The 57,067-nt window shown below is 65.9% G+C and carries 51 protein-coding genes and 1 tRNA gene (2 of these 52 cut by a window edge); 34 read left to right on the top strand and 18 right to left on the bottom strand.

The features are described from left to right. From cobS to QW861_RS16690, 11 genes are all read left to right on the top strand, one after another. Positions 1-677, top strand: partial view of a cobaltochelatase subunit CobS gene (gene cobS / locus QW861_RS16640; protein WP_315715231.1) — the 3' portion only. 322 nt of this gene lie to the left of the window's left edge; 677 of the gene's 999 nt are visible here — the last part of the coding sequence; its start codon lies off the left edge, out of view; it ends in the stop codon at positions 675-677. 144 nt (positions 678-821) lie between these two features. Beyond that, positions 822-2,723 (top strand): cobaltochelatase subunit CobT, encoded by a 1,902-nt coding sequence (cobT, locus tag QW861_RS16645; RefSeq protein ID WP_315715232.1) that lies wholly within the window; start codon positions 822-824, stop codon positions 2,721-2,723. Between the two features lie 66 nt (positions 2,724-2,789). Next, the gene (locus tag QW861_RS16650) at positions 2,790-3,866 is read left to right on the top strand and encodes an esterase-like activity of phytase family protein (protein ID WP_316170980.1); all 1,077 of its coding nucleotides are present in this window, start codon (positions 2,790-2,792) and stop codon (positions 3,864-3,866) included. A 103-nt stretch (positions 3,867-3,969) separates the two neighbouring features. Further along, positions 3,970-5,082 carry an NADH:flavin oxidoreductase/NADH oxidase gene (locus QW861_RS16655; RefSeq protein ID WP_316170979.1) on the top strand — a complete coding sequence of 371 codons (1,113 nt, stop codon included), beginning with the start codon at positions 3,970-3,972 and terminating at the stop codon, positions 5,080-5,082. Between the two features lie 217 nt (positions 5,083-5,299). Then, a complete protein-coding gene (locus QW861_RS16660) occupies positions 5,300-6,400 on the top strand; it encodes an LLM class flavin-dependent oxidoreductase (protein WP_315715235.1) in 1,101 nt (366 codons plus the stop codon). A gap of 185 nt (positions 6,401-6,585) precedes the next feature. Next, positions 6,586-7,008: a hypothetical protein gene (locus QW861_RS16665; protein ID WP_315715425.1), complete on the top strand. Its 423-nt coding sequence runs from the start codon at positions 6,586-6,588 to the stop codon at positions 7,006-7,008. A 322-nt stretch (positions 7,009-7,330) separates the two neighbouring features. Then, positions 7,331-8,878 (top strand): ABC transporter substrate-binding protein, encoded by a 1,548-nt coding sequence (locus QW861_RS16670; protein ID WP_315752302.1) that lies wholly within the window; start codon positions 7,331-7,333, stop codon positions 8,876-8,878. A gap of 80 nt (positions 8,879-8,958) precedes the next feature. Continuing rightward, positions 8,959-9,930, top strand: a complete 972-nt coding sequence (locus QW861_RS16675) for an ABC transporter permease (protein ID WP_315735163.1) — start codon at positions 8,959-8,961, stop codon at positions 9,928-9,930. After that, positions 9,927-10,766, top strand: coding sequence for an ABC transporter permease (locus QW861_RS16680; RefSeq protein ID WP_315752301.1), 840 nt, complete (start codon positions 9,927-9,929; stop codon positions 10,764-10,766). The genes QW861_RS16675 and QW861_RS16680 overlap by 4 nt, the downstream gene beginning before the upstream one ends. Before the next feature lie 3 nt (positions 10,767-10,769). Next, complete coding sequence (locus QW861_RS16685) at positions 10,770-12,380, top strand: ABC transporter ATP-binding protein (protein ID WP_315752300.1); 1,611 nt, start codon at positions 10,770-10,772, stop codon at positions 12,378-12,380. Between the two features lie 259 nt (positions 12,381-12,639). Further along, positions 12,640-12,828 (top strand): hypothetical protein, encoded by a 189-nt coding sequence (locus QW861_RS16690; protein WP_315715240.1) that lies wholly within the window; start codon positions 12,640-12,642, stop codon positions 12,826-12,828. Between the two features lie 47 nt (positions 12,829-12,875). On the opposite strand, the gene rpsU is transcribed toward QW861_RS16690, so the two are convergent. Further along, on the bottom strand, positions 12,876-13,199 hold the full coding sequence (gene rpsU / locus QW861_RS16695; protein ID WP_315715241.1) for a 30S ribosomal protein S21: 324 nt from the start codon (positions 13,197-13,199) through the stop codon (positions 12,876-12,878). Positions 13,200-13,657: 458 nt separating this feature from the next. On the opposite strand from rpsU, the gene QW861_RS16700 reads away from it, so the two are divergent. From QW861_RS16700 to QW861_RS16710, 3 genes are all read left to right on the top strand, one after another. Beyond that, positions 13,658-13,864, top strand: coding sequence for a cold-shock protein (locus tag QW861_RS16700; protein WP_315715242.1), 207 nt, complete (start codon positions 13,658-13,660; stop codon positions 13,862-13,864). A gap of 136 nt (positions 13,865-14,000) precedes the next feature. Further along, positions 14,001-14,237 (top strand): transcriptional regulator, encoded by a 237-nt coding sequence (locus QW861_RS16705; RefSeq protein ID WP_315752299.1) that lies wholly within the window; start codon positions 14,001-14,003, stop codon positions 14,235-14,237. 158 nt (positions 14,238-14,395) lie between these two features. Beyond that, a complete protein-coding gene (locus QW861_RS16710) occupies positions 14,396-14,644 on the top strand; it encodes a hypothetical protein (protein ID WP_315715244.1) in 249 nt (82 codons plus the stop codon). A 60-nt stretch (positions 14,645-14,704) separates the two neighbouring features. Here QW861_RS16710 and QW861_RS16715 read toward each other — a convergent pair whose 3' ends face one another. Together QW861_RS16715 and rpmB are read right to left on the bottom strand one after the other, a co-directional pair. Further along, the gene (locus tag QW861_RS16715; RefSeq protein ID WP_316193287.1) at positions 14,705-15,967 is read right to left on the bottom strand and encodes a DUF2235 domain-containing protein; all 1,263 of its coding nucleotides are present in this window, start codon (positions 15,965-15,967) and stop codon (positions 14,705-14,707) included. A 340-nt stretch (positions 15,968-16,307) separates the two neighbouring features. Further along, positions 16,308-16,616, bottom strand: coding sequence for a 50S ribosomal protein L28 (gene rpmB / locus QW861_RS16720; RefSeq protein WP_172114511.1), 309 nt, complete (start codon positions 16,614-16,616; stop codon positions 16,308-16,310). Positions 16,617-17,231: 615 nt separating this feature from the next. Between rpmB and QW861_RS16725 the strand changes: the two genes are divergently transcribed. The 6 genes from QW861_RS16725 (at position 17,232) to QW861_RS16750 (ending at position 24,848) form a co-directional block, all read left to right on the top strand. Continuing rightward, the gene (locus QW861_RS16725) at positions 17,232-18,008 is read left to right on the top strand and encodes a DUF3108 domain-containing protein (RefSeq protein ID WP_316166456.1); all 777 of its coding nucleotides are present in this window, start codon (positions 17,232-17,234) and stop codon (positions 18,006-18,008) included. Positions 18,009-18,579: 571 nt separating this feature from the next. Then, the gene (locus tag QW861_RS16730) at positions 18,580-22,149 is read left to right on the top strand and encodes a helicase-related protein (protein ID WP_315825513.1); all 3,570 of its coding nucleotides are present in this window, start codon (positions 18,580-18,582) and stop codon (positions 22,147-22,149) included. 22 nt (positions 22,150-22,171) lie between these two features. Beyond that, positions 22,172-22,477 carry an RNA-binding S4 domain-containing protein gene (locus tag QW861_RS16735; RefSeq protein WP_315752296.1) on the top strand — a complete coding sequence of 102 codons (306 nt, stop codon included), beginning with the start codon at positions 22,172-22,174 and terminating at the stop codon, positions 22,475-22,477. Positions 22,478-22,591: 114 nt separating this feature from the next. Next, a complete protein-coding gene (gene fdxA / locus QW861_RS16740; RefSeq protein ID WP_315715248.1) occupies positions 22,592-22,930 on the top strand; it encodes a ferredoxin FdxA in 339 nt (112 codons plus the stop codon). 501 nt (positions 22,931-23,431) lie between these two features. Further along, entirely contained in the window at positions 23,432-24,262 is an 831-nt protein-coding gene (locus QW861_RS16745) for a CarD family transcriptional regulator (RefSeq protein ID WP_315825512.1), read from the top strand. Positions 24,263-24,434: 172 nt separating this feature from the next. Continuing rightward, positions 24,435-24,848: a hypothetical protein gene (locus QW861_RS16750; protein ID WP_316193288.1), complete on the top strand. Its 414-nt coding sequence runs from the start codon at positions 24,435-24,437 to the stop codon at positions 24,846-24,848. Positions 24,849-24,863: 15 nt separating this feature from the next. On the opposite strand, the gene QW861_RS16755 is transcribed toward QW861_RS16750, so the two are convergent. Further along, the gene (locus QW861_RS16755) at positions 24,864-26,330 is read right to left on the bottom strand and encodes a M48 family metalloprotease (protein WP_315715427.1); all 1,467 of its coding nucleotides are present in this window, start codon (positions 26,328-26,330) and stop codon (positions 24,864-24,866) included. A gap of 48 nt (positions 26,331-26,378) precedes the next feature. Then, entirely contained in the window at positions 26,379-27,155 is a 777-nt protein-coding gene (locus tag QW861_RS16760; RefSeq protein WP_315752293.1) for a thermonuclease family protein, read from the bottom strand. A 223-nt stretch (positions 27,156-27,378) separates the two neighbouring features. Between QW861_RS16760 and QW861_RS16765 the strand changes: the two genes are divergently transcribed. The 3 genes from QW861_RS16765 (at position 27,379) to QW861_RS16775 (ending at position 30,458) form a co-directional block, all read left to right on the top strand. Then, entirely contained in the window at positions 27,379-28,563 is a 1,185-nt protein-coding gene (locus QW861_RS16765) for an ABC transporter substrate-binding protein (protein ID WP_315752326.1), read from the top strand. A 200-nt stretch (positions 28,564-28,763) separates the two neighbouring features. Continuing rightward, positions 28,764-29,558: an enoyl-CoA hydratase gene (locus QW861_RS16770; protein WP_316170974.1), complete on the top strand. Its 795-nt coding sequence runs from the start codon at positions 28,764-28,766 to the stop codon at positions 29,556-29,558. A gap of 126 nt (positions 29,559-29,684) precedes the next feature. After that, positions 29,685-30,458: a hypothetical protein gene (locus QW861_RS16775; protein ID WP_316170973.1), complete on the top strand. Its 774-nt coding sequence runs from the start codon at positions 29,685-29,687 to the stop codon at positions 30,456-30,458. Between the two features lie 110 nt (positions 30,459-30,568). On the opposite strand, the gene QW861_RS16780 is transcribed toward QW861_RS16775, so the two are convergent. The 3 genes from QW861_RS16780 to QW861_RS16790 all read right to left on the bottom strand — a co-directional run bounded on the left by QW861_RS16780 (position 30,569) and on the right by QW861_RS16790 (position 33,771). Beyond that, positions 30,569-31,375, bottom strand: coding sequence for an enoyl-CoA hydratase/isomerase family protein (locus QW861_RS16780; protein ID WP_315752290.1), 807 nt, complete (start codon positions 31,373-31,375; stop codon positions 30,569-30,571). A 154-nt stretch (positions 31,376-31,529) separates the two neighbouring features. Then, positions 31,530-32,687, bottom strand: a complete 1,158-nt coding sequence (locus tag QW861_RS16785; RefSeq protein WP_315752289.1) for an acyl-CoA dehydrogenase family protein — start codon at positions 32,685-32,687, stop codon at positions 31,530-31,532. Positions 32,688-32,706: 19 nt separating this feature from the next. Continuing rightward, positions 32,707-33,771 carry an acyl-CoA dehydrogenase family protein gene (locus QW861_RS16790; protein WP_315715255.1) on the bottom strand — a complete coding sequence of 355 codons (1,065 nt, stop codon included), beginning with the start codon at positions 33,769-33,771 and terminating at the stop codon, positions 32,707-32,709. 233 nt (positions 33,772-34,004) lie between these two features. Between QW861_RS16790 and QW861_RS16795 the strand changes: the two genes are divergently transcribed. Then, positions 34,005-34,784, top strand: coding sequence for an SDR family oxidoreductase (locus tag QW861_RS16795; RefSeq protein ID WP_316193289.1), 780 nt, complete (start codon positions 34,005-34,007; stop codon positions 34,782-34,784). A 54-nt stretch (positions 34,785-34,838) separates the two neighbouring features. Here QW861_RS16795 and QW861_RS16800 read toward each other — a convergent pair whose 3' ends face one another. From QW861_RS16800 to QW861_RS16810, 3 genes are all read right to left on the bottom strand, one after another. After that, the gene (locus QW861_RS16800) at positions 34,839-35,105 is read right to left on the bottom strand and encodes a GlsB/YeaQ/YmgE family stress response membrane protein (protein WP_315715257.1); all 267 of its coding nucleotides are present in this window, start codon (positions 35,103-35,105) and stop codon (positions 34,839-34,841) included. A gap of 34 nt (positions 35,106-35,139) precedes the next feature. Continuing rightward, entirely contained in the window at positions 35,140-35,724 is a 585-nt protein-coding gene (locus QW861_RS16805) for a YidB family protein (protein WP_315752288.1), read from the bottom strand. A 99-nt stretch (positions 35,725-35,823) separates the two neighbouring features. Continuing rightward, the gene (locus tag QW861_RS16810) at positions 35,824-36,525 is read right to left on the bottom strand and encodes a hypothetical protein (RefSeq protein ID WP_409998663.1); all 702 of its coding nucleotides are present in this window, start codon (positions 36,523-36,525) and stop codon (positions 35,824-35,826) included. A gap of 370 nt (positions 36,526-36,895) precedes the next feature. On the opposite strand from QW861_RS16810, the gene QW861_RS16815 reads away from it, so the two are divergent. Then, a complete protein-coding gene (locus QW861_RS16815) occupies positions 36,896-39,022 on the top strand; it encodes an NAD(P)/FAD-dependent oxidoreductase (RefSeq protein ID WP_316193290.1) in 2,127 nt (708 codons plus the stop codon). A 28-nt stretch (positions 39,023-39,050) separates the two neighbouring features. On the opposite strand, the gene QW861_RS16820 is transcribed toward QW861_RS16815, so the two are convergent. Genes QW861_RS16820 through QW861_RS16830 form a run of 3 tightly spaced genes read right to left on the bottom strand, consistent with a single transcriptional unit; the run spans position 39,051 to position 41,558 of the window. Then, positions 39,051-39,995: a M28 family peptidase gene (locus QW861_RS16820; protein ID WP_315825506.1), complete on the bottom strand. Its 945-nt coding sequence runs from the start codon at positions 39,993-39,995 to the stop codon at positions 39,051-39,053. 25 nt (positions 39,996-40,020) lie between these two features. Beyond that, positions 40,021-40,638 carry a fused MFS/spermidine synthase gene (locus QW861_RS16825; protein ID WP_315715262.1) on the bottom strand — a complete coding sequence of 206 codons (618 nt, stop codon included), beginning with the start codon at positions 40,636-40,638 and terminating at the stop codon, positions 40,021-40,023. Beyond that, entirely contained in the window at positions 40,635-41,558 is a 924-nt protein-coding gene (locus tag QW861_RS16830) for a fused MFS/spermidine synthase (protein ID WP_316193291.1), read from the bottom strand. The genes QW861_RS16825 and QW861_RS16830 overlap by 4 nt, the downstream gene beginning before the upstream one ends. A 394-nt stretch (positions 41,559-41,952) precedes the next feature. On the opposite strand from QW861_RS16830, the gene QW861_RS16835 reads away from it, so the two are divergent. The 3 genes from QW861_RS16835 (at position 41,953) to QW861_RS16845 (ending at position 45,099) form a co-directional block, all read left to right on the top strand. Beyond that, positions 41,953-42,029 (top strand) — tRNA-Arg (locus QW861_RS16835). A 190-nt stretch (positions 42,030-42,219) separates the two neighbouring features. Next, positions 42,220-42,912: a flavin reductase family protein gene (locus QW861_RS16840; RefSeq protein WP_315715264.1), complete on the top strand. Its 693-nt coding sequence runs from the start codon at positions 42,220-42,222 to the stop codon at positions 42,910-42,912. 81 nt (positions 42,913-42,993) lie between these two features. Next, positions 42,994-45,099 carry a tetratricopeptide repeat protein gene (locus tag QW861_RS16845; RefSeq protein WP_315752283.1) on the top strand — a complete coding sequence of 702 codons (2,106 nt, stop codon included), beginning with the start codon at positions 42,994-42,996 and terminating at the stop codon, positions 45,097-45,099. Positions 45,100-45,137: 38 nt separating this feature from the next. Here QW861_RS16845 and QW861_RS16850 read toward each other — a convergent pair whose 3' ends face one another. From QW861_RS16850 to QW861_RS16860, 3 genes are all read right to left on the bottom strand, one after another. Then, positions 45,138-45,524 carry a hypothetical protein gene (locus QW861_RS16850; RefSeq protein ID WP_315752282.1) on the bottom strand — a complete coding sequence of 129 codons (387 nt, stop codon included), beginning with the start codon at positions 45,522-45,524 and terminating at the stop codon, positions 45,138-45,140. Positions 45,525-45,762: 238 nt separating this feature from the next. Beyond that, entirely contained in the window at positions 45,763-46,800 is a 1,038-nt protein-coding gene (locus QW861_RS16855) for an LLM class flavin-dependent oxidoreductase (protein WP_315752281.1), read from the bottom strand. Positions 46,801-46,947: 147 nt separating this feature from the next. Then, positions 46,948-47,184, bottom strand: a complete 237-nt coding sequence (locus QW861_RS16860; RefSeq protein ID WP_315752280.1) for a hypothetical protein — start codon at positions 47,182-47,184, stop codon at positions 46,948-46,950. Positions 47,185-47,727: 543 nt separating this feature from the next. Here QW861_RS16860 and QW861_RS16865 point away from each other — a divergent pair. Then, positions 47,728-48,759: an alpha/beta fold hydrolase gene (locus QW861_RS16865; protein ID WP_315752279.1), complete on the top strand. Its 1,032-nt coding sequence runs from the start codon at positions 47,728-47,730 to the stop codon at positions 48,757-48,759. Between the two features lie 14 nt (positions 48,760-48,773). Then, positions 48,774-49,733: a fatty acid desaturase gene (locus tag QW861_RS16870; protein WP_315752278.1), complete on the top strand. Its 960-nt coding sequence runs from the start codon at positions 48,774-48,776 to the stop codon at positions 49,731-49,733. A 292-nt stretch (positions 49,734-50,025) separates the two neighbouring features. Here QW861_RS16870 and QW861_RS16875 read toward each other — a convergent pair whose 3' ends face one another. Beyond that, entirely contained in the window at positions 50,026-52,086 is a 2,061-nt protein-coding gene (locus QW861_RS16875; RefSeq protein ID WP_315752277.1) for an ATP-dependent helicase, read from the bottom strand. A 196-nt stretch (positions 52,087-52,282) separates the two neighbouring features. On the opposite strand from QW861_RS16875, the gene QW861_RS16880 reads away from it, so the two are divergent. The 4 genes from QW861_RS16880 to QW861_RS16895 form a co-directional block, all read left to right on the top strand. After that, on the top strand, positions 52,283-54,595 hold the full coding sequence (locus tag QW861_RS16880; RefSeq protein ID WP_315752276.1) for a Tex family protein: 2,313 nt from the start codon (positions 52,283-52,285) through the stop codon (positions 54,593-54,595). Positions 54,596-54,745: 150 nt separating this feature from the next. Next, positions 54,746-55,390, top strand: coding sequence for an NAD(P)H-binding protein (locus QW861_RS16885; protein ID WP_315752275.1), 645 nt, complete (start codon positions 54,746-54,748; stop codon positions 55,388-55,390). Positions 55,391-55,718: 328 nt separating this feature from the next. After that, positions 55,719-56,612 carry a TRAP transporter substrate-binding protein gene (locus QW861_RS16890; RefSeq protein ID WP_315715274.1) on the top strand — a complete coding sequence of 298 codons (894 nt, stop codon included), beginning with the start codon at positions 55,719-55,721 and terminating at the stop codon, positions 56,610-56,612. A gap of 35 nt (positions 56,613-56,647) precedes the next feature. Continuing rightward, positions 56,648-57,067 carry the 5' portion of a HAMP domain-containing methyl-accepting chemotaxis protein gene (locus QW861_RS16895; RefSeq protein WP_315752325.1) on the top strand. It continues 1,596 nt past the right edge of the window, so 420 of the gene's 2,016 nt are visible here — the first part of the coding sequence; the start codon lies at positions 56,648-56,650; its stop codon lies off the right edge, out of view.

The following is a 57,067-nucleotide window of genomic DNA, read 5'->3' on the forward strand; positions in this document are numbered from 1 at the left end:
TCGACCTCGTCGGCAAGGACGCGATCGTGGTGAAGGACGGCAAGCAGGTCACCGAATTTCGCGACGGCATCCTGCCCTGGGCGCTGCAGCACAACGTCGCGCTGGTGTTCGACGAATATGATGCCGGCCGCCCCGACGTGATGTTCGTGATCCAGCGCGTGCTCGAAGTGTCGGGCCGCCTGACCCTGCTCGACCAGAACAAGGTCATCAAGCCGCACCCGGCGTTCCGTCTGTTCGCGACCGCCAACACCATCGGGCTCGGCGACACTTCGGGCCTCTATCACGGCACCCAGCAGATCAACCAGGGCCAGATGGATCGCTGGTCGATCGTCACCACGCTCAACTACCTCGCCCATGACGAGGAGGTCGAGATCGTGCTGGCCAAGGCCAAGCACTATCAGAACCCGCAGGGTCGCGACACCGTCAACAAGATGGTGCGGCTCGCCGACCTCACGCGCAACGCCTTCGCCAATGGCGATCTGTCGACGGTGATGAGCCCGCGCACGGTGATCACCTGGGCCGAGAACGCCGAGATCTTCAGTGACATCGGCTTCGCCTTCCGTGTGACGTTCCTCAACAAGTGCGACGAGCTCGAGCGTCCGCTGGTCGCGGAATTCTATCAGCGCTGCTTCAATGCGGAGCTGCCGGAATCCTCCATCAACGTGGCGCTGAGCTGACACACCGGCGTCGTTCTGGCCTCGGGCCGGGACCCATACGCCGCGGCCTCTCTCGTCGGGTGATGCGGGAGAGCGAGTGCGAACAAACGAACGCCGGTGGTTATCGGGCCTGGCGTTCGCCGGGACGATAGCCGCAGGAATCAGATGACCACACCGAGCAACAAGCCCCGTCCTGGCGTCAAGGAAGCACCGACCGAACCTTTCAAGAGGTCGGTCACGGGGTGCCTGCGCGCGATCGCCAGGGCGCCTGAGCTCGAAGTCTCCTTCGCGGCCGAGCGTCCCGGCCTCGCGCCGGGCAAGGCCCGGCTGCCGGAGCCGGCGCGCAAGATGACCAAGCGCGACGCCGCCGTCGTGCGCGGCCATGCCGACTCGATCGCACTGAAGCTCGCCTGCCATGATCCGAAGATCCATCGCAAGCTGATCCCGGGCAATCCGCAGGCGCGTGGCGTGTTCGAGGCGGTCGAGCAGGCGCGTGTCGAGGCGATCGGTGCAAAACGCATGGCCGGCGTCGCCAAGAATCTCACGGCGATGCTCGACGACCATTTCCATCGCGGCAAGTATGACGAGATCACCGACCGCGCCGACGCACCGCTGTCGGATGCGCTGGCGATGCTGGTGCGCGAGCGGCTGACCGGCATGGCGCCGCCGAACGCGGCGCGCAAGGTGGTCGATCTCTGGCGTCCGTTCCTGGAGGACAGGATCGGCCAGCGCCTCGATGAACTCGGCCGTTTCACCGAGGACCAGGCCAAGTTCGGCGACCTGGTTCACGATCTGCTCTCGGCGCTGGATCTCGGCGACGAGCGCAACGCGGATTCGGAAGAGGACGAGGACAACGACGACAATCGCGATGGCGACAATGAGCAGTCCGGCGCCGAGGGCTCGCCGGATTCCGACGCTGCCCAGGAGATGAGCGCCGACCAGGCGCAGACGACGTCGGACGAGATGTCGGAGAGCGCGATGGAGGCGGCCCAGGCCTCGGCGTCTGACACGCTCGACGACGGCGAACTCGGCGACGACGAGACGCCGGGCGAGGCGACGCGTCCGAACCGCGGCGGCGCCAACGAGCCGCGCGGCCCCGAATATCACGCCTTCGCGCCGAAATTCGACGAGGTCATTGCCGCGGAAGACCTGTGCGACCATGACGAGCTGGAGCGGTTGCGCTCCTATCTCGACAAGCAGCTCGCGCATCTGCAGGGCATCGTGGCGCGGCTCGCCAACCGGCTGCAGCGCCGGCTGATGGCGCAGCAGAACCGCGCCTGGGAGTTCGATCTCGAGGAGGGCATCCTCGATCCGGCGCGGCTGTCGCGCGTCGTCATCGACCCCTATCAGCCGTTGTCATTCATGCGCGAGAAGGAAGCGACCTTCCGCGACACCGTGGTGACGCTGCTGCTCGACAATTCCGGCTCGATGCGTGGGCGGCCGATCACGGTGGCCGCGACCTGCGCCGACATTCTCGCGCGCACGCTGGAGCGCTGCGGCGTCAAGGTCGAGATCCTCGGATTCACGACGCGGGCATGGAAGGGCGGACAGTCGCGCGAGGCGTGGCTTGCCGCCGGCAAGCCGGCCAATCCCGGCCGCCTCAACGACCTCCGCCACATCATCTACAAATCGGCCGATGCGCCGTGGCGGCGGGCGCGCAAGAATCTCGGTCTGATGATGCGCGAGGGGTTGCTGAAAGAGAACATCGACGGCGAGGCGCTCGACTGGGCGCACAAGCGCCTGCTCGGGCGTGCCGAGCAGCGCAAGATCCTGATGATGATCTCGGACGGTGCGCCGGTCGATGACTCCACGCTGTCGGTCAATCCCGGTAACTATCTCGAGCGGCATCTGCGCCACATCATCGAGGAGATCGAGACCCGCTCGCCGGTCGAGCTGATCGCGATCGGCATCGGCCACGACGTCACGCGTTACTACCGTCGCGCGGTGACCATCGTCGATGCCGAGGAGCTCGGTGGCGCCATCACCGAGAAGCTCGCCGAATTGTTCACCGAGACCCACGCGGCGCCGCAGCCTGCGCCGGGGCAAAAGCGCAGGCTGCATTCGTAAGCGGCCGTCGGCCGGCTGCGTGCCTCCTCCGGCTCGGAGGAGGTGGGGGAGGGGGCTCCGCTAACGATGTCGCTGCAGGCGATTGCCGACCGCAGGCGCTTTCTCGCGCTGACCATCGGCGGAGTGTCGGCATTCGCATGGTCCAAGACGGCTTTTGCGCAGCTTGCGCCGGCGCCGGTTCGCAGACGCGTCACCATCGACGAGCACTCCGTCACATCGGCGGTCAAGATCGAGGTCAACGCGCGACCGCTGCCCTCGTTCGACCTCCGCGATCGGACGCATCTGCGCTTCGGGATGCTGCAATATCGCAGCGGCGTGGCGCTGACCTCGTCCTTTCCCGGCTTCGGCGGCCTGTCCGGCATCCGGCTCGATGCCAAGGGTGAACGCTTCCTCGCGGTCAGCGACAAGGGCGGCTGGTTCACTGGCCGCATTGCCTATTCCGGCCGCGAGATCGCGGGGCTCGCCGATGTCGAAGCGGCGCCGCTGCTTGGTCTGGACGGACGTCCCATCACCGATCGCGGTTGGTATGATTCCGAGTCGCTCGCGCGCGATGGAGACATCGTCTATGTCGGCCTCGAACGCGTCAACCAGCTCTTGCGCTACGACTTCGCCAAGGGTGGAACCGGCGCGCGCGGCGAGATCGTGCCGCTGCCGCCAGCCGCCAAGCGGCTGCCCCACAACAAGGGACTGGAGGCGTTGGTGGTCGTGCCGAAGGGCCTGCCGCTCGCCGGCACCCTGATCGCGCTCTCCGAGCGCGGTCTGGACCCGAACGGCAATCTGCTGGCCTTCCTGATCGGCGGACCGGCCGCGGGACAGTTCAGCATCGTTCGCAGCAACGACTTCGACGTCAGCGATGCCGTGCTGCTGCCGTCGGGCGATCTTCTGGTACTCGAACGCAAGTTCTCGCTGTTCAACGGGGTCGGCATTCGAATCCGCCGGCTGACGCTGGCGCAGATTGCGCCGGGCGCGCTGGTCGATGGTCCGGCGATCTTCTCCGCCGATCTCGGCCAGGAGATCGACAATCTCGAGGGCATCGATGCGCATGTGACGCCGGAGGGCGAGACCGTGCTGACGCTGGTGTCCGACGACAACTTCTCGATGATCCAGCGCACGCTCCTGCTGCAGTTCACGCTGATGGAGTGAGCTGCGACGCCGCTGCGGCGGCTCGCGTTGACCGCGGCTCGTCCATGATCGACACTCGCGGCCATCAGATCATCGCGTCAACCGTCACAACCTGGAACTCAGCATGAGCGCCCTGTTCACTCCGATCAAGCTGCGCAGTCTCGAACTCGCCAACCGCATCATGGTGTCGCCGATGTGCCAGTACTCGGCCGAGAATGGCGCGGCCAATGACTGGCACTTCACCCACATCAACACGCTGGCGCTGTCGGGCGCGGCGATGTTCTGCATCGAGGCGACGCATGTCGAGCCGATCGGGCGCATCACTCCCGGCTGTCTCGGGTTGTGGGACGACGTGACGGAAGCTGCGCTGAAGCCGATCCTGGCCTCGGTTCGCAAACATGCGAAGGCTGCGGTTGCGATGCAGCTCGCCCATGCCGGCCGCAAGGGCTCCAGCCACAAGCCGTGGGATGGCGGACAGCAGATTCCGCTCGCGGACGGCGGATGGCAGACGGTCGCGCCGTCGGCCCTGCCGCACAAGGAGGGCGAGCTCGCGCCGGAGGCGCTCGATCTCGCGGGCCTGGCCCGCATCCGCGATGCGTTCGTTTCCGCATCGCAACGGGCGGCGCGCCTCGGCATCGACGCGATCGAGCTCCACGGCGCGCATGGCTATCTGTTGCATCAGTTTCTGTCGCCGATCGCCAACCAGCGCACCGACAGCTACGGCGGGTCTCTGGAGAATCGCATGCGCTTTCCGCTCGAAGTCTACGATGCGGTGCGCGCCGTCTTCCCTGCGGACAAGCCGGTCGGCATGCGTGTCTCGGCCACCGACTGGGTCGACGGCGGCTGGGATCTCGAGCAGACCATCATATTTGCGCAAGCGCTGAAGCACCGCGGCGCCGATTGGATCGACGTCTCCTCGGGCGGCGTGTCGCCGTTGCAGAAGATCACGCTCGGACCCGGCTATCAGGTGCCGTTCGCCGCGGCCGTGAAACAGGCGACGGGGCTTCCCACCATTGCGGTCGGTCTCATCACGCAGGCGCAGCAGGCCGAGGAGATCGTGGCCTCGGGCAAGGCCGACATGGTCGCGCTGGCCCGCGGCATGCTCTATGACCCGCGCTGGGGCTGGCACGCGGCAGCAGAGCTCGGCGGACAAGTCGCCGCACCTCCGCAATATTGGCGCTCGCAGCCGTCGACGCAGAAGGAGCTGTTCGGCAAGACGACGTTCGGCGCACGCTGACGTGCAATTGATGACCGCAATGTTGCGCATCAGCGCTGCAAAATTCTGCGGTCATCATTCCGCCCGCGACACGGCTGACGATTGTCGCTGTCCGACGAAGTGCTAGACTTCGCAGACCACGTGCGGCGATGCCGACTCGTCTGGTCGTGTTTCGTCTCGCGTGACGATGAGCGCATCACGAAGATGCGCCGCAATACAAACGCGAGAGGAAAGCGCCATGGAAATCGGATATTTCACGATGCCCTCGCATCCGCCGGAGTGCGGATTGAAGGAGGGGCAGGAATGGGATCTGCAGGTCCTGCGGTGGCTCGACGAGCTCGGCTATCAGGAAGCCTGGATCGGCGAGCATCACACCGCGCCCTGGGAGCCGCATCCGGCGCCCGACCTGATTCTGGCGCAGGCCTTCCGTGAAACCAAGAACATCCGGCTCGGGCCCGGCGGCTTCCTGCTGCCCTATCATCACCCGGCCGAGCTCGCCAATCGCGTCGCGATGCTCGATCACCTCTCCGACGGCCGGCTCAATTTCGGCATTGCCGCATCCGGCCTGCCGAGCGACTGGGCGATGTTCAACGTCGACGGCATGAGCGGCCAGAACCGCGAGATGACGCGCGAGGCGCTGGAGATCATCCTGAAGATGTGGTCCGAGGACGCGCCATGGACGTACAAGGGCAAGTACTGGACGGTGACCAAGCCCGACGTGATGTTCGACTTCCTCAAGCCGCACATCAAGCCGGTGCAGGCGCCGCATCCGCCGATCGGCGTCGCCGGCCTGTCGAAGAACTCCGATACGCTGAAGCTCGCCGGTGAGCGTGGCTTCATCCCGATGAGCCTCAACCTCAACCCCGCCTATGTGTCGTCGCACTGGGACTCCGTCGAGGCCGGCGCCGCGAAGTCCGGTCGCAAGCCCAGCCGCAGCGATTGGCGGCTGGTGCGCGAGGTGTTCGTCGCCGATACGGACGAGGAAGCCTGGCGTTTGTCCTCCGGCGACATGATGGGACGGATGATGGGCGAGTACTTCCTGCCCCTGCTCGGTCATTTCGGCTTCAAGGACTATCTGAAGCACTCACCCGACGTGCCCGATTCCGACGTGACGGTGGACTATTGCGCCAGGCGCAACTGGATCGTCGGCTCGCCGGCGACGGTGACCGAGAAGATCGAGAAGATCTGGCATGAGGTCGGCGGCTTCGGCACGCTGTGCGTGTTCGGCTTCGACTACAAGCACAGGCCGGAAGCCTGGCACAACTCGCTGCGCCTGTTGAAGCAGGAGGTGATGCCGAGATTGAGCCACCTCAATGCCGGCCTCACCAAGGCCGCCTAGTCTCTCTTGGCGCCAGCATTCACCCTCCCTTTCGGGCAATGCTGGCGTCAAAAGAAATGTAGCTAAAATTTTCGCGCGAGTGCAGCTTCAGATTTGACGTTTGGGTGACGGTCTTGCCGTTAGGACGGATCCAGGCGTCGAATCCGCCGCATGCGTGTGGCGGGTCTGACATTTGGGGGCAGGTCATGCGGTTTCGCGTCAGGAAGTTTGCCCATATCCTCGAACGCTCGGGTCTGGCTCTGGCGGGCGCCGCCTGCGGCGTCTTCGTCGGGGCCCATGTCGGCTCCAGCGTTCCGTTGCTGACCACACAGGGCTTCCTGATCGTGATGATGCTGTCTGGGGCACTGGGCTTCTATCTCGGCATCGACACGCCGCAACTGCCTTTTCATCCTCATGAGGAGAACTCGCCGGAGGCGAAGATCGATACGGCCGAATTCTTGAGCGCCTTCGGGACCTTCCTCGCAACCCTCACGGCGTTCTTCGCCGTTGCCATCATCATCCTGCGCGAAGATCCGCACATCGTCTGGACGTCGCTGATCATGGTCGGCTGGATCATCGGCGTGATCATGCAGATCGTTTCCGGCGCGATCGCCCGTCTGCGGCGCTGATTTTCCCTGTTCAATTTTTGGGCTAACGCTGTCGCGAGTTTCATCTTGCGGCGGCGATTATGATCGTGTGAGCCTTTGCATCAGGGGCTCGACCTGTGATGCCGCGTCGTTCGTGGACGCATTGCGCGACTGACACAGGTCCTGGCGACGTTTCCAAAGCGTTGCCCGCAGTCGTATTGGAGCCGTTCTACAGCGCTGCGCGCGGACGATCCAACAGTCCATGCGCCCAGAGCAGGCATCACATCAGAAGCTGCATGGCGATATCGCGCACCTTGGCGCGCTTGATGCATCGCGGCCGGCAATGACATTTGGGAAGTTCATCATGTTGAAACGGGTGCTGCTGGGTGTGGTCATTGGCTGCGGACTGTCCGCGGCGCAAGCGGAGGAGCCGAAGATCGGCGGCGTGGTCAACGCGGTGATCCAGCCCGAGCCGCCCGGCCTGATGCTGGCGATGGTCCAGAACGGCCCGACGCAGATGGTGTCCGGCAACATCTTCGAAGGCCTGCTGCGCTACAGTCCCAAGCTGGAGCCGCTGCCCGGCCTCGCCGAGAGCTGGACCATCAGCCCGGATGCCAAGGTCTACACCTTCAAGCTCAAGAAGGGCGTGACCTGGCACGACGGCAAGCCGTTCACGTCGGCCGACGTGCTGTTCTCGATCGACATGCTGAAGCAAACGCATGCGCGCGCTCGCAACAACCTCGCAATTGTCGAGAAGGTCGAGGCGCCGGATGATCTCACGGTGGTGTTCACGCTGAAGGAGCCGTTCGGTCCCTTCATCGGCATCTTCGAGGTCGGCTCGATGCCGATGGTGCCGAAGCACCTGTATGAAGGCACCGACTACAAGACCAATCCGAACAACAACGCGCCTGTTGGCACCGGCCCCTTCATGTTCAAGGAATGGCAGAAGGGATCCTTCATCCGGATGGTGAAAAATCCGAACTACCACGAGAAGGGCAAGCCCTATCTCGACGAGGTCTACTGGCAGATCATTCCCGACGCCGCCGCGCGCGCGGTTGCCTTCGAGACCGGCAAGGTCGACGTGCTGCCGGGCGGCTCGATCGAGAACTTCGACGTGCCGCGCGTCTCCAAGCTGCCGGGCGTCTGCGTCACCGGGGCCGGCTGGGAGTTCTTCTCGCCGCTGTCGTGGATGTGGCTCAACAACCGCAATCCGATCCTGGCCAACAAGAGTGTGCGCCAGGCGATCATGTATGCCATCGATCGCGACTTCGCCAAGGACGTGATCTGGAACGGCCTCGGCAAGGTCGCAACCGGACCTTCGGCATCGACCATCAAGTACTATTCCGACGACGTGCCGAAATATTCGTACGACCCGGCCAAGGCCAAGGCGCTGCTCAAGGAGGCCGGCTACAAGGGCGAAAAGATTCGCATGCTGCCGCTCGCCTATGGCGAGACCTGGCAGCGCTGGGGCGAGGCGGTGAAGCAGAACCTTCAAGACGTCGGCATGAATATCGAGACGATTGCGACCGACGTGCCCGGGGGCAACCAGAAGATCATGGAGTGGGACTACGACATCGCCTTCACCTATCTGTATCAGTACGGCGATCCCGCGCTCGGCGTGTCCCGCAACTACATCACCTCGGCGATCGCCAAGGGCCAGCTCTTCAACAATGTCGAGGGCTACTCGAACCCGGAGGTCGACAAGCTGTTCGCGGAGGGCGCCACGGCGCCGACCGACGCCAAACGCAAGGAGGCCTATGACAAGGTGCAGAAGATATTGGCTGAGGACGTGCCGGTGGCCTGGCTGCTCGAGCTCCAGTTCCCGACCATCACCAAGTGCAAGGTGAAGAACCTGATCACCACCGGCATCGGCGTCAACGACGGCTTCCGAGACGCTTGGCTCGACAAATAGTGGTGCACTCCGGGGCACGGCCATGATCCCCGCGCTCCGGTGTTTCGCTGTCCTGCCGAGCTGACCTTCACGGACCTTTCATGCTCTCCTTCATCGCCCAGCGCGTCGTGAAAGGCGTCATCGTCCTTCTCGCCATCATCGTGCTGAATTTCTTCCTGATCCGGCTGGCGCCGGGCGATCCGGCCGTGGTCATGGCCGGCGAGGCCGGTGCCTCGGACCAGATCTTCGTGGCGCAGTTGCGCGAAAAATTCGGCCTCGACCGTCCGCTGCCGGAGCAGCTCCTCATCTACGTCAAGGGTATCGCCAGCCTGGATCTCGGCTTCTCGTTCCGCCAGCAGGCGCCGGTCGCCAGGCTGATCGCCGAGCGATTGCCGGCGACCCTGCTGCTGACGCTCACGGCGTTCGCGATCTCGCTCGGACTCGGCATCCTGTTCGGCGCGCTCGCCGCGCGCTTCGCCGGCACGATCCTCGATACTGCAATTACCGTGCTCGCGTTGATCTTCTACGCAACGCCGCTGTTCTGGATCGCGCTGATCGCGATCCTGCTGTTCTCGGTCTGGGTCGATTGGTTGCCGAGCTTCGGCTATGAAACGGTCGGTGCCGGCTATACGGGAGTCCGCCACGCGCTCGACGTCGCCGCACATCTCGCGATGCCGGCTGCGACGCTCGGCCTGTTCTTCATGGCGACCTACACCCGCATGACCCGCGCTTCGATGCTCGAGGTCAAGCGGCTCGACTTCGTCAAGACCGCGCGCGCCAAGGGCCTGCGTGACGGCGTCATCCTGCGCCGCCACGTGCTACGCAACGCGCTGCTGCCGGTGGTGACGCTCGCCGGCGTCCACGCCGGAACGCTGGTCGGCGGCGCGGTATTGACCGAGACCGTGTTCGCGTGGCCCGGCATCGGCCGGCTGATGTATGACGCGCTGATCCAGCGCGACTACAATCTCCTGCTCGGCGTGTTCGTGGTCTCCTCCGCGATGGTGCTGATCTTCAACCTCGTCACCGACCTCGTCTATCGCCTGGTCGATCCGCGCATCGAGTACGCGTCATGAGGCAGTTCTGGCGAACCATGCTGCGCAGCCCGAGCGGCATCATCGGGCTGATCATTCTCGCCCTGGCGATCGCCGTCGCGGTGGCCGGCCCGTTCTACTTTCCCAACTCGCCGTGGCGCATGGTGCAGCGGCCGTTCGTTCCGCCGTTCACGCTGTCGAAGGTCCCGCTTGGCACCGATGCGCTGGGACGCGACGTGCTCGCCGGCCTGATCTTCGGCGCGCGCGTCTCGCTGCTGGTCGGCCTCGTCTCGACATTGATGGCGTTGATAGTCGGCGTGCCGCTCGGCGCCATCGCCGGCTATTTCGGCGGCCGCGTCGATGACGCGCTGATGCGCTTCACCGAGTTCTTCCAGACCATCCCGAGCTTCGCGCTCGCGATCGTGCTGGTCGCGATCCTGCAGCCGTCGATCTATTCGATCGTCGCCGCGATCGGCCTCGTCAGCTGGCCGCCGGTGGCGCGCCTCGTCCGCGGCGAGGTGCTGAGCCTGCGGACCCGCGAATATGTCCAGGCCGCGGTCGTCACCGGCCAGAGCAATGCCTGGATCATCTGGCGCGAGATCCTGCCCAACGCGCTGTCGCCTGTCATCGTGCTGGCCTCGTTGATGGTCGCGACGGCGATCCTCCTGGAGTCCTCGCTGTCGTTCCTCGGCCTCGGCGATCCCAACCTGATCTCCTGGGGCTACATGGTCGGCGCCGGCCGCACCGTCATTCGTCAGGCGTGGTGGATCACGGTGTTTCCCGGCGTCGCGATCCTGCTGTCGGTGCTCGGCCTCAATTTGATCGGCGAGGGCCTGAACGATGCGCTCAACCCGCGCCTGTCGCGCGAGGGCAGGTGAGCCGTGGCTGATCCCGTCGTTGCCATCCGCAACCTCCGTATCGCTTTGCCGCCGGGCGCCGAGCGCGCCCACGCCGTCGACGGCGTCTCCTTCGATCTTACCGCGGGCAGGATCGTCTGCGTGGTCGGCGAATCCGGCTCGGGCAAGTCGATGTGCGCGCATGCGCTGCTCGGGCTGCTGCCCGATACGGTGAAAGTGGAGAGCGGCGAGATGCGCTTCGAGGGGCGCGACCTGCTTGCCGTCGATGAGGACGGCTGGCGCGATCTGCGCGGCCGCCGCATCGCGATGGTGTTCCAGGAGCCGATGACCGCGCTCAATCCCTTGATGCGGATCGGCGAGCAACTGATGGAGGTGTTCGAGGCGCATGATCTGCTGAGCCCCCGCGAGCGCCGCGCCAAGGCGCTGGCGCTGGCGCGCGAGGTCGGCCTGCCCGATCCCGAACGGATCATCCGCGCCTATCCTCATCAGCTCTCCGGCGGCCAGCGCCAGCGTGCGATGATCGCGATGGCGCTCGCGCTCGAGCCTGCGGTGCTCGTCGCGGACGAGCCGACCACCGCGCTCGACGTCACGACGCAGGCGCAGATCCTCAAGCTGATCCGCAACCTGCAGGCCAGCCACAACATGGCGGTGATGTTCATCACCCATGATTTCGGCGTCGTCGCCGACATCGCCGACCAGGTCGTTGTTCTGCGCCATGGCAAGGTGGTGGAGGAGGGCACGGCCGCCGCCGTGCTCGGCCAGCCGCAGCACGACTACACCAAGGCGCTGCTCGCGGCCGTGCCGTCGTTCGACCCGCCACCGCGTCAATCACGCGAGGCTGCTCCTCGGGCGGTGGAGGTGATCGGCCTCGACAAGACCTATGTGACGCCGACCGGCTGGTTCCGCCCGAAGCGCGAGACGCGCGCCGCGCATGCGGTCAATTTCGCGATCCACCAGGGCGAGACGCTCGGACTCGTCGGCGAGTCCGGCTCGGGGAAGTCATCCGTTGCGCGTCTGGTGATGCGGCTGATCGAGGCCGATCGCGGCACGGTGCGGATCGGCGATGTCGATCTCACGGCGCTGGAGGGGCGCGCCTTGCGCGCGCAGCGTCATCGCATCCAGATGATTTTCCAGGATCCGTTCGCCTCGCTCAACCCGCGCCGCAAGGTCGGCCGCATCATTGCCGACGGCATGGTCGCGCGCGGCACGCCGCTCGACGCGGCGCTGAAGCGCGCCCAGGAGCTGCTCGGCATGGTCGGGCTCGACGCCGGCGCCATCGGCCGCTATCCGCACGAGTTCTCCGGCGGCCAGCGTCAGCGCATCGGCATTGCGCGCGCGCTCGCGCTGGATCCGGAGATCATCGTCGCGGACGAAGCAGTGTCGGCGCTCGATGTGTCAGTCCAGGCGCAGGTGTTGCGGCTCCTGGAAGATTTGAAGGCGCGCCTTGGTCTGTCGATGCTGTTCATCACGCATGACCTGCGGGTGGCCGCGCAGATCTGCGATCGGATCGCCGTCATGCAAAAGGGCGAGATCGTCGAGCTGAAGCCGACCGCGGCGCTGTTCGCCAATCCCGAACACGCCTATACGCGCGAGCTGCTCGCTGCCGTTCCCGGCCGCAAGCACGGTACGGCGTGATTTGCGTAAGCCGGCCGCCGGTCGGAACCATGGAGCATCGTGCCGGGTCGGGTTCAAATGCTTGCAACATCTTCGGCGTATTTGGATTATAATAAGACTGGACCCCGATGGGGCCGCAGGGTGGTCGCCCGAGCTGGTACGCGCCAAGACAGCGGGCTCGTGCTCCCTCTACCCGCGGCCTTCATTGAACCGTGCCGTGCTGCGCCAGTCTCGACAGGATGTCGCAGCGGCGTTCACCATCCCAACGAGGACTCTCATCATGTCGGAGCGCAAGCCAACGGCCGCCGTGCGCGAGGCTCAAAAAGCCTTCAAGCCGGCCGAGCCGACGAGAAGCGATTATGAAAAGGCGCAGAGCGCCTTCGATCAGAACCGCGAGCGACTGAAGGCCGAGCGATTGGCGCGTGAAGCGGCTGACGGCGCCGGCAAACAGCCGAAGAAGCTGGCGTGAACCGCCAGCCTCTTCCCGTCGATTTCGGCGGGCATGCCGTCGCTTGCTCAGCTGCGCGGGGGCGTAGCGGTAAGCTGGTCCCGCGGCCGTTCACGATCGGTGTGCGTCGAGGTCGTTGAGGGGAGCGCGCCCGGCCGCGCTGCGGGTACCTTCTTGACCGGCGCCGGCAGCAACCCTTCGCGAATGGCCTGCTTGCGCGCGACTTTGCGGTGGCGCCTGATCGCATCGGATTTCTCGCGCGTCTTGCGTTCCGATGGCTTCTCATAGGACCTGCGGCGCTTCATCTCGCGGAATACGCCTTCGCGCTGCATCTTCCGCTTCAGGATGCGCAACGCCTTCTCGACGTCGTTGTCACGAACAAGAACCTGCAAAAGTGTCCTCCTTGTCTTCATCTCTATCGATGAAATTCGGTTGGCAAAGCCGATCGGCGCTGCGGCGGGGAGAGCGGCGCGCTCAGCAGAGCGGCGTCAATGAAACGTGTTGCTCACAATGTTATGAGTCACGATACGTGCGAGACACGGTGATCCCCTTCGTCGGAAGGCGGGAGCACGAGTGTCTCTCAGCCATCGATGGCCAAGCCGTTACCGATGGTGCTGTGAAGATAAGGGCAATCTGCTGATATTGCCAGCGCCAGCCGACTCAACGGTTCCGGCCCTCGGCAAACTATATTTGCCGCTCGGCCTTGTAATCCCCCAGAAAATCTCTACCTTGAGGTAGTTCGATTAGCCGCTGTGCCTTTCTGAATGTGCCTGTGGGCTATTTCCAAAAGTCATCGCTCAGTTGAATGAGATCGCGTGATGGTCGCGCGGTGAATGATTTGGAGATAGACATGCAGGGTACGGTCAAGTGGTTCAATGGCCAGAAGGGCTTTGGTTTCATTCAGCCGCAGGATGGCGGGAACGACGTGTTCGTTCACATCAGCGCTGTTGAACGCGCTGGTCTCGCCGGTCTGGCTGAAGGCCAGAAAGTCAGTTTTGAGGTCAAGACGGACAAGATGCGCGGTAAAACCAGCGCAGAAAATCTCGCGCTGGTCTGATCGCACTGATCTGACGTCTCTGACGTCTTGGGCCATTTCACGGATGTACTGAAATGGCCGGTTTGCCCGCTCGATCCTGTATTGAGCGGGCTTTCTGCGTCTCGACGGTAACCCGCGTTTCCGGAAGGATCAGTCGATGGCCACCAAGAAGATGTCAGAACGCTCCCCCGAAAGCATTGCGCGGTCGGAGCGCCAGCGCGTCGCCGCCGAGGACGGGGCGAAGGCGCGCGCCGAATGGGATCAGCGCGCGACGGCGGTCCGCAAGAACATGGAGCGGCTGCGCGTGTTGCGGCTCGCCAAGGAAGCGGAAGCTGCGCAAGCGGGTTCTGACGCGGCGCCTGCGCCGAAGCGGCGGAAGAAGGCCGCTCGCTAGCGCGGTTTCGTCTCGCCTTCCGACGTCGACTGCCCGGTGGAACTATCGGAACTTCAGATCCGTTGCCGGTGCTCGAACAGACGGGCGATCCATGCCTGATCATTACGTCTCAACCGCGTCCCGCGTACAGACCCGACCTTCGTACCGAGGAGGCTGACGTGGCCAAGTCGACAGCTACAGACGTTCGCATCGCCAAGGACGAGACGCAGCGTGGAGGCCAGACGATCGCATTCGCGCTCGCAATCGGCGCCACGCGGCAGGTCTGTCATCTCGAGACCTGCTTTTGCACCCGCAACCAGGCGTTCGCCTATCTGCAGCGAAACCGCACGGCGTTCGAGCAGATGGCGCGCGAGCAGTTCGCCCGTGGCGAGGTGACCGACGGCGTCATCCATCTGCGCATGATCTGAGGCGATCCGCCACACGCGGGCCTCTGAAGACGCTGCCCGACGCGCAACGCGCCGTTGCTGCTACTCCGCCTTCTGTTTGACCGGAAGCGGGACGCGCTCATAGGACGCGGGCAGATTGACGGGCCGGTAGTCCTGCGATTCCGCGATCCGCATCAGCACGCTCTCGTGGACGAACGCGCCCTCGGGAATGAAGCGCGGCTCGCAATTCGGAATGTACAATCCGAAATGCGCCTTGCGCTCCGGCCACTCCTTGTACGTCGCGCCCTTCGGCAGCCATTCCAGCAGCCGCCAGGCCGGCGTCATCGAATCGTGCAGCGGGCCCTGGACGCTCGGCGCCACGTAGGAGAATGGACTGTTCTTGCGCTGCACGCCCCAGGCGAGCTGATTCACCGTGCGCGGATTGACCGTCAGCCCGGCCTCGACCGCCTCGTCGATCATCCACAGCAGCGGATATTTCGAAGCCGCCGACCGCACCTCGGGATAGCCGCCGCCGACGTCGGAATGCACGCCGGCGAACCACACCTGTTTGGCGTCCTGCGGTCGCGCCTGCGCCTTGTTGAAGCGGTTCGGCGTGAAGGTCTGCGGCATCCCCCACGGCTTCAGCCGGAACATGCAGCGGCGCTCGTCGATCGCCGCAGCCTGACGGAAGATCTTCACGCTCGGGTTCTCGATCGTGAAGGCGAGCTCCTCGAGGCTCGGCAGCGCAAACAGCCGGTCGGTGCGCGGCACGATCACGCTCGCCACCGTGTCCCACACGCCGACGAAATGGATCGTCGGCCAGCGCGTCGAGGTAATCCGTGCGAACTGCGCGGCCTGGTCGGCGCGGCTCTCCGGGATCGGCCCGTCCTCCTCGGTGCTCTCGAGCTCCTTGGTGATGCCGCGCCCGGCCTTCGGATTGTCGGAGGAGTACTTCTTGTAGGCGATCACGCCCGGGCCGACGAGATTGATCTGACCCGGCGAGATCAGCCCGATCTTGTGGATCAGCCCGGCCAGCACGCGCACGGTGTAGGCGCCCCGCGAGAAGCCGAACAGGAAGATGCGATCGCCGTCCTGGTACTGCGTGGTCAGGAAAGAGTAGGCGTTGATGACGTTGTCGTCGAGGCCGTAGCCCGTCGCGAGCCCCAGCACCATGTTGAAATTGGCCTTGAAGCGATGCCAGCTGTCGGGCTGCGTCAACGTGCCGACGCCGGGATCGTAGAACACGACCTGATGCGGTGTCGTCTTGTCGGTCTTGCGCAGGCACCGATAAAGCTTGAGCACGTTCGAGATGTTCTCGCTGATCTCGTTGCCGGTGCCGTCGCAGCAGATGACAATATTCTTCATGGCAAAGGAATGTCCGCAATAATGCTACCGCAACGAGTGTAGAGCATCCGGCTGGTGTTGGGGAGGTCGGTTCCCTATGGCACTTCGTCTGGGTCGCTGTTGCGCGCGGCGCGGCGGACATCGCGAAGTGACTGCAGGGCGCCGTTGTACGAACGGATGGTCACCCGTGTCCTGCCGCCCCGCGCCTGCTGCCCGTGTCCAGAGTTGTCAGTTGGTCACGGCATCCGCAAGCAAAACGGCCGGATCTCTCGACCCGGCCGTTTCGACATCTCGTTCAGCTTGAAGCCCCGCCCGTGACGCGTCCGGCTTCTGCATCAATCCTGAATTTCGGCTTGCTCTCTCAGCTCGCCTTGGCGACCGGGGCAGCGTCCGCCGCCTTCTTCTCGATGGCGCGCTTCAGCTCCAGCGCGCGCGGCGACAGGGTCGCGGCGTTGGCCTTGAGCAGATAGGCATCGAGGCCGCCATTGTGGTCGACGCTCTTGAGCGCGTTGGTGGAGACGCGCAGGCGCACGTTGCGGCCGAGTGCATCCGAGATGAAGGTCACGTTGCACAGGTTCGGCAGGAAGCGCCGCTTGGTCTTGATGTTGGAGTGGCTGACCTTGTGGCCAACCTGGGGACCCTTGGCCGTCAGTTCACAGCGCCGCGACATGGCAATAAATCCTCTCTCATCCCCGCACCCTTCGTCCGCCTGTGTCGGCGGGCCGCGGGGGTCCAAAACTCGTCCAGCTCGTCTCTGGGAGATGCGGTCGTATAGGGGGGATGCGGCTTTTCGTCAAGGTTTTGAAGGACGCAGCAAATAGAGGGAGCCGGGCCGGCGAACCCGAACGGCGCGACCCGTGCATCCTCCTGATCGGGCCGAAATCGCCAACCAGCAGAAAAGCAGGCGTATAATCAATAGTATAGCCGATAGTTTAGACCATATAAAGGGCGCATTCGGACGTGATGGATGGATATCCCGCGAACAGTCCGAAATGCCGGAATGGCGGCATGCTGGCGCGGTCGGAGGTTCGCGGCTCGGTTCCGGCAGAGTTGCGGACGACGGTCTGAGTGCTGTTCAGCCGCAAAGCGCTGGACAAACCGCCATTGTCGGACGGTTCGCGTTGTTTGAAGGCGTTTTTGGCTTAAGTAGCAAGGACGGCGCGCCGGATCGGTCCGGCGCTCAGGCAGGCGGATCGGTAGGATCATTCGTCACGTGACCATCATCTCGGTTCCCTCATTTCTCTCCTGTCGCCTGGCCGCGGCCGGGGCAGCGCTCTGCCTGTTGTTGCTGGCGCAAAACGCCCAGGCGCAGGCTCGGTTGGACGCTCAATACGAGGCTTCCCTGGCTGGCATCCCCGTCGGCAAGGGCACCTGGGCGGTCGAGATCGGGGATGATCAGTATGGTGCCGCGGCTCAGGGCGGCACCGCCGGCCTGCTCAAGAGCTTCTCGCAAGGATCAGGCACCGGCTCGGTGCAGGGGCGCGTCGTCAACGGCGCCCTGGTCGGCCAGAGCTACCAGGCCTCGACCACGACGGGAAAGAAATCCGAGCAGATCCGCATCAATCTGCAGAACGGTACTGTGAAGGACTTCGCCATCGAGCCGGCGCCTCCGGTCGATCCCGACCGCATTCCGGTGACGGATGCCCACAAGCGTGGCGTGCTCGATCCGATGACGGCCTCTCTGGTGCGCGTGCCGGGCAACGGCGAGCTGCTGTCGCCGGACTCGTGCCGCGGCGCTGCGCCCGTGTTCGACGGCCGCATGCGCTACGAGCTCAAGCTCGACTACAAGCGCATGGAGAACGTCAAGGCAGACAAGGGTTATCGTGGCCCGGCGCTGGTCTGCGCGATCTACTTCACGCCAGTCGCGGGCTACATCCCGGACCGGCCGGTGATCAAATATCTGGCTCAGGCCCGCAACATGGAGATCTTCTTCGTGCCGATCGCCGGCACCCGTGTGCTGGTGCCGTTCAAGATGGTGATCCCGACCCCGCTGGGGACCGCGATGCTGGAAGCGACGTCGTTCATCACCCAGGCGGCGCCGCACGTCGCCAAGACCCAGTAGTGCGTCGTTTCTCTGCTCCTCCACATCGGAATCTCGTCGTTGCGGCACAGCGCCGTCAGCGGCTGGGCCGCGACAGCGGCCGTGGCGTGATGGTCTGACGGCATGCCGTCCGCTATCGCTTGAATCCGATGGAGATTCGGGGTTCGCGCTGCATGATCTCCGGACTGACGGGCTCATGAGCTCCGATTTGTCGGGACCCCCTATCGATACTGTCTGCTGCGCGTGAATCCGTTTGACTCTTCCCTGATTCTGATTCGACTCGGGACGCGCTGAACGCGCGCCAGTTCCATCGCGAAAGCGTTGCTTGTGGAGCCCGCGAAAACTTGATCTAGTGCTGGCTTGATGGCAGAGCGCGAGATGTTGCGGTGAACGAAGCCGGAAAGCCGACGGAGTCAGCGATTCCTTCGCGATTCGTTCTCAAGGCGTTCCGAAGCTTAAGCTGCGTCACTATATGCGTCACAATGTGAGACAGGGGTCAGCATCGCAGCCTCTCCAGACACACGATTATTCCGCATCCGTCGCGCGTGAACGGCGCGCTTCCAACGCCGGCTTCGAGACCCACATTTAACGAATGGCTTTTCCGTCCTCTTCGGCTGCCTCGCCTTTCGAGCGCACGTCCGACCGCGCTCCCGGAAGCGGCGTCACCGCCGTGCTCGGCCCCACCAACACCGGCAAGACGCATCTGGCGATCGAGCGCATGCTCGCGCATTCCTCCGGCATCATCGGACTGCCGCTGCGGCTGCTCGCGCGTGAGGTCTACAACAAGATCGCCGATCGCGTCGGCAGCGAGGCCGTCGCGCTGATCACCGGCGAGGAGAAGATCAAGCCGAAAAATCCGCGCTACTGGGTGTCGACCGTCGAAGCGATGCCCAGGGATCTCGACGTGTCGTTCCTGGCCGTCGACGAGATCCAGATCGCGTCCGATCTGGAGCGCGGCCACGTCTTCACCGACCGCATCCTCAATCGCCGCGGTCGCGACGAGACGCTGCTGCTGGGTGCTGCGACGATGCGCCCCATCATCGAGCGTCTGCTGCCGGGCGCGTCGATGGTGACGCGGCCACGATTGTCGCAACTCGAATTCGCCGGTGATCGCAAGATCACGCGACAGCCGCGCCGGACCGCTATCGTGGCGTTCTCGGCCGACGAGGTCTACGCCATCGCCGAGCTGATCCGCCGCCAGCATGGCGGCGCCGCTGTCGTGCTGGGATCGCTGTCGCCGCGAACCCGCAACGCGCAGGTGGCGATGTTCCAGAACGGTGACGTCGACTATCTCGTCGCCACCGATGCGGTCGGCATGGGGCTCAATCTCGACGTCGATCACGTCGCCTTCGCGTCCGACCGCAAATATGACGGCTATCAGTTCCGCCGGCTCACGCCGTCGGAATTTGCCCAGATCGCCGGCCGTGCCGGACGCGCGACGCGCAATGGCACGTTCGGCACCACCGGACGTTGTGCGCCATTCGAGCCCGAGCTGGTCAATGCGCTCCAGAACCATGCCTTCGATACCGTGAAGGTGCTGCAATGGCGCAACTCCCGGCTTGATTTCGCGTCCTTGAGCGCGCTTCAGGTCTCGCTGGCGGTCGCGCCGGCGCATGAGGCGCTGACGCGCGCGCCGATTGCGGAGGACCTGCGCGTGCTCGATCACGCCGCGCGCGATGCCGAGGTGCGCGACATCGCTCACGGCGCGGCCGCGGTCGAGCGTCTGTGGGAAACCTGCCAGATTCCCGACTATCGCAGGCTGTCGCCGGCCGCCCATGCGGAGCTGGTGACCACCGTGTTCGGCTTCCTGATGCAGAAGGGGCGTATTCCGGACGCCTGGTACGCGGCCCAGGTCGATCAGGCCGACCGCGTCGATGGCGACATCGATACGCTGTCGGGGCGGATTGCACAGATCCGTACCTGGACCTTCGTGGCCAACCGGCCCGACTGGCTGCGCGACCCTGATTATTGGCAGGGGATTACCCGCGAACTCGAAAATAAATTGTCAGACGCCCTTCATGAACGGCTCACGGAGCGTTTCGTTGATCGTCGTACCAGTGTATTGATGCGGCGCCTGCGGGAGAACAGTGTTTTGAATACGGAAATCGGCAAGACTGGCGAAGTGATCGTTGAAGGGCACGCGATCGGCCGCCTGGATGGATTCACCTTCGCGCCCGACGCCGCCGAAGCCGGCTCGGAGGCCAAGGCCTTGCAGGCTGCTGCCCAGAAGGCGCTGGCCGGCGAGATCGAGGCGCGCGCCGAGAAGCTGTCCAGCGCGCCTGACGAGCACATCGTGCTCACCGCCGACGGCACGGTGCGCTGGACCGGCGACGCGGTCGCCAAGCTGGTCGCGGCCGACGACGCGCTGCATCCGCGCCTGCGCATCATCGCCGACGAGCGGCTGACCGGTGCTGCGCGCGACAAGGTCCAGGCGCGACTCGATCTGTGGCTGAAGACGCATATCGAGAAGCTGCTCGGCCCGCTGTTCGAGTTGTCCAAGGCCGAGGACATCACCGGCATCGGCCGCGGCATCGCGTTCCAGCTGGTGGAGGCGCTCGGCGTCATCGAGCGCGCCAAGATCGCCGCCGAGATGAAGGATCTGGACCAGCCGTCGCGCGCCACCTTGCGCAAGTACGGCGTGCGCTTCGGTGCCTACCACATCTACGTCCCGGCGCTGCTCAAGCCCGCCGCGCGCGCGCTCGCTGCGCTGCTGTGGGCCGAGAAGCAGGGCAATGTCGACATGTCCGCGCTGACCGGCGCGCAGCATCTGGCGAGCTCGGGCCGGACCTCGTTCCCGGTCGACAAGGCGCTGCCGCGCGATGCCTATCGCGTGCTCGGCTACAAGCAGGCGGGCGAGCGCGCCGTGCGCGTCGACATCCTGGAGCGGCTGGCCGACCTGATTCGTCCCGCCCTGGCCTGGCGCGACAATGCACCGGGCGAAAAGCCGGCCGGCGCCTTCGACGGCCGCGGCTTCGTGGTGACGCAGGCGATGACCTCGCTCACCGGCTCGGCCGGCGAGGACTTCGCCTCGATCCTGCGCGCGCTCGGCTATCGCATGGAGAAGCGCCCGCCGCTGCCGCCCAAGCCGATTGAGAAGCCCGTCGAGGCTGCTGCCGTCGCAGAGGCTGCCGCTGCGGAAGCCGCTCCGGCTGAGCCGGCAGATGCGCAGGCCGTGCCGGCCGAGGACCTCGCAGTTGTCGCCGGCGAGCCGGCCGACGAGCAGGTTCCCACCGTCGCGGAGGCCGCCGTCGCTCCGGTGACCGAGCAGGCCGTCGCCGTGCCCGCGGTGGTCGGTGAGGAGCAGGCGGAAGCCGCGTCGGTGTCGGCCTTGGCATCGCTGCCGACCGTCGATTTCGTCACGCCGGATGTGGCGGACGAGGCGTCCGTGGCCGAGACGGCTACCGAAAGCGTCGTCGCCGAGGCGGAAACCGCCGTCGCTGCGGATGCGCCGCAGCCCGAAGCCGCTGAGGCCGTCGCGAACGAGGCAACGAGCATCGGCGACGCTTCGGCTGAAGCCGCCGCGGCGGAAACTGCTGCTGGATCGAACGCTACCGAGGCTTCTCCCGCCGAGGCCGCGCCTGCTGCCGAGCCCGTCCTGGTCGAGGTCTGGCGGCCGGGCGGGCGTTCGGAGGAGCGCCGGCCGCGCCACGACCATCATCATCGCGGCCGGCCCAACCGTCCGCAGCATGAGCGCGGGCAGGCCGCCGGCGGCGGCCAGGCACCGGCCGGGACCGCTCCGGCCGAGGGCGGCGAGGCGCGCGAGCGCCATCACCGCGGCCATGGCCGGCGCGACCGGATGAAGGAGTTCGGCAAGGACTTCCGCAAGGGCCCGCCGGAGGCTGGTGCGGCTCCACCAGCCGAGGGCGCATCGGCGCCGGCGCGCGAGGATCGCGGGCCGCGCCGCGATCATGATGCCAAGGGGCGCGACCAGAACCGGGATCGCAACAAGGGTGGCAAGTTCGGCGGTGACCGCGAGGGGCGCGGCGGCCGCGACTTCGGCAAGGGCGGCCGCGACAAGCGCGACAGCGGCCCGGCGCTGCGGCCCTACGCATCGAGCAGCGGCGGCGGCCGGGATCGCGACCGTCCGGTCGATCCCAATTCGCCGTTCGCCAAGCTCGCCGCGCTCAAGGAGCAACTCGCGGGGAACAACCGCAAGGACTGAGCGGCAAGATCGGTTGGCAAGATTGGTTGGAAGGACAACGCCGACGTCCGACACCCCGTCAGAGCGCCAGCGCCTCGACAAATGGCTGTGGCATGCGCGGCTGGTGAAGGCGCGCACCAGCGCCGCGGCGCTGGTGTCGTCGGGGCATGTCCGGGTTAATGGTGTGCGCGAGACCTCGCCGGGCCATGGGGTGAAGACCGGTGATGTGCTGACCATCGCGCTCGATCGCAGCGTGCGCGTGCTCAAGGTGACCGGCTTTGCCGAGCGTCGCGGCGATGCCGCCTCGGTGCGCGGACTGTACGATGATCTGGATGGCGGACGATCCTGATCGATTGCGCCAGAGCAATGTCCGGTTCAGTTCTTCGCCCCGCTTCACTTGCGGCACACCACGTCCTGCGCTAGTCCAAGCCAGCCGAATTGTCGATCCGTTCCGGAGCCTTGGATGACTTACGTCGTCACCGAAAACTGTATCAAGTGCAAATACACCGATTGCGTCGAGGTCTGCCCGGTAGACTGCTTCTACGAGGGCGACAACATGCTGGTCATTCATCCGGACGAATGCATCGATTGCGGCGTGTGCGAGCCGGAATGCCCGGCCGACGCGATCAAGCCGGATACCGAGCCGGGGCTGGAGAAGTGGCTGGGCGTGAACGCCGAATATGCCAAGTCCTGGCCCAACATCACCCAGAAGAAGGACCCGCCGGCCGACGCCAAGGAGCACGACGGCGAGGATGGAAAGTTCCAGAAATATTTTTCGTCGAAGCCCGGCGCCGGAGACTGACGGTCGTCTCGCTACCTGCGCGGCACCAGCGCGCCCCGTCCTGCGGGGCGCCATCGCGCCGATCGAAATCGTTGCGCGGAAACAATGGCCTAGAACACCTCATGCGGTGAGCGGGAACCGCTGCATGAGTTGTTCTATTCCGGCACGTTGCACTTAACCCTAACTTCGTGGATCCGTCACAATACCGCCCCTGCGGCCTCTAAATCATTGATTTTTGCGGCAAATGTGCTATATATAGCACATTCTCAGAGCCGAACCCGGCCATGCGTAACCTTTTTTGGCCGCCCTTTTAGGTTCCCGCAACATCAAACAGGGGCGTGGCAGTTCCGCGCGCAGGCTGTGTCACAGAAAACGCGTAAAAAGAGTGCTTCCAAGAGTACAAAAAAAGCCGCCGCGGCCAGCCGCAGCGTTTCCAAGGGCCGTGCCCGGGCTCCTGTAAAGGAGATTCGGGCTGCCGCGAAGGCCTCGGCTGCCAAGTCCACCAAGAACAAAAGAAGCGCAATGCCTGAAAAGACTGCCAAGACTGCCGCGAAAGCATCCGCCGCGAAGACCACTCTTGCAAAGGACTCTGTTGCCAAGGCTGCGCCTGCCAAGGCCGCCGCTGCGCCCAAGGCTGCCACCAAGACCGCCGTTCCCGCGGCCGCTGCCCCTGTTGCCAAGCCTGCCGTCGCCGCCAAGCCGGCTGTTCCCGCCGCGGCCGCGCCGCGCGTCGAGGAAAAGAAGCTGCCGACCCAGCGCCAGGGCTTCAAGACCAACGAATTCGTCGTCTATCCGGCTCACGGCGTCGGCCAGATCCTGGCCATCGAGGAGCAGGAGATCGCGGGCGCCAAGCTCGAGCTGTTCGTCATCAACTTCATCAAGGACAAGATGACGCTGCGGGTGCCGACCGCCAAGGTCGCCAATGTCGGCATGCGCAAGCTGTCCGACCCGGCGCTGGTGAAGAAGGCGCTGGAGACCCTGAAGGGCCGTGCCCGCGTCAAGCGCACCATGTGGTCGCGTCGCGCCCAGGAATACGAAGCGAAGATCAATTCGGGCGACATCGTCGCGATCGCGGAGGTCGTGCGCGATCTCTACCGTTCGGAGTCGCAGCCCGAGCAGTCCTACAGCGAACGCCAGCTCTACGAAGCGGCGCTCGACCGTCTGTCGCGCGAGATCGCCGTCGTGCAGCACTCGACCGAGACCGAGGCTGTCAAGGAGATCGAGACGCAGCTCGCCAAGAGCCCGCGCCGGGGTGCCAAGACCGAAGCCGATGCGGTCGCCGAAGGTGATGCGGAAGGCGAGGGTGACGACATCGATGGCGACGACACCGCCGTGGCCGACGAGGCCGCCTGATCGACCGTTTGCGTTTTCGAATTAGTTGCTTACGAAAGCCCGGCCGCAAGGTCGGGCTTTTTTGTTTGGGCGTGTCGCCTTGACGACGTCCCGCTACTGTTCTTGGATCGTCAGCTGCGGGGGTGTCTGCGCAGCGGGCGTCCCATGCTTTGCCTCGACATAGGGGGACGCCATGTCAAATCCGGTGTTTGGACTGGCATCCAGCCCTCTTGCTGAGCTCGTATTCGTCGACGTGTATCGCGACGGCGGTTCATACGATGCCCGTTTCGAGACCGTGGACGGTCAGCCGATCGCGCTCTGGCTGCAGCGATCGAGGATGCCCGATGCTGAGGGGCTGCACCACCGGGAGCTGTTCGTCCACGACGGACAGCAGGACCCGGACGATCTCCAGCCGGTGGCCATAGGCAGTGCGGAAGAGCAGGATGTTCTACATCGCCTCGACGAATTCGTGGTCGGCCACGGCTCCGGCTGCGATGTCGGCGCGCTTGCTCGTCTCGTAAAGATGATAGGCTACATTCGGCGCCGTGAGCCGGTTTTTCCTACTTCCCAGCTGGAACGACGTCCTCCGGAAAGCTGGCCGAGCTGAGCCGCCGCAGCCCCGTCACTCCACCACGATCTTGACGCGGTCGCGGACCTTGACCTGGGCGCGGGCGTCGAGGCCGTTGAGAACGCGGAAGCGCTCGACCGGGCGGTCGACGCCGGTCATGCGGTGCGCAAGCGATTCGACGGTATCGCCCGGCTGCACGGTGATCACCTTGATGCGCAGCGGCCGGGCCGACTGGATCTCCTCCAGGCTGAGCCGGCGGAACGAGTTCACCGTCTCCCGCGCATTGCGCTCGCTCTCGGTGGATTTCTGCCGCGAGGCGAAGATGAAACGGTAGACGTCGCTGCCGACGCGCAACGCGTAGACCTTGAACTGCCAGGGATCGCCGCTCGCCGTGGTCGAGGCCGCCGGGAAGCCGTTGATCGTCAGCTCCTCGGTCGCCGACTTGTCGACGTTCTCCATCCAGCCGGAATTCAGATAGTCGCCGAGCGTCTGCTGGGCCGGCACGCGCACCACGTCGAAGCGCATCGCCTGCGCGCCGCCTTCGCGCACGCCGATCACCGCCTGCGCGGTGTTGTCGAGCGTGAAGTTCTCCGGCGCCTGGAAGGTGAAGCCGAGCTTCGGATGCAGGAAGCGCCGGCCGCGCACGAAGCCCTCGCTCGGGTCCTCGCCGTAGACGATGTTGTCGACTGCAGCCAAGTAGGTCTCGCGGTCATGCTCCCTGGCCTCGGGGGAGACGTATTGCTTGGCGATGGCGGCGGCGTTCTGCACCCGCTCCGGCGTCGCCGGATGCGACGACAGGAAGTCCTGCGCGCGCGGGTCGATTGCGACTTTACCGGCCTTCAACTCGGCGTTGCGCTCCATCGAGCTCAGGAAGCGCGCCGCGCCGTAGGGATCGAACTTCGCCTTGGCGGAGATGCCGACGCCGATGCCGTCGGCCTCGAACTCCTGGGTGCGCGAGAAGCTCGCCATCGTCAGCTTGGTCTTGGCGAGCGCCAGCGCCGTCAGGTCCGGATCGTTGCCCATATCTGAGACGACGCGGGTCACCACGGCGGCCTGCCGCGCCTGGTCCTCGCGGATCGCGGCATGGCGCGCCAGCACGTGCGCCATCTCGTGGCTCAGCACCGACGACAATTCGGAGGTGTCGTTGGCGAGCGCAATCAAGCCGCGTGTCACGTAGAGTTGGCCGGTCGGCAGCGCGAAGGCGTTGACCGCACCGGAATTCAGGATCGTGACCTTGTAGCCCTGGTCGGGGCGATCGGACACGGCCACGAGCCGGTCGACGATCTTGCCGATCAGGCCCTCGAGCTGGGGATCCTCATAGGCGCCGCCATAGGTTGCGAGAATGCGCTCGTGCTCGCGATCACTCGCCGGCGTCGTCTGCACCATCGCCGGCTTCGGCCGCGGCGTCGGCATCGGCGCCGTCGCCTGCTGCAACTTGCCCATGTCGCTGCAACCGGCCAACGCCAGTCCCAGGCACAGCAGCGCCGGTGCGATCCGCGAACCGCAGTTCATCACCGTCATGCGCTTTCGAACAGACAGGTTCACGTCGCTACTCACGTACCTCAGCGGTCAATTCCCGCTCAAAATCTCGATCTGGGCAGTCTGTGTCAGTTCCAGTCTCGGACCCGCATGCGCCTCAACCCAACCGCGCACGCGAACCTGCCGATTCGCAAGTGATTTGACGTCGATACCGGCACCTTCCAATACCGCCATCATACGCTTTGGAATAATCACCGCGAAGCCCCGTGTCCAGCTACGAGCGAAGTTCAGATAAGTTGTTGTCCCCGTCTGTCGTACGGACAACACCTTCCCTTCGACAACCGTAAATAGCCCTACGCGAGACAAAATATCGTCTGGACTTTCCGTGTTTTTTATGACGGTCCCAATCTTCCAGAGGCCGCGCCCGGCGCTGCGTGCCTCGGCTTCCGCCGCGCCCAGGCTGAGGGCGCAATCCCGGTCGGGCAGGTCGACCCCGCGCAGCACGGCGCCCTGCCGGAGCAGCTCGCTCTGCACTGGCTGGTCTGCGCCGGCCACGAACGCGAAGGCCCGCTGCCGGCCATAGCGGTCAGGGGTGTCGTCCTCTCCGCGCAGCACGACGTCGCGGCCGCGCAGCAGCACGCCCAACGCATCCATCGACGTCGCGCGCTGCTCCTCCGGCGGCACCTCGATGCCGGCGAGCCTGACCTCGCGACCGTCGTCGAGACGGAAGCTGCGTGCATCGATGATCTCGCTGACGTGGCCTTCGCCGAGCTCCGCGAACATGCACGGTGTGGCGTGACTCGCCGACATCATCGCGATGGTCGCGACGCTCGCGCCGAGCGCAATCAGCCTCCGTCTGCTCCGCATCCTGCGCTCTCTCGTCATGCTGCATCATCGCACGAAATTTCCATTCCACTGAGCGGAAAGCGGCGACCGGCGACGCTTTTGATGAGCGTGCTGAGCGCTTGCCGCATGCGAAAGCCTGCGCCATGATGCGAACTATCAAAGAGGCCGTCGCCATGTAGCGATGCGCCCGGCAGGGAGGATATCGATGAGCAGAACCATCCGCGGCGCGGCGGCGTCGTTGTTCATGCTGGCGTCGGCGCTGACGTTGTCCGCAGGCGTGGCGCATGCGCAGAGCAAGCCGCCGCTGAAGATCGGCGGCATTCTCGACATGTCGAGCCTCTACGCCGACATCACCGGTCCCGGCAGCGAGACCGCGGCGAAGATGGCGGTGGAGGATTTCGGCGGCGAGGTGCTGGGCCGCAAGATCGAGGTGATCGCGGCCGACCATCTCAACAAGGCTGATCTCGCCGCCAACATCGCGCGCGACATGCTCGACAACCAGGGCGTCGAGATGATCTGGGATGTCGCAGCCTCCGCCACCGCGCTGGCCGCCGGCGAGATCGCCAAGGCGCGCAACAAGATCATCATCTTCAATGGTCCCGGCTCTGTCAGGCTCTCCAACGAGGCCTGCGGCCCGTACACCGTGCACTACGTGTTCGACACTTTTGCGCAGGCCAACGTCACGGGCCTGGCGGCGGTGAAGTCTGGCCTCGACAGCTGGTTCTTCCTGACCGCGGACTACGCGTTCGGCCAGGATCTGGAAAAGGACACCACCGCCGTGGTGGTGAAGTCGGGCGGCAAGGTGCTCGGCAGCGTGCGTCATCCGCTCAACACCTCGGACTTCTCCTCCTTTCTGCTGCAGGCGCAGGCCTCCAAGGCCAAGGTGATCGGGCTCGCCAATGCCGGCGGCGACACCATCAACGCGATCAAGCAGGCCGCCGAATTCGGCCTCACCAAGGGCGGCCAGAAGCTGTCGCCGCTGCTCGCCTTCGTCTCCGACATCGACAGCGTCGGGCTCGAGACGGCGCAGGGGCTGCTGGTCGCGGAAGCGTTCTACTGGGATCTCAACGACGACACCCGCGCCTTCACCAAGCGCTTCATGGAGCGCACCAAGCGCGTGCCGACCTCGGCCCAGGCCGGCGTGTATTCCTCCGTCACGCACTATCTGAAAGCCGTGAAGGCCGCGGGCACCACGGACGCGGACGCCGTCATGAAGCTGATGCGGGCGACCCCGATCAACGACATGTTCGCCAAGGGCGGCCGCATCCGCGAGGACGGCCGCATGGTGCACGACATGTATCTGTTCGAGGTCAAGAAGCCATCGGAATCGAAGACCAGGTCCGACGACTACAAGCTGCTCGCGACCGTGTCTGGCAACGAGGCGTTCCAGCCGCTGGAAGCGTCGCGCTGCCCGCTGGTGAAGAAGTGACGGCCGGGGCGACGGCATTCCGGGGCGCGCCTGCGCAAGGCGCAAACTCTGCCGCGACATCCGTCGTTCCGGGGCAACGCGCAGCGTTGAACCCGGAACCTCGATGTGAGTCCATCAGCTCGGGATTCCGGGTTCGACCCTGACGCGTCGCCCTGGAATGACGGAGACATAACACCGGGAAACAACAAGGAGCGCCGGCCATGACCACCAACACCACAGTTCTGCAGCACCTCGACTCCGGCCTGCTCACGATCACGATGAACCGGCCGGAGCGGCGCAACGCGCTCAACAGCGACCTGACCAAGGGCCTGGTCGAGGCGGCGCATCGTGCGGCCAATGATCCGGAGGTGCGCGCGGTGCTGCTCAAGGGCGCCGGCGGCACGTTCTGCGTCGGCGGCGACGTCAAGGCGATGGCCGAAGCCAAGACCGCGCCCTCGTTCGAGACCAAGGTGACGACCTTGCGCGAGCGCATGGAGGTGTCGCGGCTGCTGCACCAGATGCAGAAGCCGGTGGTGGCGCAGATCGACGGCGCGGCCGCCGGCGCCGGCCTGTCGATCGCGCTGGCCTGCGATCTGCGGGTGGCCGGCGAGTCGGCCAAGATCACGACGGCCTTCGCCAAGGTCGGGCTGTCGGGCGATTTCGGTGGCACCTATTTCCTCACCCAACTGCTCGGCAGCGCCAAGGCACGGGAGCTGTATCTGACCTCGCCAGTCCTGACGGCGCAGGAGGCGCTCACCCTGGGCATGGTCACCAAGGTCGTGCCCGACGCCGAGGTCGAAGCGGCCACGCGCGCGCTGGCGATGTCGCTGGCGCAGGGGCCGAGCGTGACGCTCGGCTACATCAAGCGCAACATCAACAATGCCGAGACGATGACTCTGGAGGCCTGTTTCGACGCCGAGGCGATGCATCACTCGCGCTGCAGCGACACCGAGGATCACAAGGAGGCGGCGAAAGCCTTCGTCGAGAAGCGCGCGCCGGTGTTTCAGGGCCGATAGCTCCGCGTTCTCCGTCATTGCGAGCGCAGCGATCCAGGGTTATGGCCTGAGCTCTGGATTGCTTCGCGTCGCTCGCAATGACGCCGCGGGCTTGTGTGAACAGGGGATTCCGCAAAGAGGGCTGCGATGGCTTACCTCCACCTCCGTCAGATCTGCCTGGTCGCGCCCCGGCTCGAGCCGGTGGTCTCGGACATCGCCGCGATCATGGGGCTGGAGGTCTGCTACCGCGATCCGCATGTCGGCAAATACGGGCTGGAGAATGCGCTGCTGCCGGTCGGGCCGATCCTGCTCGAGGTGATCGCGCCGACCCGCGAGGACACCGCGGCGGGACGCTTCCTGGACAAGACCGGCGGCCGCGGTGGCTACATGGCGATCTTCGCCTGCGATGATCCCGATGGCCGTGCCGCCCGTGCCAACGAGATGGGTGTGCGGATCGCCAACGTCATCGATCATCCGCCCTATCACGGGGTGCAACTGCATCCCCGCGACTGCCGCGCCGCCTTCATCGAGCTCAATCACACCGAGGGCAGCGACGATGTGCTCGGCCCGTATCCGCCCGCCGGGCCGGATTGGACGCGCGCGATCCGCAGCGACGTGACGTCGGCGCTGACCGAGGTGGTGCTGCAGAGCCCCGCGCCGGCTTTACTTGCCGCGCATTGGGGGCGCATTCTCGATGTGGTGCCGGCGGCCGGCAGCGATGGTGTTGAGCGGTTGTACTTGCCGAACGCCCGTATCCGTGTCGAACCCGGCGAGCGCGAACTCATGAGCGGCCTGACGTTCCGCGTCGCCGATGCTGCACGTGTGGCCGACGCTGCGCGCGCCCGTGGCTATGCGGTTTCAGGCGGTTGCTTCACAACTGGCGGCGTTGCCTTCGCGTTGCAGGGGGCGGTCGCCAATTAGTCGATCGGCATGCCCGAGCTTGACCGGGCATCCACGTTCGTCTTTCCTCGTATCAAGACGTCATGGCCGGGACGAGCCCGGCCATGACGTCGATCGAAGCTCGCGGTTCGTCACCGCCCCCTGAAGTTCGCGAAGCGCCGCTCCTCCGTTGCCTTGACGCCTTCCTTGAAATCCTCGGTCGCGCGCAGCCGGGTCTGTTCGGCGAGCTCGTGCTCGGTTGCTGCCATCACACGGTCGGCGAGATTGGCGCGCATCGTGGCGCGGGTCGACAGCAGGCCGAGCGGCGAGCATTCGGCGATTTCCGCGGCGAGCTTCATCGCAGCCGTCCGCACCTGGTCCTGCGGCACGCATTCATTGGCGAGGCCCATCCTCAGCGCTTCCTCGCCGGTGACGCGGCGGCTGGTGTAGAACATCAGCTCGGCGTTGTTCTTGCCGACCAGTTCCGGCAGCGTCACCGTCAGGCCGAAGCCGGGGTGGAAGCCGAGCTTGGTGAAATTGGCGGAGAAGCGCGCTTCCGGACAGGTGACGCGGAAGTCGGCCGAGACGGCGAGGCCGAGCCCGCCGCCGATGGCGGCGCCGTGCACGGCGGCGACCACCGGCTTCTTGCAGCGGAAGATCCGCACCGCCTGCATGTAGAGATGGTTGATCGCCCCGAGGCTGTCGGCCGGATCGCCTTTGGCGCCGGCCGCTTCCTGCGCCTGGCGTGCCGGATCGGTGAAATTGGCGCCGGCGCAGAACGCCTTGCCCTGCGCCGCCAGCACCGAGGCGCGGATCTCGATGTCGCGGTCGAAGCCTTCGAGCGCGTCGGCGATCTGGTTGATCAGCGCAATGTCGAAGAAATTGAGCGGCGGCCGGCGAATCTCGATCAGGCCGACATGGCCGTGGATCTCGACGCCGATGTCAGGGAAGTGGGTCATGGTGGGTCTCCGATTCTGCTTCTCCAGCGTCATTGCGAGCGTAGCGAAGCAATCCAGACTGTTGGTGCGGTCCTGGATCGCTTCGCTGCGCTCGCGATGACGGAGCTACTTGCCCGTGGGCGCGGCTGCGACGATCGCGGCGTGTCGTCGACCCTCACCTTAATCCCAGCCCGCGCGCGATGATGCCGCGCAGCACCTCGGTGGTGCCGCCTTGGATCGTCAGCTTCGGCGCGGTCTGCATCGCAAAGGTCAGCTGGTTCTCCAAGGTTTCGCGATTTCCTGCGTTCTCCTCGACGAACGCGGCGAGGTCGCGGACGCGGTGCGGCAGCTGCTGCTCCCAGATCGTGCCGACGTCCTTGACGATCGAGGCCTCGACCACCGGCTCCTTGCCGGCCTGCAGCATGCCGGCGACCGACACCGACATCCGCCGCATCGTGTGCAGCTGAGCCACCAGCCGGCCGATGCCCTCCGCGCTGCGCGTGTCGGGGTTGGGACCGACCGCGCGCACCAGCTCGGTCAGCACGTAATAGGTTTCGAGGAAGCGCTCCGGTCCCGAGCGCTCATAGGCGAGCTCGGAGGTCGCTTGCTTCCAGGCGCCGTCGATCTCGCCGAGCTGATGATCGTCCGGCACGAAGGCGTCGGTGAAGACGACCTCGTTGAACTCCTTCTGCCCGGTGATCTGCCCAATCGGGTTCACCTTGATGCCGGGCGTTTTCATGTTCACCAGGAACTGCGTCAAGCCATGACGCCTGTTCTCCTTGGTCGACGGCGAGGTGCGGAAGATCGCGATCATGTAGTCGGCCATGTGCGCCGACGTGGTCCAGATCTTCGAGCCGTTGATCAGCCAGCCGCCCTCGGTCTTCGTCGCGCGTGTCTTGGCGGCGAACAGGTCGGAGCCCGAGTTCGGCTCGCTCATGCCGATCGCGAAGCACAGCTCGCCGCGGCAGATGCGCGGCAGGATGTCCATCTTGATATGCTCGGGCGCGTAGCGCAGCAGGATCGGCCCGCTCTGCCGGTCGGCGACGAAGAAGCGCCTGACCGGCGCGTTGGCGACGCGCATTTCCTCGGTCACGACGTAGCGCTCCAGGAACGAGCGCTCGTGGCCGCCATATTGCTTCGGCCAGGTCATGCCGATCCAGCCGCGCGCGCCGACGCGGGCTGCAAACTCGCGCGCGTCGGCGTCCTCGCGCTTGGGCTGGTACGGGTTGAAGGTGCCGGCCGCGATCTCATCAGCGAGGAAGGCGCGCACCTCCTTGCGCAGCTCCTCGCATTCCCTCGGCAGCCGGATCGGATCGAAACGAAGTGCGCTCATGCAACAATCCTCTTCGTGGTCAGCGCGAGGCGACCAGCGGCCACAGCTCATCGGCGCCGCGCGCAGCGACGCGCTTGCCGAGCTCGACGGCCCAATGACTCTCGGAGCCGAAATCGTCGCGCCAGGCCAGCGCGCGCAGCGAGAAGCGGTGCAGGATGTGCTCGGTGGTGAAGCCGATGGCTCCGTGGACCTGATGCGCGATCGCCGCGCCCTTCTCGGCGGCCTCGGCGCAGCGGATCTTGGCCGCGGCGGCTTCGAGAAACACCGCCTCGTCGAATGCGGCGGCCCGCGCGATCGCATCCGCGGCCGATGTCGCGGCGGCGCTCGCGGCGGCGCTCTCACCGGCCAGCCGTGCCAGGTTGTGCTGCACGGCCTGGAATTTGCCGATCGGCTTCTCGAAGGCGACGCGCTCACCCGCATAGTTGACGCTGATCGCGAGCAGCCGATCCAGCGCGCCGGCGATCTGCAGTCCGCGGGCGACGCCGCCCATCAGCATCAAGGTGGTGGCGTCGAAGCCGGCCGGTGCCGGCCGGCATGCCAGCGGCATGATCTTGTCGAACGTCACCGTGTCGCTGGGATCGTTGGCGAGGTTGAGGCCCGCGTCGATGCGCAGCCGCGCGGTCTCGACCAGCGCGATCGACACGCCGTCTCCGCCCTCGGCGAGCACGGCAACGTGCTGCGCCGTCCTTGCGAACGGCACGCCGCGGGCACGGCCGGACAAGGTGCCGTCAGTGTCGAGCGTGATCCGGTCCCTCGGATGAGCCGGCGCGATCGTCATGGCGCCGTCGGGGGAGGCAATGCCGCCTTGTTGCAGCAGCCAGCCCGCGAGCAGCGTCTCGGCCAGCGGCACCGCAATCGCAAAACGGCCGGCGGCATTGATGATCTCAAAGCCATCGGCGAGGTCAGTGCCGGCGCCGCCGAACTCCTCGCCCACCCAGGCGAGCGTCAGGCCGGCCTCGCTCAGCGCCCGCCACAGCGGCGCCGTCCAGCGGCCGTCCTTGTCGTGGTTGATCGTCTGCGGGTCGGCGAGATCGGCGAAGATCCTTTCCGCGGTCGCAACGACGATGTTCTCAGCTTCCGCCACAGCGCTCCTCGCCCTCGTTGTCGTCGGTCTCGGCGCGCCATGTCCTGCGCGCGCCGGCGATGTTTTGCCGGCATGATGAGCGCAAGCGACGGCCCTGACAAGCGTAGCCCGCTGCAGGGCCCCGTCCGCTCGCCGCATGGAGGCGAGCGATTTCCGCGCTGCGGAGATTGTGCCGATTTTGCAGATGCAGCGATGTTGGCTAAAAAGAAGCAAGGCAAACAGGGAGGTGCGGAATGGCTGAAGGTCTGTGCGCGGTCGTGACGGGGTCGGCGTCCGGCCTCGGAACCGCGACCGCGTTGCTGCTGGCGAAGGCCGGCATGCGCATCGTCGTGAACTATTCGAACAGCAAGAGTGAAGCCGAGCAGACCGCTGATCTCTGCCGCAAGGAAGGAGTCGAGGTCGTCGTCATTCAAGGCGACGTGTCGCGCGATGAGGATTGCCGCAAGATCGTCGCCGCCGCTGCGGCTTGGGGCCGGCTGGATGCCCTCGTCAACAATGCCGGCACCACCAAGCACGTGCCGCACGATCAGCTCGATGGCCTTTCGGCGGAGGATTTCCAGCGCATCTTCGCAGTCAACACCATCGGCCCCTTCCAGATGGTGCGCGCCGCGCGGCCGCTGCTGGAAGCGGCGGCCAAGGCGACGGCGCGTGCGTCCGCGGTCGTCAACGTCTCGTCGGTAGCCGGCATCAGCGGCATCGGCTCGTCGGTCGCCTACGCCGCCAGCAAGGGCGCGCTGAACACGATGACGCTATCGCTGGCGCGCGCCCTGGCGCCTGCGATCCGCGTCAACACCGTCTGCCCCGGCTACATCGATACGCCCTGGTTCACCAAGGGCCGCGGCGAGGCCGGTGCCAAGCAGGTGCGCGATGCGGTGGTCGCGCGGGTGCCGCTGCGCGCGGCTTCATCCGCTGAGGACATCGCGCAGCTCGTGGCGTTCCTGGCGAGCCCGGCGTCAGGCCACATGACCGGCGAGGTCGTGCGCATGGATGCGGGGATGCATCTGTTGGGGTGAAATCGTCATGGCGAGCGGCCGCTGTGGTCGCTCGCGATGAGTGGCGCGAGGCCGTTACCGATTGAAATCGCGGATCGTGCCGCTCGCGACCAGCCTGTTCCAGATGAACAGCACCACGATCGCGCCGAGGGTTGCGGTCACGTAGCCCGCGCCCTGGTCGGGGCTGTAATGGCCGATGGCCTGCCCGATGGCGGTGGCGATGAACGCGCCGACGATTCCGAGCACGATGGTCAGGATGAAGCCGGAGGGATTGTTGGGACCCGGCGATAGAAGCCGCGCCAGGAAGCCGGCGACCAGCCCGACGATCAGAATGTGCAGCATGAGTCTCGTCCTTCCCGTCAACGATCGCGGAGCGTCAGATCCGGCCCGCCAACTCATGCTCGGTCGGCAGCCGACCGTCCGGCGTGAGCTGATCGATCACTTTCGGCAGGTACTGGCTCAGCCCGTTCAACAGCTCGTCGCGCGACAGCCCGCTCTGCGCGGTGAGCTGATCGATCTGATCGGCGCCGAGCGCATTGGCGAGATCGCCGGGCGAGATCGGCTTGTTCTCGCCGGGGGAGACCCAGGAGTTCGCGGTGTCGCCATGGCCTTTGTCCTGGAACTGGCGCAGGAGATCGCCGAGCCCGCCCGACAACACGCTGCCGGCCGCGCCGCCCGCAAGCAGGCCGCCCAGGCCGCCGGCGATGATGTTGCCGAGGCCGCCACCAAGCGCACCGCCGAGCGGTCCGCCTTGATTCCCGGTCGGCTGGGGCGGCGGGACTGGCGCAGGCGCCGCGTTCGGCTGCTGTCCATTCTGCGAGAAATGCTTCACCGCTTTCCACGCCAGCAAAGCGAGGATCGCCATCGTCATCGGCGACATGCCGCCGTTCTTCTGCGTGGTCGGATGACTCGGCCCGCTCGGGCCGTTCTGCATGCCGTTGAGGATATCGAGTAGACCCATGACCTGCTCCTGCGCCCCGCGCCGACAAACCTATGGGCTTGCACGCGGCGTTACAAGCCGCGGTCAGATTCGTCGCACAGGGGAACGTGTCGCGCGCGCTCAGTTCCGGGCTTCGGCCCGTTTCGGCGCCTTGGCTCCGGGCGGTGCGGCTGCGGCCTGGCTCGGGCCGGTGAACATCCGCTTCAGCTCGTCGAGCTTCTCCGACAGGACTGGAAAGTTGCACGAGAACGAATCGCGGCGCCAGCCGTCCTTGGCGCATTGCGCTGCCTTGATGCGGGCGCGTGCCTCCACGTTCGACGCCGGCGATGGCAATCCGCCCTGCGCGGTCGCGGCCGGGGGCTTGTTCGGCCGTTGCGGCGGCGGGGCCGGCATGGCCGGCTTCGGCGGCTCGATCGCGGCCCGCGCCGTCATGTCCCGGAGCGAGGGCTGGAGGTCCTGCGTTTGCGGCCGCGACATCATCGCCGAGCTCATGTTGGCGTGGCGCTGGCGCTCGAGGTATTGCGTATACTGCTGGTCGATGAACTTCTGCTCTTCGGCCGTGGGATTGGGGCCGGCGATGTCGAAGCTGCGATCCTGCATGAAGTCGTAATAGACGTAGCCGCCGCCCGGCTTCCGTCTCCCGGCAAATTTCGCGTTGCATTGCGCCAGCGCCGCCGTCTTCTCCTCCTTGGAGGCGGACTTCTCGGCAGCGTCGGCACACTCCTCGAAATCCGTCGGGGAGCGGCTCCACCATTCCGCATGCGCGCGTTGAGGTTGCACGGCAGGCAGGCAGGTGATCGCTGCAAAGACCAGTACTGGCAGGCGGGGTGGGTACACGAACGGTAATCCTCAGCGGCTCCCCGCCTCAGATGACGGGAGATTGTCGCCATTTTGCGGCGGGGTGTGACTCCAATGCTGCGTAAATTGAGACTTTCTTCTTTATCTGCCGTGGTTCCGTGATCTCGTTGCCACAGTCGGGCCGGCAATGACGGCAGCGCCGTTCGTGAATCGCGCCTTGCTGTGGCGCCGGAACGATACGCAGCATTTTTCCACCATTTTCATCCCGCCGTAGTTGACGAAACTAATCTTGACGTTGGAAAGATTGGTGTTGACGAGACCGGGCAAGCGCTCCTATGAATATCTTGACAATGGAAAGATGAGCTGCGCCGCCCGGTGCGGAGGAGAGGCTGCGATGAAAGTGTTCCTCACGGTCAAGCTGGCGCTGTTGCCGTTCGTCGCGTTCTGGACCCTGCTGGCCTGGCATCAGCCGGCATGGGCGGTGTGGTCCGCGCTGGCCCTGGCGCTCGCCGCCAACGTCTGGCGAGCCTCCCGGAGCGAGCTCGCGCTGCTGGAGCTCGGAAGCCTCGCCCTTTTCGTCGTGCTGGCGATCGCCAACGACGTCGCGCCGAATTGGACGGCCGGCAACGCGCTGTGGCTGTCCTTCGCAGGGCTCGGCCTCATCAGCTTCGCTTCGCTCGCCGTCGGCCGTCCCTGGACCGCGGACTATTCCCGCTCGGCCTATGCCGACAGCGCCTCGACGCCCCAATTCCACCTGATCAACATGATGATGACCGGGCTCTGGGGCGTCCTGTTCCTGGTCCTCGGCCTGTGCCGCTGGGCCGGCGTCGCCTCCTGGATCGCGACGATGATCGTCGTCGGCGGCGCGCTGATCTCGATCTTCGGCCCGCGCTTCGCAATTCGCCAGGCCTTGCTGCGCATGCGGGCCGCGCGCGAGGAGTGCCATTGGCCGGCACCGGGCTTCACCCCCGCGGCCGGCGTCGACTGCGACGTCGCGGTGATCGGCGCCGGAATCGGCGGGCTGACGGCCGCCGCCCTGCTCGCGGAGTCCGGGTTGAAGGTGAAGGTGTTCGATCACCACGTGGTGCCGGGCGGCTTCTGCCACACTTATCTTCGCAAGGCTCACCACGACAACAAGCCGGTGCTGTATCGCTTCGATGCAGGGCCGCACGATTTCTCCGGCGTCTGGCCGGGCGGGCCTGTCGACAGCGTGCTGCGCCGGCTCGGCGTCGCCGACCGCATCCAGTGGCGGCGGGTCACCCACTCCTACCGTCTCGCCGGCCGCCGCATCGACGTGCCAGCGGGCTGGCGTGCTTATGTCCGACTGCTCTGCGAGATGTTTCCCGCCAGCGCGGACGGGCTCACCCGGCTGTTCGACACCATCCATGCCATTTTCGAAAGCATGTACGCGACGGGGCAGGGTCGCAGCGGCATTCCCGGCATGCCCGCCACATTGGAGGAGATGCTGGCCTTCCCGCGCAAGCATCCGCAGGCGTTCAGGTGGATGAACCGGCCGTTCGACGAGCTCGTCGCCGCCCATGTCTCCGATCCCGAACTCATCGCCTATCTCAATGCGCTGTCGGGCTATCTCGGCGACGGCAGCGAGACGCTGAGCTGCGCCCAGATGGTCCCGATCTTCGGCTACTATTTCAAGGGCGGCTTCTATCCGGTCGGCGGCTCCGGCCGCCTCGCGGACGTGCTCGCCGAGGCGGTCACCGCCAGGGGGGGCGAGGTGCATCTGAAATCCAGGGTCACGCGCATCCTGGTCGAGGAGGGCCGAGCCGTTGGCGTCGTGCTCGGCAACGGCCGCACGGTTCGCGCGCAGGCGGTGGTCTCGAATGCCGATCTCGGCCGTACCTTCACCGAGCTTCTGAGTCCCGACGATCTGCCCGCCGGTTTTCGCGAGCGTGCCCGCACCCTCGCGCCGGCGACGTCGTGCTTCTCGGTGCATCTCGGCCTCGACATCGTGCCCGACATCGCGCCCGCCACGCATCTCGATACGCCGATGGGAATCGGCCTTGCCGTGATGTCCAAGCTCGACCCGTCGGCGGCGCCCGAAGGCCATGCCACGATGACGATCATCACCCTCGTGCCGCACGATCAGGCCACGCGCTGGTTTCCGGGCGAGGGCGGCGACGACTGGAAGGCGTGGCGGCGCTCGCCGGACTACGAGGCCCGCAAGCAGCAGCTCGGCGATGCCATGGTTGCCGCTGCCGCGACCGTCATTCCCGACTTGTCCAGGCATATCGTCTATCGGACCGACGCCAGCCCGGTGACCTATGCACGCTATGATCTCGCCAGCGCCGGCGCGATCTATGGCGTGGCGCAGTCGGGACGGCTGAAGGGCGCCAAGGCGCCGGTGCGCAATCTCGTCATCGCCGGCGGCGGCAATGCCGGAGCGGGCGTCGAGGCCGTGGTGATCTCGGGCGCGGAGGCGGCCGAGGCGCTGGTGCCGGGTCTGCTGGCGCGCGCATCGGCAGTCGCGTCGGACGCGGTGACGGCGCGGCCGCGGGCGGCCTGAGCGCGGCGCCTGCCGCAGCTCGGGCGTATCAAGGCGTATAGAGGTAGCGCAGCAGGGTGCGGCCGACGGTCTCCAGGCTCTGCGCCGAGCACTGCTCGATCGTATCCTGCGTGGTGTTGAAATAGGGCTCGTAGTCGAAGTCGATGACGAGGAAGCTCGGAATGCCGGCCTGCTGCAGCGCCGTGTGGTCGTCGCTGATCGGATACGCCGTGGGCTCCGGCGAGAACGCCGATGGCGCGATACGGCTGCCGATGCTCCAGAACCTCTTGACCTCGGGCAACGCCGAGGCCAGCGACGACGGCTCCGGCTGCAGCTTGAGATCCTTGTCGCAGACCATGTCGAAATCGACTGCCTTCTCCGGCTTGTGCGTCGGATAATAGGTCTTCAGGTTGGCCGCGAAATGCGGCGAGCCCAGCGGGCGCCAGGTCGGATCGCCGGCGCCGAGCGATTTCGGCCCCTCCTCGCCGTCGAAGAAGATCATGTCGATGCCGACGTCGGGCTTCGGCGACAGCGACAGCACGCGTGCGGTCTCGAGCAGCAGCGCCACCGCCGAGGCGGAGTTGTTGGCGCCCGGCATCGGTGCGTCCGGCGATTTGGGATCGCGATAGGCCTTGATGATGCTGTCGTAATGGGTGGCGACGATGACGCGCCGCGGGTTCTGCACCTGGAAGCGGGCGATGATGTTGGTCAGCGGGATCGCCTTGCCGTCATCGCCCTTGGCGGTGAAGCTCTGCGTGAGCACGGCGTCCGCCGCGCTCTTGGCCATCGCTGCCTTGATGTAGTCGATCGTTTTCTGATGTCCCGGCTCGCCCATCGATCGCGGCGTGAACCGCAGCAGATCGGCGATGACAGCCATTGCGCGCTGACCGTCCCACAATTCGATCTGCGCGTCCGCGGCGTAGGCGGTCGGCGACATCAGCAGCAATACGGCCGCTGTCGCGGTGGCGGCGAGGCGAGGCCAGAACTCAGTCATCCGCAAAGCTCTTCAATGATGAAAATCAGGACGTCTTCTTGCCGAAGGGAATGAACAGGATGCCGGCGCAGCCAGCCAGCGCCACGGCGAAATAATAGGTGATCGCGCGCGAGCCGATCGTCGGAATCAGCGCGAACGTCGTGACGAGCGTGCCGACGACGTTGCCGATGGTCGAGACGCCATAGACCAATCCGGCGACACGGCCGGCCTCGCCGGCCGAGCGCGTCAACAGGCTGACGGCGATCGGCGAGAAGGTGCCGAGCAGGGTCAGCGGCACCAGCAGCAGCGCGGTCGAGGCCATCAGCGTCGCCATCGGTCCGTCGCCGATGCTGTCGAGGATGTCGGCCATGACGGTGTCGGCGGTCGCCGGCACCAGCGCCATGTAGGCGGCGGCGATCAGGATCATGGTGCCGATGGTGCGCGTCGTCGGCTGCCGGTCGACGATGGCGCTGCCGGCGAAATAGCCGATCGCGAGCGCGCACAGCACGGTCGAGATCAGGCTGGCCCAGGCGCCGATGCCGCTGCCGAAATACGGGTTGAGGTAGCGGCTGCCGAGCATCTCGAAGCCCATCAGCACGCAGCCGACCAGGAACGAACAGAGATAGATCGCCAGCATGCCGGCGCGGGACACCGGCGCGCTCATGGCTGCTTCTTGTTGTGGCGCTCGATGCTCTTCAGCGCCTCGACCGGCGCGAAGTCGTCGGTCAGCACCTTGGCCTTGGCGTCGATCACCTGGCCGTTATCGATGTCGATGCGCTTGCGCTGCGCCAGCATGTCGGCGAGCTTGTAGCGGAAGCCGAATTCCTTGTCGCGCTCCTGCGCGATGGCGGCGAGATCCTCGGGCTTCCGCTCGTCGCCGGGATAGGCGACCATCACGATGTTGCCGCCGGCCTCGTAGAAGTCGACCTGCGGGAACACGCTGTGGATGGTCTTGACCGCGGCGTCGAACAGCATGGTCGACGGCTCGACGTTCTGCGCCACCACGCCGCCCTCGGCGAGATGCTCCTTGACGAGCTGGTAGAATTCCTTGGTCAGCAGGTGGAACGGCACGAACGGTCCGCGATAGGCGTCGATCAGGATGATGTCGTAGCGCTCCTTGGATTCCTGCACGAACAGCCGGCCGTCGCGGTTGGCGACGTGGAAGTTCGGCTCCTCCTTGATGCCGAAATATTTCTTGGCGAGCTCCAGCACGGTCGGGTCGAGCTCGACCGAGGTCACCTGCACCTTGGGCAGGAAGCGGTGCAGGTACCAGGCGGTGCGGCCGCCGCCGAAGCCGATCTCCAGGACCGAGCTGACATTCTTTGCGTACATGACGCTCGCGGTCATGAAGCGGGTATAGTCGACCGGCAGATCGAGCTCGTCCTGGGTGTTGTAGACGCTCTCGGTATAGATGCGCCGGTTGTGACCGAACGTCATGCTGCGGTAGGGCGCCTGCTCATAGACATAGATGTTGTTGTAGAGCGACTCCTTCGACTCCAGCAGGTGGCGGGTGTCCTGCGCGCTTGCGGCGGCGATGGAGAGGAAGCTTGCGAACACGCCTGAAATGACCGACCGGATGAGCATCGACTTGTCTGTGTCCCTCGGCTGAAATGGGCAGGCGCGCTGGATCGAGCGGATCTCGTGGCGCCGGACGCCTGGCCCGGCCACGAGATGCGCTCAGGCACGACCAATACGGCAATCCCGAGGCCGGGTTCCAGATTGGCGCCGTTCTCTTAGACCATCGGCTGCCGTCCGGATAGTCAAACCGCCCCTCCCAAACGGGGGTGTGATCGGGCATGAGCAGCCCCGCTCTAACCGGGATCGCGCGGCTGCGTTCCCGTCGCCGTCCCCTCAGGGGACCCGAGCATCGTTGTGCCCCGGTCGGCCGCCCGGTCCAGGCTCCGACCGGAGAGGCTTCCGGTCGGTGGCCGGGTCTGCTATGGAGGCGGCGAAGCAGGTGCACTTCGGTGCAGGCTCCGGTCCCGTAGCTCAGCTGGATAGAGCGGCGGTTTCCTAAACCGTAGGTCGCATGTTCGAGTCATGCCGGGATCGCCATCTGCCGCAGCCTTGCACGCGCAGACAATCTCCAGATCAAACCCAGGGCGCGCCTGATCCGGCCCGTTCGGGAATCGGGTGGAGCGCTTCGCTGCCATCGAGGAACTTCTCCGAGTGAGACGGCGGCCTGAGCCCCGTCCGCGCGGCGCGCGCAATCGCCGCCGAGATGCATCACCCTGGAGAGCTTTCCATGCATACGACCATCGAGCCGGGCATCCTCTATTTCGGGACGCCGGTCGTCCTCATCAGCACCGTCAACGAGGACGGCGGCTTCAATCTCGCGCCGATGTCGTCGGCATTCTGGCTCGGCTGGCGCTGCATGCTGGGCCTCGCCGCCGGATCGAAGACGCCGCAGAACATGCGCCGCACCGGCGAGTGCGTGCTGAACCTGCCGTCGGTCGATCTCGTCGCCGCCGTCGATCGCCTGGCGCTGACCACGGGATCGGACCCGGTGCCGGCGATGAAGCAGCGCAAGGGCTACCGCCACGTGTCCGACAAGTTCGCCGCCGCCGGGTTGACCGCAACGGCGTCGGAAACCGTTGCGGCTCCGCGCGTCGCGGAATGCGCGGTGCAGCTCGAAGCCCGCATCGAGTCGGTGCATGGCATCGCCGACGACGACGCGATCCTGAAGGGGCACATCCAGTGCTTCGAGGTGCGGGTGCAGCGGGTCCATGTCGATGAGGCCATCCTGATGGACGGTACGCGTGACCGCATCGACCCGGACAAATGGCGGCCGCTGATCATGAGCTTCCAGCAGTTCTATGGCCTGGGCGCGCGCCTTCACGAGTCGCGGCTGGGCACCATTCCGGAGGCGGCCTATCGCACGCCCGACGTCGAGCGCGCCCGCGAGGCGGCCATGCGAATGGAGGTGGCGGCAGGCTGAGCCGGCTCGGCCTGGAGTCTCGCCTGGAATCGCCCGGCCGCACGTTGAAGCTTGCATTCGAGTGCGAGAGGTGGGGACATCATGGGGGCTGTGGCTGTCGACCGGCTGCTGATCGAGGCGGCTGATCATTACAATGCGGGGCGCGCCGGTCCGGCCAAGGCACTGTGCAGCGACATCCTCCAAGCGGTGCCGGATCATCTGCCGGCGCTGCATCTGTCCGCGATCCTCGCCTTCGCCGACGGCGGCATGGCGGAGGGTGCGGAGCTGCTCGGGCGCGTCTTCGCCCGCGATCCCCACCATGCGCCGGCCTATGTCACGCTCGGCGATGCGCTCGCGGTGAAAGGCGAGCGCAAGGGCGCCGCCGATGCGTTCGCGCGCGCAGCGGCTTTGCGGCCGCTCGATGCGGCGATTCACAGCAGGCTCGGCAGCGCGCTGCTCGAGCTGTCGCGCTTCGCCGAGGCCGAGGCCGCCTATCGCCATGCGCTGACGCTCGATCCCGCGCTCGGGCACGCGCGCTGGAATCTCGCGCTCGCCTTCAACCGGCAGGGGCGACTTGCCGAGGCGGAAGCGGCTTATCGCGAGTTGCTCGAGCGCGAGCCCTCCTATCCCGGTGCATGGCGGGCGCTGGCGCATGTGCTCGCCGACCAGGCCAGATATGACGAGGCCGTGCCCGCCTATCTGCATGCGCTGGCGGCGCAGCCGGCCGATGCGGGCCTCCACCTCGCCCTCGGCGACGTGCTCTACAAGCAGCGCGCCTACGCTGACGCCGCGATCCATTACCGCCGCGCCGGCGATCTCGCGCCCGGCGATGCCAACGCTGCACGGCTGCTCGGGCACGCGCTGCATGAGGCCGACCGCCCGGCCGAGGCCGTCGAGGCCTATCGGCGCGCCGCCATGCTCGATCCCACCGATGTGGTCGTGCTCAGCAATCTCGCGGCCTGCCTGTGCGGGACGGGCCAGCTCGATGCGGCCATTGCCGCCTGCGAGCACGCGCTGGCGCTGCAGCCCGATCACGCCCCGGCGCATACCAATCTGGGCATCATCCACGAGATGCGCGGCGAGACCATCGAGGCCGTCGCGGCGCATCGCCGCGCCGTCGCCTCCGATCCCGGTTACGTCAAGGGTCACGCCAACCTCGCGGTGGCGCTGCGCAACGCCGGCGACATCGACGCGGCGCTGGCCGCCTCGCATCGTGCGATCGCGCTGGCGCCCGACAATGCGCTCGCCCGCTACAATCACGCGCATTTCCTGCTGATGTGCGGCGACCTCGTGAACGGCTTTGCGGAGCATCGCTGGGGCCGCGACTGTCCGGACCTCTCCGCGGGCATGCCGCGCTTCGACGCGCCCGAATGGCAGGGCGCACCGCTCGACGGACGCACGCTGCTGCTGTTCGCCGAATATGGCATCGGCGATGCGCTGCAATTCGTGCGCTACATCGATCGCGTCAGGATGATGGGGGGGCCGGTCGTGCTGCAGGTGCAGCCGGCGATCGCGCCGCTGCTGCGCTGTCTGGAGGGCGTGACCGTGGTGCCACGCGGCGCGCCGCTGCCGCCATTCGACCTGCAGGCACCGCTGATGGATCTGCCGCGCATCTTCGGCACCACGCTGGAGACGATCCCGGCCGAGGTGCCTTATCTCGCGGCCGATCCGATCAAGATGGCCGCGTGGCGCAACGTGCTCGGGCGCGCGCCGTCGTTGAAGGTCGGCGTCGTCTGGGCCGGCAATCCCAGGCACAAGGGCGACCGCCAGCGCTCGCTCACCGCGCAGGCGGTGCTGCCGCGGCTCGTGATGCCGGGCGTGCAGCTCTATTCCTTGCAGAAGGAGCCGCGGCCGGACGATGCGCTAGGGCTCGCCGAGCTTGGCACCGACGTCATCGATCTCGCGCCGTTGCTGGGCGACTTCGCCGAGACCGCGGCCGCCGTCGCCGCGCTCGATCTCGTCATCTCCGTCGACACGTCGGTGGCGCATCTCGCCGGCGCGCTCGGCCGTCCGGTCTGGGTGCTCTTGCCCTATGCGCTCGACTGGCGCTGGTTGCGCGATCGCGCCGACACCCCGTGGTATCCGACCATGCGGCTGTTCAGGCAGGAGAAGCCGATGGCTTGGGACGGTGTGCTGGCGCGGACGGCAGGGGAGCTTGCGCGGCTGGCGGCAGGTGAGCGCGGGCCGTTGTTGCCCGGGCTGGTATGAGGCGGTGAGCGATGTCGAAGGCTGACAGGGCCTGACGCTTATCGCATGGCCATGCGTGCGAGACCGGTCTGATCCGAGCGCGTGGACGGAAACGACAATCGCCACAAGCTGAAGAGCATCGGGAGTTGGAAAACGAAGCTGATCGCCGCAGCGCCCGCCAGCACCTCGAAACGTTGTGCCTCGATCAGGGCCTTGGCGCTCGGGACCACGTGGACCAGGCCGTCGGCGACGTAGACAAGCGCAACGGTCCGCCAGATGTTGGCGGACAGCCAGCCCATCCTGAAGGCGTGATCGAACAGCGCGAGCAATCCGCCGAGCGCGAGCGTCGAGCTCGCCATGTGAGACGGCGTGTCGTAGAAGCCGGGCTCCAACGCGGCCTGGACGAACCAGAGTCCGTAGACCACCGCGACGATCTTCAGCAACATCAGTTCGTTCCCAGGCTCGCGAGCTTGTCGTCTGCCTCCGGGCAACCGATCGGATTGCGCCCCCTTGATCGGAGCAGGCACGCGCGACATCGAGCCTACGATGCGTGTCACGAAGGCTCTATTAATCGGCTCGCTTGGATTGTCCTGAACGAGCCGTTTTGCTCGCGCCTTTGATCCAGGTCCCGTGATGCAAGGGCCGGGCGCAGTTGCGGACATGGTGAAGGACCGCGTAGCCGGCCTACTGCTCCGCCAGCAACTCCCTCACCCTCGGCACCACCACCTTGCCATACAGCTCGATGCTCCGCATCAGTTTCGCATGCGGCAGCGGACCGGCTGAGTATTTCAGCTGAAACCGCGACAGGCCGAGCGCCTTGATCGTCGCGGCGATCTTCTGCGCCACGGTCTCCGGCGAGCCGACATAGAGCGAGCCGTGATCGGCCTCCTGGACGAACTCGTCGCGGCCCATCGGCGGCCAGCCTCGCTCGCGGCCGATGCGGTCGCGCATGGTCTTGTAGTCCGGCCACAGCTCCTCGCGCGCCACTTCGTCGGTGTCGGCGACATAGCCCGGCGAATGCACGCCGATCGGCTTCGTCTCGCGGCCGAACTGCTTGAGCGCGCGATGGTACAGCTCGACATAGGGCGCGAACCGTTTCGGGTCGCCGCCGATGATCGCGAGCATCAGCGGCAGCTCGTAATGCGCGGCGCGCACCACGGACTCGGGACTGCCGCCGACGCCGATCCAGGCCCTCAGCCGTCCATGCTCGACCGGCGGATAGACCAGTTGATCCCTGAGCGGCGGGCGCAACCGGCCCTGCCAGGTCAGTGGCTGCTGCGGCAGCAGGCTGACGAACAGATCGAGCTTCTCCTCGAACAGCGCCTCGTAGTCCTTGAGATCGAAGCCGAACAGCGGGAAGGACTCGGTGAACGAGCCGCGGCCGAGGATAACCTCGGCGCGGCCGTTCGACGCCGCGTCCAGCGTCGAGAAGCGCTGGAACACGCGGATCGGGTCATCCGAGCTCAGCACCGTCACCGCCGAGCCGAGCTTGATCTTCGTGGTGCGCGCGGCGATCGCCGCCAACGCCACCTCCGGCGCCGAGATCGCGAAATCGCCGCGATGGTGCTCGCCGAGCCCGATGAAATCGAGCCCGAGCTGGTCGGCGAGCACCGCCTCCGCGACGACGTCGCGGATCACCTGGGCATGCGAGGCCATCGCGCCCTCCGCGTTGCGGGTGACGTCGCCGAACGTGTCCAGGCCGAATTCGATCGCTGTGCTCATGTCTCATTCCGTTGCGTCGGGCCGTCATACGGCCTCTGCTCGTCAGCTGGAAGGGGCCGCACCGGATTGCAAGCGGAGGAAAGCGAAACACAAGGTTTCCGTGAGCTTGAGCGCATCACGAGAAGGTTGGGCCGTCGCCATTCTCCGTCATTCCGGGGCAATCGTCGATGCGCAGGCGCGGAGCGGCTGCGTGTTGACGATTGAACCCGGAATCTCGAAGTCGTTCAGAATGGACGCAAGACAATATCGAGATTCCGGGTTCAAGGCCTCTCGGCCTTGCCCCGGAATGACGGTGGTCGTGATACCGAGCGGATCAGACGGTCCGGACGACCGGCAAAAATTTTTTCTTTCGTTTTTCCAGAAAGTATGCTCTACTGCGCCCATCCTGCCTCATCGATGAGGGGCGTACGCGCGGTCGTCACGAGACGCGAGGCAGGGATGCGGTGGCCGTAGCGGGTCGCAGCGCGGTGTCGCGCCGACGAACGATCCGATGCGGACAGTCAAGTCGCGTGGTCCTGGCCTCCCGATGCTGAGGTCAAGCCGGATGATGGTGCGGAAGCGCATCACGCCGACGATGGGGGCAACACAGCCGGTCCCCAGGGAGAGCGCGAAGCAGCTGTTAAGACCATCGCGCAGGGAAGGCCGGGATGTTCCAGCCGAACCTGTGGTTCCTGCCGCCTGCATTTTTTTCGCAGGCGGGCCATGGGGGCGGCGAGCTCCCGGTCTTCCCTGCGCCCTCACGTTTCAGAGGGCACGCGATCCGGACAAAGCTCGGGCTTGAGCGGCCGCGAGGGTACGAACCCATGGCCTCGGCTGATGCGATTGCCGCCCGCGCCTCCTGCGCGGTCATGCCATGCCAAAAAATGGGCGTGTGGCCCGGCCGCGCATCACCTAGGCTCCGTTCATCGATCACACGGGATGACGTGCATGGCGGCGGGCAGCGACTATCAGATCTTCGAGGCGGGCGACGTCGTGCTGCAATCGGGCGTGACGTTCCCGTCGCTGCGGCTCGCCTACAAGACCTATGGCACGCTGAACGCGGCCAAGGACAACGTCATCCTCTATCCGACCTCGTTCGGCGCCCAGCATGTCGACACCGAGTGGCTGATCGCGCCCGGCGGCGCGCTCGATCCGAGCAGCTACTTCATCATCATTCCCAACCTGTTCGGCAATGGTCTGTCGTCGTCGCCTTCGAATACGCGCGAGCTGTTCGGCGACGCGCCGTTCCCGGCCATCAGCTATCACGACGCGGTCGCGGTGCAGCGCCGGCTCGTTGAGGAACAGTTCGGGATCAGCCGGATCGCGCTGGTCTATGGCTGGTCGATGGGCGGCATGCAGGCCTATCACTGGGCCGCCTGTCATCCGGACATGGTGGAGCGTGCGGCGGTGGTGTGCGGCAGCGCGCGCTGCTCGCCCTACAATCACCTGTTTCTCGACGCGGTGAAGGCGGCGCTGATGGCCGATCCCGCGTTTCGCAACGGCCGCTTCGCCGGGAAGCCGGTGGCCGGCCTGCGCGCGATGGGGCGGATCTATGCGGGCTGGGCGATGTCCTACGAGTTCTACCGCGACGAGGTCTGGCGCGAGCAGGGCTTCGGCTCGCAGGAGGACTATCTCGCCGCCACCTGGGACTTGGCCTTCGCGCATCGCGATGCCGACAACCTGCTGGCGCAGATCGCGATCTGGCAGGGCGGCGATATCAGCAGCTGCGCGGCGTTCGGCGGCGATCTGGATCGGGCGCTCGGCGCGATCACCGCCCGCATGTTGCTGATGCCGGGCCAGACCGACCGCTACTTCGATTGGCGCGACAACGAGCGAGAACTCCCCAAGCTCGTGAACGCCCGCTCCGCGGCGCTGCGGCCGATCCCGTCGATCCACGGCCACCGCGCGGGCAATCCGATCCGCATCCCGGCGGACCGCGATTTCATCAACGCCAACGTCTCCGCCCTTCTCCAGAGCTGACACCCGAGCTCGACATGACCGACGTGCCCACCGACGAATTCGCGCCCCGTCCGAAGCGGCTGACACCGCCGGTGCTGCAGCAGCTCTGCACGCGCTCCAACATGCAGGGCGCGCTACGCACGCTCAGCCATTACGGCGCGATCATCGGCGTGGGTGCGCTGATCGGAGCGATCGCATCGACGCATGGTGTGCTCTGGGCGCTGTCCTTGCTGCCGGTGCAGGGCGTGCTCATCGCGTTCCTGTTCATGGCGGTGCATGAGACCGCACACAAGACCGCCTTCGACAGCCGCAGGCTCAACCTCGCGGTCGGCTATCTCTCCGGCTTCCTGATCGGACTGCCTTATGAATATTACTGCCTGTTCCATTGGGAGCATCACCGCCACACCCAGGATCCCCTGCGCGATCCGGAGCTGATCGTCGGCCCCAAGCCGCGCTCCGAGACGCAACTCGCGATTGCCTATTCCGGCCTGGTCCAGGTGGCCGGCCGTCTCAGGCTGCTGCTGAAGCATGCGGTGACCGGCGAGGTGACGGTGCCGTGGGCCCCCGCGGGCCGCCGGGCGATCGTCGTGCGGGAGGCGCGCGCCTATGTCGCGGGCTATGCACTGCTGCTCATCGCCTCGCTGGCGCTGCACAGCGCGCTGCTGCTGTGGGTCTGGGTACTGCCGCTGCTCGTCGGACAACTGATCCTGCGGCCCTATCTCTACGCCGAGCACACCGGCTGCGATCACACCCGGAGCGCCTTCCAGAACACCCGCACCACCTTCACCACGCGGGCGGTGCATTGGCTCGCCTGGAACATGCCGTATCATGTCGAGCACCATGCCTATCCGGCGGTGCCGTTCCATGCGCTGCCGAAGCTGCACGCGATCGTCGACGGCGAGATCAAGTATCGCGGGCAGGGCTACGTCGCCGTGACGCGGCAGACCTGGGCGTGGTTTCGCGCGCAGTGGAAGGAAACGAAGTCTCATCCATGATGAGTTTGGATCCGAGTTATCGCCGCTCGGCCGGTGCGCTCCCTCTCCCGCTTGCGGGGGAGGGCTGGGGTGGGGGCGCCACAACGGCAGTCTTTCCAGAGCATCCCCCACCCGCATCGCATCTCTCGATGCGATGCGACCTCCCCCGCAAGCGGGGGAGGCGCAGACCGACCACGTCGCCAGGGATGTCAGCAAGCCATCGTGCCCGACCGGTGCGCGTCCTCCCGGCACGCCCCTTGTGGGAGAAGTGCAGTGATTGGCGTCGTGTTGATATGGTCGCAGCGACGCTGGCTCACCGCCATCGCTCGCGCATCCGCGCGCCGAGATCGATGCGCGGCCCGGAGCGCGCATATGCCGACCCCGGCTGCGCCCGCGGCCAGCTGGCGCGTTCGAACAGCGGCACCAGCGCTTCCGGAATGAACCGCGTGCGCGAGGCATAGACGTGACGATCGCCGCGCACCGGCTGGCCGTGGACGAAGAACCGCTGCGGCACCAGGAGATGCAGATCGTCCTTGGCGCGGGTCATGGCGACATAGAGCAGCCGCCGTTCTTCCTCCAATTCGGCGCTGGAGCCGGCGCCGAGATCGGACGGCATGCAGCCGTCGACGACGTTGAGGACGTGCACGGAATTCCACTCCATGCCCTTGGCGGAATGGATGGTGGAGAGGATCAGATAGTCCTCGTCGAGCAAAGGCACGCCGGACTGATCGGAGGTGGCGTCGGGCGGGTCGAGCGTCAGCTCGGTGAGGAAACGCTCGCGCGACGGATAGCCGCTCGCGATCTGCTCGAGCTGCAGCAGGTCGGCGGTTCGCACCTCCGCATCCTCATGAACGCGCTCGAGATGCGGCTGATACCAGTGCCTGATACGCTCGATATCTCCGGGCCATTCCGAGACGCGCAGCTGCTCCAGTGTGCGCACGAACGCGGTCCAGTCATCGCCGGCGCGCGCCGGTGCGGACTGCTCGCACAGGCGCGCGATCGGATCGGCACTGGCGCTGATGGCATCGAGCAGACGCTGCGCCGACGCCGGACCGATGCCCGGGATCAGATGCAGCACGCGGAAGCCGGCGATGCGGTCGCGCGGATTGGCCACGAAGCGCAAGCAGGCCAGCACGTCCTTCACGTGGGCGGCATCGAGGAACTTCAGCCCGCCGAACTTCACGAACGGGATGTTGCGGCGCGTGAGCTCGAATTCCAAGGGACCGCTGTGCGACGACGTGCGGAACAGCACGGCCTGTTGCTTCAGCACGATGCCTTCCTCGCGCTTCGCCAGCACCTGCTCGACGATGTAGCGCGCCTGATCGGTCTCGTCGCTGACGGTCACGAGCTGCGGCTTGCGCGAACTCGTGCGGTCGGTCCACAGATTCTTGGTGAAGCGCTCCCGCGCCAGCCCGATCACGCCGTTGGCCGCCGTGAGGATCGGCTGCGTCGAGCGGTAGTTGCGGTCCAGCGTGATGATGTCGGCGCGCGGACTGAACTGATCGGGAAATTCCAGGATGTTGCGCACGGTGGCGGCGCGGAAGGCGTAGATCGACTGCGCGTCGTCGCCGACCACCGTCAGTCCCGCGCCGTCGGGCTTCAAGCCGAGCAGGATCTGCGACTGCAGCCGGTTCGTGTCCTGATATTCGTCGACCAGCACGTGGTCGAAGCGATCGCCGATCTCGCGCGCGATGGTTTCGTCCGCCATCATCTGCGCCCAGTACAGCAGCAGGTCGTCGTAGTCGAGCACGGCACTGGCCTGCTTGGCTTCGACATAGGCGGCGAACAGGCCCTTCAGCTCGCCGGCCCATTCCGCGCACCACGGAAAATGCCGCACCAGTGCCTCGTCGAGCGGCATGTCGGCGTTGACGCAGCGCGAATAGATCGCAAGGCAGGTACCCTTGGTCGGAAAGCGTCGCTGCGTGTTGGACAGGCCGCGTTCGTGCCGCACCAAATTCATCAGGTCGGCGGAATCCTCGCGATCATGGATCGTGAACACAGGGTCGAGGCCGACGCGCTCGGCGTAGTCGCGCAGCATCCGCGCGCCCAGGCCATGAAACGTGCCGGCCCAGGTGAGCGCGGCCGTGATCGGCTCGGCCTTGCCGCCCAGCACCTTGCGGGCGATGCGCTCGACCCTGCGGCTCATCTCGCTCGCCGCGCGGCGCGAGAACGTCATCAACAGGATACGGCGCGGATCGGCGCCATTGACGAGCAGATGTGCGACGCGATGCGCGAGCGTGTTGGTCTTGCCCGAGCCCGCGCCGGCAATGATCAGCAGCGGCGGGCCAGGCGCGGCGCAGGCACCGCCATGCTCGACGGCGCGGCGCTGCTCCGGATTGAGATCGTCGAGATATGTCGCAGCCGTGGCCTGCACGAATCGTCCCTCAGCCTGCAAGAATCAGTGATTTGCGCCGCATGTGCAACGCGATGGCCCGGTCGCGGCAGCGTTTTACATGATTCGCAACCGGTCTTTTTTGTCACGGTTGCCCACAGAGCGTCTGCCAGCCGCTTGCGCTGGCGCGCGTGCACTCCTATCCAATCAGCCCCGTCACGAATCTCGGAAGAACACCGTGTCGAATTTTGCCTCCATCATCGCTGCTGAGCTCTCAGTCAAGGATGCCCAGGTCCAAGCCGCGATCGACCTGCTCGACGGCGGCGCGACCGTGCCGTTCATCGCGCGCTATCGCAAGGAGGCGACCGGCATGCTGGACGACACGCAGTTGCGTACGCTGGAGGAACGGCTGCGATATCTGCGCGAGATGGATGCACGGCGCACCGCGATCATCGAGAGTATCAAGGCGCAGGGCAAGATGACCCCCGAGATCGAGCTGGCGCTGGCGACCGCCGACACCAAGGCCCGGCTCGAGGACATCTATCTGCCGTTCAAGGAGAAGCGCCGCACCAAGGCGCAGATCGCGAAGGAAGCCGGGCTCGAGCCGCTCGCCGACATGCTGATCGGTGATCCGATGAAGGCGCCGGAGGTCGAGGCCAAGGCCTTCATCAAGAAGGATGGCGACAACCCGGTCAAGGACGTCAAGGCCGCCCTCGACGGCGCCCGCGCGATCCTGGTCGAACGTTTCGCCGAGCATGCCGATCTCGTCGGCTCGCTGCGCGAGGAGATGTGGACCCGCGGCGCGGTGAAATCGTCCGTGCGGCATGGCAAGAAGACCGAGGGCGCCAAGTTCGCCGACTACTTCGATTTCTCCGAGCCGTTCACCAAGCTGCCGTCGCACCGCATCCTGGCGATGCTGCGCGGCGAAAAGGAAGAGGTGCTGCAGCTCGATTTCGGCGATGGCGAGCCGGAGGATTCGAAGGACCCGACGCTGTATGAGAACCGCATCGCGGTGACCTTCGGCATCTCGCGCCAGGGCCGCCCGGCCGATCAGTTCCTGTCGGACTCCGTGCGCTGGGCCTGGCGCACCCGCATCAAGACCTCGCTGGCGCTCGATATCCGCATGCGGCTGTGGCAGGAGGCGGAGAAGGAGGCGGTGCGCGTGTTCGCGGCCAACCTGCGCGATCTGCTGCTTGCCGCGCCGGCCGGCGGCCGCGCCACGCTCGGGCTCGATCCCGGCTTCCGCACCGGCGTCAAGGTCGCGGTGATCGACCGCACCGGAAAGTTCGTCGATCACGCCACGATCTATCCGCACGAGCCGCAGCGACAGTGGAACGAGAGCATGCTGACCCTGGCGCAGCTCTGCGTGAAGCACGGCATCGATCTCGTCGCGATCGGCAACGGCACAGCGTCGCGCGAGACCGAGAAGCTCGTCAACGATTTGATGAAGCTGAAGCCGGATCTCAAGCTGACCAAGGCGATCGTGTCGGAAGCCGGCGCGTCGGTCTATTCGGCCTCGGAGTTCGCTGCGAAGGAATTCCCCAATCTCGACGTCTCGATCCGCGGCGCCGTCTCGATCGCGCGCCGCCTGCAGGATCCGCTCGGCGAACTCGTCAAGGTGCCGCCGGCCTCGATCGGCGTCGGCCAGTATCAGCACGACCTCAACCAGTATGAGCTCGCCCGTGCGCTCGATGCCACCGTCGAGGACTGCGTGAATGCCGTCGGCGTCGATCTCAACACCGCCTCGGCGCCGTTGCTGGCGCGGGTGTCGGGCATCGGCGAGAGCCTGGCTCAGAACATCGTCGCGCATCGCGATGCCAACGGTCCGTTCCCGACCCGCGACAAGCTCAAGGAGGTGCCGCGGCTCGGACCGAAGGCGTTCGAGCAGTGCGCCGGCTTCCTGCGCATCCGCGATGGCGACAACCCGCTCGATGCCTCCGGTGTCCACCCGGAATCCTATCCGGTCGTGAAGAAGATTCTCGAGACCACCAAGAGCGACATCAAGGTGCTGATCGGCGACACCAAAACCTTGAAGACGCTCAATCCGGCGAAATTCGCCGACGAGCGCTTCGGCGTCCCGACCGTGACCGACATCATCAAGGAGCTGGAGAAGCCCGGCCGCGATCCGCGCCCGGAGTTCAAGACCGCGACCTTCCAGGAGGGCGTCGAGAAGATCACCCATCTCAAGCCCGGCATGATCCTGGAGGCGACCATCACCAACGTCGCGGCCTTCGGCGCCTTCGCCGATATCGGCGTGCACCAGGACGGCCTGATCCACATCTCGGCGATGTCGGAGAAGCGCATCAACGATCCGCGCGAGGTGGTGAAGCCGGGGCAGGTCGTGAAGGTCAAGGTGCTCGACGTCGATGTGCCGCGCAACCGCATCTCGCTGACGCTTCGGCTGTCCGATCCGCTGCCGGCCAAGGGCGAGAAGCGGACCAGCGCACGGCCGCCCGCGGGGCGCATGACCTCGCGTGAGGAGAAGCCGTCTGGCGGCGGCGCGTTCGCCGCGGCGATGGCCAAGGCCGCAGAGCGGCGCAAGGGCGCCTGAGGCGAATGGTGACGAGGCGCCGCGGAGGGAATGTCTCGTCTGCGGCGTCATATCTGCGGCGCCATGGCATTCGGCGTCGTGTCGTTGCGGTCTTCCCTATCTCCGCGGCCAGGCTTACCTTGGGCGGCGAGTTGTGAGTGGGGACCGCGCATGACGAACCGGACCGTGATCATTGCCGGCGCGACTGGGCTGGTGGGACGGGAGCTGCTTCGCGGTCTGCTTGCCGACCCGGCCGTGGATCATGTGCATGTCGTCGGCCGCCGCGCGCCGACTGACCATTCGCCCAAGCTGACGGCGCATGTGGTGGATTTCACCGCGCTGCCGTCCCTGCCGCCGGCCGACGAGCTCTATCTGGCTCTCGGGACCACGATCAAGGTGGCCGGAAGCCAGGCCGCCTTCCGCGCCATCGATCACGACGCCAACCTCGCCGTCGCCAAGGCCGCGCTCGCGAGCGGCACCAGGCGCGTTGGTCTGGTCAGCGCGATGGGCGCCGACAGCAGCTCGCCCGTCTTCTATAGCCGGGTGAAAGGCGAGCTCGAGGACGATCTGACCGCGTTGCCCTTCGAGGGACTGGTGATCGCGCGGCCTTCGCTGCTGGTCGGCCCGCGGGCGGAGCTCGGACAGCCGAGTCGTCCGGGCGAGGAATGGGGCAACAGGCTGCACAACATCATCGGCTTCCTGATCCCGGCGAACTACAAGCCCATCGCGGCGGCGGACGTCGCCAACGCCCTGCTGATGGCTGTTCCTACGGTTGCCGGCAAGCGAGTGATGCTGTCAGGGGCCATGCGCCGATGATCGAGCCTGCCGCTCTTGCGTAGCGGCCCGGTCTCGCTATTTACGATAAATCGAAATCTGATATCGCGCCGCGCCTCAAGCTCGGATCGACTGGTCGACACACCCACCCCGTAGTTTTACGGCTCTCTCGCATGCGACTATCAGCGAGTGAATGGCTGGAGCGGGCAAGACGGGAATCGCATCTTAACATCTTAACCATATCTCGCTGTTAGTTGTGCATCGAGGAAAAACAGCCCGGTGTTTCATGCGCAGACAGCTGCTTGAATTTTGCTTCTTGGCATTGGTGGGAACCCTGCTCGGATCCCAAGCGGCGACGGCGTCTCCGCGAATGGTGTCGCTGGTCTACAACTCGCAGATTCAGAACCCGCAGCAGGTCGGGTCGGACGAATTTCGCGTGAAGCTGCAGGCGTTGGCCGGCAAGCGGCTCATCATTGATGAGCGTGCGGGCAACGCATTCGGCAGCGAGGCGGCGGTGCTGGCTGCAACCCGGAGCGGCGCAGTGGACGTGGCCGTGGTGTCCGGCGGCATCGCCAGCGCGGTGGTCCCCGAGCTTGGCGTCTTCGACATCCCGTTCCTGTTCCGCGACACTGCGCATGCCAAGGCGGTTGCGCAAGGGCCGGTCGCCGCCGCGATCGGCGCCAAGTTCGCCGACAAGGGACTGGTGCTGCTGGCGCTGGGCAAGCAGGGCTTTCGCAATCTCACCAACTCGAAGCGCCCGGTCCGTACCGTCGATGACGTCAAGGGACTCAGGATCCGCGTGATCCCCAATCCGGTCTACCAGATGACTTTCAAGGCGCTCGGCGCCGACGTGATGCCGATGGATTTCCCGCTGGTCTATGCCGCCCTCAAGGACGGTCGGCTCGACGGTCAGGAAAATCCGGTTGCCACCATCGCGGCCAATCGCTTCGACGAGGTGCAGAAATATCTGACGCTCACCGGGCATTTCTTCGCGCCGATCGCCTTCGTCGCCAACCGCGCGATGTTCGACCATCTCGATGCGGCGGATCGAGATGCGCTGGTTGCCGCCGCCAAGGCGGCTGCGGAGGTCACCTGGCAGGCCCAGCTCGATGCGCAGAAGCTCGATGAGTTGCGCAAGACCGGCATGGAGGTGATCGAGACGTTCGACCGCAAGACTTTCGTCGATGCGGTCAGGCCGCTCGATGCCGACTTCGAGAAGCGCTTCGGCAAGGAGCTGCTCGCCACCATCAGGTCCACTCCGTGAAACAGCCGGGCAAATCGATGAAATTGTCTTCTCTGATGTCTTGGATCGGCGTCCGCCCGCGCATCTTCGGCGGCTTCGCCCTGATCCTGAGCTTCCTGGTGTTGCTCGGCGGCTTCGCCATGGTCCAGGTCGGCCGCATCGGCGGCACCGTGGATGAACTCGTTACCAGCGCGGCCGGGGACGCCGGCATGTCGCAGGTGCGTGCCGCGCTGCTCGGCGCCAACGGCGCGGTCGAGAGATTCGTCCGGACCTGGAACGTCGGTGACAAGGATGCGGCCAGCAAGGCCATCGACGCCGTCGGCGGTCTCGCCGATCAGGTCGAGAAGCAGTCCGGCAGCCTGAAGGTGCTGGCTGACGGCGTTGGGCCGGTACGGAGCGCGCTGGCGGCCTACCGCTCATCGTTCGCTGCCGCGGCCGAGGCCGTGGACCGCCTGCGGGCGGCGACGACCAAGACC

This window comes from Bradyrhizobium sp. SZCCHNRI1029, assembly GCF_032487555.1.
Lineage (GTDB): Bacteria > Pseudomonadota > Alphaproteobacteria > Rhizobiales > Xanthobacteraceae > Bradyrhizobium.

Excerpts from the sequence above, each read along its gene's own strand:
- cobT (WP_315715232.1), top strand. The coding sequence starts at position 822 with ATGACCACACCGAGCAACAAGCCCCGTCCTGGCGTCAAGGAAGCACCG.
- QW861_RS16650 (WP_316170980.1), top strand. The coding sequence starts at position 2,790 with ATGTCGCTGCAGGCGATTGCCGACCGCAGGCGCTTTCTCGCGCTGACC.
- QW861_RS16655 (WP_316170979.1), top strand. The coding sequence starts at position 3,970 with ATGAGCGCCCTGTTCACTCCGATCAAGCTGCGCAGTCTCGAACTCGCC.
- QW861_RS16660 (WP_315715235.1), top strand. The coding sequence starts at position 5,300 with ATGGAAATCGGATATTTCACGATGCCCTCGCATCCGCCGGAGTGCGGA.
- QW861_RS16665 (WP_315715425.1), top strand. The coding sequence starts at position 6,586 with ATGCGGTTTCGCGTCAGGAAGTTTGCCCATATCCTCGAACGCTCGGGT.
- QW861_RS16670 (WP_315752302.1), top strand. The coding sequence starts at position 7,331 with ATGTTGAAACGGGTGCTGCTGGGTGTGGTCATTGGCTGCGGACTGTCC.
- QW861_RS16675 (WP_315735163.1), top strand. The coding sequence starts at position 8,959 with ATGCTCTCCTTCATCGCCCAGCGCGTCGTGAAAGGCGTCATCGTCCTT.
- QW861_RS16680 (WP_315752301.1), top strand. The coding sequence starts at position 9,927 with ATGAGGCAGTTCTGGCGAACCATGCTGCGCAGCCCGAGCGGCATCATC.
- QW861_RS16690 (WP_315715240.1), top strand. The coding sequence starts at position 12,640 with ATGTCGGAGCGCAAGCCAACGGCCGCCGTGCGCGAGGCTCAAAAAGCC.
- QW861_RS16700 (WP_315715242.1), top strand. The coding sequence starts at position 13,658 with ATGCAGGGTACGGTCAAGTGGTTCAATGGCCAGAAGGGCTTTGGTTTC.
- QW861_RS16705 (WP_315752299.1), top strand. The coding sequence starts at position 14,001 with ATGGCCACCAAGAAGATGTCAGAACGCTCCCCCGAAAGCATTGCGCGG.
- QW861_RS16715 (WP_316193287.1), bottom strand. The coding sequence starts at position 15,967 with ATGAAGAATATTGTCATCTGCTGCGACGGCACCGGCAACGAGATCAGC.
- rpmB (WP_172114511.1), bottom strand. The coding sequence starts at position 16,616 with ATGTCGCGGCGCTGTGAACTGACGGCCAAGGGTCCCCAGGTTGGCCAC.
- QW861_RS16730 (WP_315825513.1), top strand. The coding sequence starts at position 18,580 with ATGGCTTTTCCGTCCTCTTCGGCTGCCTCGCCTTTCGAGCGCACGTCC.
- fdxA (WP_315715248.1), top strand. The coding sequence starts at position 22,592 with ATGACTTACGTCGTCACCGAAAACTGTATCAAGTGCAAATACACCGAT.
- QW861_RS16745 (WP_315825512.1), top strand. The coding sequence starts at position 23,432 with ATGCCTGAAAAGACTGCCAAGACTGCCGCGAAAGCATCCGCCGCGAAG.
- QW861_RS16750 (WP_316193288.1), top strand. The coding sequence starts at position 24,435 with ATGTCAAATCCGGTGTTTGGACTGGCATCCAGCCCTCTTGCTGAGCTC.
- QW861_RS16755 (WP_315715427.1), bottom strand. The coding sequence starts at position 26,330 with ATGACGGTGATGAACTGCGGTTCGCGGATCGCACCGGCGCTGCTGTGC.
- QW861_RS16760 (WP_315752293.1), bottom strand. The coding sequence starts at position 27,155 with ATGCGGAGCAGACGGAGGCTGATTGCGCTCGGCGCGAGCGTCGCGACC.
- QW861_RS16765 (WP_315752326.1), top strand. The coding sequence starts at position 27,379 with ATGCTGGCGTCGGCGCTGACGTTGTCCGCAGGCGTGGCGCATGCGCAG.
- QW861_RS16770 (WP_316170974.1), top strand. The coding sequence starts at position 28,764 with ATGACCACCAACACCACAGTTCTGCAGCACCTCGACTCCGGCCTGCTC.
- QW861_RS16775 (WP_316170973.1), top strand. The coding sequence starts at position 29,685 with ATGGCTTACCTCCACCTCCGTCAGATCTGCCTGGTCGCGCCCCGGCTC.
- QW861_RS16780 (WP_315752290.1), bottom strand. The coding sequence starts at position 31,375 with ATGACCCACTTCCCTGACATCGGCGTCGAGATCCACGGCCATGTCGGC.
- QW861_RS16785 (WP_315752289.1), bottom strand. The coding sequence starts at position 32,687 with ATGAGCGCACTTCGTTTCGATCCGATCCGGCTGCCGAGGGAATGCGAG.
- QW861_RS16795 (WP_316193289.1), top strand. The coding sequence starts at position 34,005 with ATGGCTGAAGGTCTGTGCGCGGTCGTGACGGGGTCGGCGTCCGGCCTC.
- QW861_RS16800 (WP_315715257.1), bottom strand. The coding sequence starts at position 35,105 with ATGCTGCACATTCTGATCGTCGGGCTGGTCGCCGGCTTCCTGGCGCGG.
- QW861_RS16805 (WP_315752288.1), bottom strand. The coding sequence starts at position 35,724 with ATGGGTCTACTCGATATCCTCAACGGCATGCAGAACGGCCCGAGCGGG.
- QW861_RS16815 (WP_316193290.1), top strand. The coding sequence starts at position 36,896 with ATGAAAGTGTTCCTCACGGTCAAGCTGGCGCTGTTGCCGTTCGTCGCG.
- QW861_RS16820 (WP_315825506.1), bottom strand. The coding sequence starts at position 39,995 with ATGACTGAGTTCTGGCCTCGCCTCGCCGCCACCGCGACAGCGGCCGTA.
- QW861_RS16825 (WP_315715262.1), bottom strand. The coding sequence starts at position 40,638 with ATGAGCGCGCCGGTGTCCCGCGCCGGCATGCTGGCGATCTATCTCTGT.
- QW861_RS16830 (WP_316193291.1), bottom strand. The coding sequence starts at position 41,558 with ATGCTCATCCGGTCGGTCATTTCAGGCGTGTTCGCAAGCTTCCTCTCC.
- QW861_RS16840 (WP_315715264.1), top strand. The coding sequence starts at position 42,220 with ATGCATACGACCATCGAGCCGGGCATCCTCTATTTCGGGACGCCGGTC.
- QW861_RS16845 (WP_315752283.1), top strand. The coding sequence starts at position 42,994 with ATGGGGGCTGTGGCTGTCGACCGGCTGCTGATCGAGGCGGCTGATCAT.
- QW861_RS16850 (WP_315752282.1), bottom strand. The coding sequence starts at position 45,524 with ATGTTGCTGAAGATCGTCGCGGTGGTCTACGGACTCTGGTTCGTCCAG.
- QW861_RS16855 (WP_315752281.1), bottom strand. The coding sequence starts at position 46,800 with ATGAGCACAGCGATCGAATTCGGCCTGGACACGTTCGGCGACGTCACC.
- QW861_RS16860 (WP_315752280.1), bottom strand. The coding sequence starts at position 47,184 with ATGGGCGCAGTAGAGCATACTTTCTGGAAAAACGAAAGAAAAAATTTT.
- QW861_RS16865 (WP_315752279.1), top strand. The coding sequence starts at position 47,728 with ATGGCGGCGGGCAGCGACTATCAGATCTTCGAGGCGGGCGACGTCGTG.
- QW861_RS16870 (WP_315752278.1), top strand. The coding sequence starts at position 48,774 with ATGACCGACGTGCCCACCGACGAATTCGCGCCCCGTCCGAAGCGGCTG.
- QW861_RS16885 (WP_315752275.1), top strand. The coding sequence starts at position 54,746 with ATGACGAACCGGACCGTGATCATTGCCGGCGCGACTGGGCTGGTGGGA.
- QW861_RS16890 (WP_315715274.1), top strand. The coding sequence starts at position 55,719 with ATGGTGTCGCTGGTCTACAACTCGCAGATTCAGAACCCGCAGCAGGTC.